This is a genomic window from Streptomyces sp. NPDC052101 (genome assembly GCF_040680235.1).
In the GTDB taxonomy this organism is placed as follows: domain Bacteria; phylum Actinomycetota; class Actinomycetes; order Streptomycetales; family Streptomycetaceae; genus Streptomyces.
In genome coordinates this window covers 1-56,389 of the sequence record NZ_JBFAWH010000030.1, presented here as the reverse complement: position 1 = coordinate 56,389, position 56,389 = coordinate 1, and the positions used below count along the sequence as shown (strand labels likewise).

51 protein-coding genes and 4 pseudogenes are annotated in these 56,389 nt (G+C 69.6%); 25 read left to right on the top strand and 30 right to left on the bottom strand.

Annotation, left to right across the window (positions count from 1 at the left end; translation table 11 throughout):
• Positions 1-55: 55 nt before the first annotated feature.
• The 6 genes from AB0L75_RS35415 to AB0L75_RS35390 form a co-directional block, all read right to left on the bottom strand.
• The gene (locus AB0L75_RS35415) at positions 56-637 is read right to left on the bottom strand and encodes a hypothetical protein (protein WP_365189574.1); all 582 of its coding nucleotides are present in this window, start codon (positions 635-637) and stop codon (positions 56-58) included.
• 153 nt (positions 638-790) lie between these two features.
• A complete protein-coding gene (locus tag AB0L75_RS35410; RefSeq protein ID WP_365189571.1) occupies positions 791-1,033 on the bottom strand; it encodes a hypothetical protein in 243 nt (80 codons plus the stop codon).
• On the bottom strand, positions 1,030-1,197 hold the full coding sequence (locus tag AB0L75_RS35405; protein WP_365189570.1) for a hypothetical protein: 168 nt from the start codon (positions 1,195-1,197) through the stop codon (positions 1,030-1,032). Before AB0L75_RS35405 ends, AB0L75_RS35410 begins: the two co-directional genes overlap by 4 nt.
• A 182-nt stretch (positions 1,198-1,379) precedes the next feature.
• The gene (locus AB0L75_RS35400; RefSeq protein ID WP_365189567.1) at positions 1,380-1,880 is read right to left on the bottom strand and encodes a hypothetical protein; all 501 of its coding nucleotides are present in this window, start codon (positions 1,878-1,880) and stop codon (positions 1,380-1,382) included.
• 314 nt (positions 1,881-2,194) lie between these two features.
• Positions 2,195-2,500, bottom strand: coding sequence for a hypothetical protein (locus AB0L75_RS35395; protein WP_365189564.1), 306 nt, complete (start codon positions 2,498-2,500; stop codon positions 2,195-2,197).
• 163 nt (positions 2,501-2,663) lie between these two features.
• Entirely contained in the window at positions 2,664-3,722 is a 1,059-nt protein-coding gene (locus AB0L75_RS35390) for a DNA-directed RNA polymerase subunit alpha (RefSeq protein ID WP_365189562.1), read from the bottom strand.
• 341 nt (positions 3,723-4,063) lie between these two features.
• Between AB0L75_RS35390 and AB0L75_RS35385 the strand changes: the two are divergent.
• Positions 4,064-4,478 (top strand): annotated as a pseudogene (locus AB0L75_RS35385) (helicase associated domain-containing protein); the annotation flags it as partial.
• 94 nt (positions 4,479-4,572) lie between these two features.
• Here AB0L75_RS35385 and AB0L75_RS35380 read toward each other — a convergent pair.
• Positions 4,573-4,770: a hypothetical protein gene (locus AB0L75_RS35380; protein WP_365189560.1), complete on the bottom strand. Its 198-nt coding sequence runs from the start codon at positions 4,768-4,770 to the stop codon at positions 4,573-4,575.
• A gap of 145 nt (positions 4,771-4,915) precedes the next feature.
• Positions 4,916-5,128 (bottom strand): hypothetical protein, encoded by a 213-nt coding sequence (locus AB0L75_RS35375; RefSeq protein WP_365189558.1) that lies wholly within the window; start codon positions 5,126-5,128, stop codon positions 4,916-4,918.
• Between the two features lie 279 nt (positions 5,129-5,407).
• Here AB0L75_RS35375 and AB0L75_RS35370 point away from each other — a divergent pair, with 279 nt between their 5' ends.
• Positions 5,408-5,611, top strand: a complete 204-nt coding sequence (locus AB0L75_RS35370; protein ID WP_365189555.1) for a cold-shock protein — start codon at positions 5,408-5,410, stop codon at positions 5,609-5,611.
• Between the two features lie 299 nt (positions 5,612-5,910).
• Here the strand turns inward: AB0L75_RS35370 and AB0L75_RS35365 are convergent, their stop codons facing one another.
• The gene (locus AB0L75_RS35365) at positions 5,911-6,033 is read right to left on the bottom strand and encodes a hypothetical protein (RefSeq protein WP_365189553.1); all 123 of its coding nucleotides are present in this window, start codon (positions 6,031-6,033) and stop codon (positions 5,911-5,913) included.
• Positions 6,034-6,473: 440 nt separating this feature from the next.
• Positions 6,474-6,617, bottom strand: a pseudogene (locus AB0L75_RS35360) (IS256 family transposase); the annotation flags it as partial.
• Positions 6,618-6,935: 318 nt separating this feature from the next.
• On the opposite strand from AB0L75_RS35360, the gene AB0L75_RS35355 reads away from it, so the two are divergent.
• The 3 genes and pseudogenes from AB0L75_RS35355 to AB0L75_RS35345 all read left to right on the top strand — a co-directional run bounded on the left by AB0L75_RS35355 (position 6,936) and on the right by AB0L75_RS35345 (position 10,509).
• A complete protein-coding gene (locus tag AB0L75_RS35355) occupies positions 6,936-9,614 on the top strand; it encodes an amino acid permease (protein ID WP_365189551.1) in 2,679 nt (892 codons plus the stop codon).
• A 123-nt stretch (positions 9,615-9,737) separates the two neighbouring features.
• Positions 9,738-10,190 (top strand): annotated as a pseudogene (locus tag AB0L75_RS35350) (transposase); the annotation flags it as partial.
• A gap of 52 nt (positions 10,191-10,242) precedes the next feature.
• Positions 10,243-10,509: a hypothetical protein gene (locus AB0L75_RS35345; RefSeq protein ID WP_365189549.1), complete on the top strand. Its 267-nt coding sequence runs from the start codon at positions 10,243-10,245 to the stop codon at positions 10,507-10,509.
• Here the strand turns inward: AB0L75_RS35345 and AB0L75_RS35340 are convergent.
• The 3 genes from AB0L75_RS35340 to AB0L75_RS35330 form a co-directional block, all read right to left on the bottom strand.
• Positions 10,481-11,578 carry an integrase core domain-containing protein gene (locus AB0L75_RS35340; RefSeq protein ID WP_365189547.1) on the bottom strand — a complete coding sequence of 366 codons (1,098 nt, stop codon included), beginning with the start codon at positions 11,576-11,578 and terminating at the stop codon, positions 10,481-10,483. The two genes, AB0L75_RS35345 and AB0L75_RS35340, sit on opposite strands and share 29 nt — an antisense overlap.
• A gap of 259 nt (positions 11,579-11,837) precedes the next feature.
• On the bottom strand, positions 11,838-12,674 hold the full coding sequence (locus AB0L75_RS35335) for a histone-like nucleoid-structuring protein Lsr2 (protein WP_365189544.1): 837 nt from the start codon (positions 12,672-12,674) through the stop codon (positions 11,838-11,840).
• A 12-nt stretch (positions 12,675-12,686) separates the two neighbouring features.
• Positions 12,687-14,483 carry a DEAD/DEAH box helicase family protein gene (locus AB0L75_RS35330; protein ID WP_365189542.1) on the bottom strand — a complete coding sequence of 599 codons (1,797 nt, stop codon included), beginning with the start codon at positions 14,481-14,483 and terminating at the stop codon, positions 12,687-12,689.
• Positions 14,484-14,782: 299 nt separating this feature from the next.
• On the opposite strand from AB0L75_RS35330, the pseudogene AB0L75_RS35325 reads away from it, so the two are divergent.
• From AB0L75_RS35325 to AB0L75_RS35305, 5 genes and pseudogenes are all read left to right on the top strand, one after another.
• Positions 14,783-15,866 (top strand): annotated as a pseudogene (locus tag AB0L75_RS35325) (integrase core domain-containing protein).
• A gap of 54 nt (positions 15,867-15,920) precedes the next feature.
• Entirely contained in the window at positions 15,921-16,289 is a 369-nt protein-coding gene (locus tag AB0L75_RS35320; RefSeq protein ID WP_365189539.1) for a transposase, read from the top strand.
• A 158-nt stretch (positions 16,290-16,447) separates the two neighbouring features.
• On the top strand, positions 16,448-17,014 hold the full coding sequence (locus AB0L75_RS35315; RefSeq protein WP_365189537.1) for a Uma2 family endonuclease: 567 nt from the start codon (positions 16,448-16,450) through the stop codon (positions 17,012-17,014).
• A 367-nt stretch (positions 17,015-17,381) separates the two neighbouring features.
• On the top strand, positions 17,382-17,738 hold the full coding sequence (locus AB0L75_RS35310) for a hypothetical protein (RefSeq protein ID WP_365189535.1): 357 nt from the start codon (positions 17,382-17,384) through the stop codon (positions 17,736-17,738).
• A gap of 732 nt (positions 17,739-18,470) precedes the next feature.
• The gene (locus tag AB0L75_RS35305; RefSeq protein ID WP_365189532.1) at positions 18,471-19,166 is read left to right on the top strand and encodes a peptidase inhibitor family I36 protein; all 696 of its coding nucleotides are present in this window, start codon (positions 18,471-18,473) and stop codon (positions 19,164-19,166) included.
• 475 nt (positions 19,167-19,641) lie between these two features.
• Here the strand turns inward: AB0L75_RS35305 and AB0L75_RS35300 are convergent, their stop codons facing one another.
• From AB0L75_RS35300 to AB0L75_RS35290, 3 genes are read right to left on the bottom strand one after another with little or no spacing between them, the layout of a single operon-like run.
• Positions 19,642-20,553 carry a hypothetical protein gene (locus AB0L75_RS35300; protein ID WP_365189531.1) on the bottom strand — a complete coding sequence of 304 codons (912 nt, stop codon included), beginning with the start codon at positions 20,551-20,553 and terminating at the stop codon, positions 19,642-19,644.
• Entirely contained in the window at positions 20,550-21,452 is a 903-nt protein-coding gene (locus tag AB0L75_RS35295) for a sigma factor-like helix-turn-helix DNA-binding protein (RefSeq protein WP_365189529.1), read from the bottom strand. The genes AB0L75_RS35300 and AB0L75_RS35295 overlap by 4 nt, the downstream gene beginning before the upstream one ends.
• Entirely contained in the window at positions 21,449-21,673 is a 225-nt protein-coding gene (locus tag AB0L75_RS35290; protein WP_365189526.1) for a hypothetical protein, read from the bottom strand. Before AB0L75_RS35290 ends, AB0L75_RS35295 begins: the two co-directional genes overlap by 4 nt.
• Positions 21,674-22,346: 673 nt before the next feature.
• Between AB0L75_RS35290 and AB0L75_RS35285 the strand changes: the two genes are divergently transcribed.
• Both AB0L75_RS35285 and AB0L75_RS35280 read left to right on the top strand, forming a co-directional pair.
• A complete protein-coding gene (locus tag AB0L75_RS35285; RefSeq protein WP_365189525.1) occupies positions 22,347-23,039 on the top strand; it encodes an HNH endonuclease family protein in 693 nt (230 codons plus the stop codon).
• 56 nt (positions 23,040-23,095) lie between these two features.
• Positions 23,096-23,326 carry a hypothetical protein gene (locus AB0L75_RS35280; RefSeq protein ID WP_365189625.1) on the top strand — a complete coding sequence of 77 codons (231 nt, stop codon included), beginning with the start codon at positions 23,096-23,098 and terminating at the stop codon, positions 23,324-23,326.
• On the opposite strand, the gene AB0L75_RS35275 is transcribed toward AB0L75_RS35280, so the two are convergent.
• On the bottom strand, positions 23,271-23,732 hold the full coding sequence (locus AB0L75_RS35275) for a helix-turn-helix domain-containing protein (RefSeq protein WP_365189524.1): 462 nt from the start codon (positions 23,730-23,732) through the stop codon (positions 23,271-23,273). The genes AB0L75_RS35280 and AB0L75_RS35275 overlap by 56 nt on opposite strands.
• Between AB0L75_RS35275 and AB0L75_RS35270 the strand changes: the two genes are divergently transcribed.
• A complete protein-coding gene (locus tag AB0L75_RS35270; protein ID WP_365189631.1) occupies positions 23,671-24,102 on the top strand; it encodes a hypothetical protein in 432 nt (143 codons plus the stop codon). The genes AB0L75_RS35275 and AB0L75_RS35270 overlap by 62 nt on opposite strands.
• 294 nt (positions 24,103-24,396) lie before the next feature.
• On the opposite strand, the gene AB0L75_RS35265 is transcribed toward AB0L75_RS35270, so the two are convergent.
• The gene (locus AB0L75_RS35265) at positions 24,397-24,825 is read right to left on the bottom strand and encodes a hypothetical protein (protein WP_365189522.1); all 429 of its coding nucleotides are present in this window, start codon (positions 24,823-24,825) and stop codon (positions 24,397-24,399) included.
• A 508-nt stretch (positions 24,826-25,333) separates the two neighbouring features.
• On the opposite strand from AB0L75_RS35265, the gene AB0L75_RS35260 reads away from it, so the two are divergent.
• From AB0L75_RS35260 to AB0L75_RS35225, 8 genes are all read left to right on the top strand, one after another.
• Positions 25,334-26,167, top strand: coding sequence for a hypothetical protein (locus AB0L75_RS35260; RefSeq protein ID WP_365189519.1), 834 nt, complete (start codon positions 25,334-25,336; stop codon positions 26,165-26,167).
• A 128-nt stretch (positions 26,168-26,295) separates the two neighbouring features.
• Positions 26,296-26,640, top strand: coding sequence for a hypothetical protein (locus tag AB0L75_RS35255; RefSeq protein ID WP_365189517.1), 345 nt, complete (start codon positions 26,296-26,298; stop codon positions 26,638-26,640).
• A complete protein-coding gene (locus tag AB0L75_RS35250) occupies positions 26,637-27,704 on the top strand; it encodes a conjugal transfer protein (protein ID WP_365189514.1) in 1,068 nt (355 codons plus the stop codon). Before AB0L75_RS35255 ends, AB0L75_RS35250 begins: the two co-directional genes overlap by 4 nt.
• Complete coding sequence (locus AB0L75_RS35245; RefSeq protein WP_365189511.1) at positions 27,701-28,006, top strand: hypothetical protein; 306 nt, start codon at positions 27,701-27,703, stop codon at positions 28,004-28,006. Before AB0L75_RS35250 ends, AB0L75_RS35245 begins: the two co-directional genes overlap by 4 nt.
• Complete coding sequence (locus tag AB0L75_RS35240; RefSeq protein ID WP_365189509.1) at positions 28,003-28,635, top strand: hypothetical protein; 633 nt, start codon at positions 28,003-28,005, stop codon at positions 28,633-28,635. The genes AB0L75_RS35245 and AB0L75_RS35240 overlap by 4 nt, the downstream gene beginning before the upstream one ends.
• 8 nt (positions 28,636-28,643) lie before the next feature.
• Positions 28,644-31,235: an ATP-binding protein gene (locus tag AB0L75_RS35235; RefSeq protein ID WP_365189506.1), complete on the top strand. Its 2,592-nt coding sequence runs from the start codon at positions 28,644-28,646 to the stop codon at positions 31,233-31,235.
• On the top strand, positions 31,232-34,006 hold the full coding sequence (locus AB0L75_RS35230; RefSeq protein WP_365189504.1) for a hypothetical protein: 2,775 nt from the start codon (positions 31,232-31,234) through the stop codon (positions 34,004-34,006). The genes AB0L75_RS35235 and AB0L75_RS35230 overlap by 4 nt, the downstream gene beginning before the upstream one ends.
• Complete coding sequence (locus tag AB0L75_RS35225; RefSeq protein ID WP_365189501.1) at positions 34,003-35,118, top strand: bifunctional lytic transglycosylase/C40 family peptidase; 1,116 nt, start codon at positions 34,003-34,005, stop codon at positions 35,116-35,118. The genes AB0L75_RS35230 and AB0L75_RS35225 overlap by 4 nt, the downstream gene beginning before the upstream one ends.
• 1,974 nt (positions 35,119-37,092) lie before the next feature.
• Here the strand turns inward: AB0L75_RS35225 and AB0L75_RS35220 are convergent.
• Together AB0L75_RS35220 and ligA are read right to left on the bottom strand one after the other, a co-directional pair.
• Positions 37,093-38,037 (bottom strand): hypothetical protein, encoded by a 945-nt coding sequence (locus tag AB0L75_RS35220; RefSeq protein ID WP_365189498.1) that lies wholly within the window; start codon positions 38,035-38,037, stop codon positions 37,093-37,095.
• Between the two features lie 18 nt (positions 38,038-38,055).
• Entirely contained in the window at positions 38,056-40,146 is a 2,091-nt protein-coding gene (ligA, locus tag AB0L75_RS35215) for an NAD-dependent DNA ligase LigA (RefSeq protein ID WP_365189495.1), read from the bottom strand.
• 421 nt (positions 40,147-40,567) lie between these two features.
• Here ligA and AB0L75_RS35210 point away from each other — a divergent pair, with 421 nt between their 5' ends.
• Entirely contained in the window at positions 40,568-40,924 is a 357-nt protein-coding gene (locus tag AB0L75_RS35210; RefSeq protein WP_365189492.1) for a hypothetical protein, read from the top strand.
• A 194-nt stretch (positions 40,925-41,118) separates the two neighbouring features.
• Here the strand turns inward: AB0L75_RS35210 and AB0L75_RS35205 are convergent, their stop codons facing one another.
• The 9 genes from AB0L75_RS35205 to AB0L75_RS35165 all read right to left on the bottom strand — a co-directional run bounded on the left by AB0L75_RS35205 (position 41,119) and on the right by AB0L75_RS35165 (position 49,634).
• Positions 41,119-42,018, bottom strand: coding sequence for a hypothetical protein (locus AB0L75_RS35205; RefSeq protein WP_365189490.1), 900 nt, complete (start codon positions 42,016-42,018; stop codon positions 41,119-41,121).
• 2 nt (positions 42,019-42,020) lie between these two features.
• Positions 42,021-42,209, bottom strand: a complete 189-nt coding sequence (locus AB0L75_RS35200) for a hypothetical protein (RefSeq protein WP_365189488.1) — start codon at positions 42,207-42,209, stop codon at positions 42,021-42,023.
• Between the two features lie 976 nt (positions 42,210-43,185).
• Complete coding sequence (locus tag AB0L75_RS35195) at positions 43,186-44,064, bottom strand: shikimate dehydrogenase (protein ID WP_365189485.1); 879 nt, start codon at positions 44,062-44,064, stop codon at positions 43,186-43,188.
• On the bottom strand, positions 44,061-44,786 hold the full coding sequence (locus AB0L75_RS35190; RefSeq protein WP_365189482.1) for a coenzyme F420-0:L-glutamate ligase: 726 nt from the start codon (positions 44,784-44,786) through the stop codon (positions 44,061-44,063). Before AB0L75_RS35190 ends, AB0L75_RS35195 begins: the two co-directional genes overlap by 4 nt.
• Entirely contained in the window at positions 44,783-45,826 is a 1,044-nt protein-coding gene (locus AB0L75_RS35185; RefSeq protein WP_365189481.1) for a hypothetical protein, read from the bottom strand. Before AB0L75_RS35185 ends, AB0L75_RS35190 begins: the two co-directional genes overlap by 4 nt.
• Positions 45,823-46,701 carry a hypothetical protein gene (locus tag AB0L75_RS35180; protein ID WP_365189478.1) on the bottom strand — a complete coding sequence of 293 codons (879 nt, stop codon included), beginning with the start codon at positions 46,699-46,701 and terminating at the stop codon, positions 45,823-45,825. The genes AB0L75_RS35185 and AB0L75_RS35180 overlap by 4 nt, the downstream gene beginning before the upstream one ends.
• Complete coding sequence (locus AB0L75_RS35175) at positions 46,698-47,909, bottom strand: methionine adenosyltransferase (protein ID WP_365189476.1); 1,212 nt, start codon at positions 47,907-47,909, stop codon at positions 46,698-46,700. The genes AB0L75_RS35180 and AB0L75_RS35175 overlap by 4 nt, the downstream gene beginning before the upstream one ends.
• Positions 47,866-48,792 (bottom strand): Gfo/Idh/MocA family oxidoreductase, encoded by a 927-nt coding sequence (locus AB0L75_RS35170; protein WP_365189473.1) that lies wholly within the window; start codon positions 48,790-48,792, stop codon positions 47,866-47,868. Before AB0L75_RS35170 ends, AB0L75_RS35175 begins: the two co-directional genes overlap by 44 nt.
• Positions 48,792-49,634 (bottom strand): sugar phosphate isomerase/epimerase family protein, encoded by an 843-nt coding sequence (locus AB0L75_RS35165; RefSeq protein ID WP_365189470.1) that lies wholly within the window; start codon positions 49,632-49,634, stop codon positions 48,792-48,794. The genes AB0L75_RS35170 and AB0L75_RS35165 overlap by 1 nt, the downstream gene beginning before the upstream one ends.
• Before the next feature lie 607 nt (positions 49,635-50,241).
• Between AB0L75_RS35165 and AB0L75_RS35160 the strand changes: the two genes are divergently transcribed.
• The gene (locus AB0L75_RS35160; protein ID WP_365189468.1) at positions 50,242-51,666 is read left to right on the top strand and encodes a transcriptional regulator; all 1,425 of its coding nucleotides are present in this window, start codon (positions 50,242-50,244) and stop codon (positions 51,664-51,666) included.
• Between the two features lie 143 nt (positions 51,667-51,809).
• Here AB0L75_RS35160 and AB0L75_RS35155 read toward each other — a convergent pair whose 3' ends face one another.
• Entirely contained in the window at positions 51,810-53,039 is a 1,230-nt protein-coding gene (locus AB0L75_RS35155) for an MFS transporter (RefSeq protein WP_365189465.1), read from the bottom strand.
• Between the two features lie 779 nt (positions 53,040-53,818).
• Between AB0L75_RS35155 and AB0L75_RS35150 the strand changes: the two genes are divergently transcribed.
• Both AB0L75_RS35150 and AB0L75_RS35145 read left to right on the top strand, forming a co-directional pair.
• Complete coding sequence (locus AB0L75_RS35150; protein ID WP_365189623.1) at positions 53,819-55,135, top strand: beta-ketoacyl-[acyl-carrier-protein] synthase family protein; 1,317 nt, start codon at positions 53,819-53,821, stop codon at positions 55,133-55,135.
• An 85-nt stretch (positions 55,136-55,220) separates the two neighbouring features.
• A complete protein-coding gene (locus AB0L75_RS35145; RefSeq protein WP_365189462.1) occupies positions 55,221-56,318 on the top strand; it encodes a helix-turn-helix domain-containing protein in 1,098 nt (365 codons plus the stop codon).
• The last annotated feature ends 71 nt before the right edge of the window (positions 56,319-56,389 follow it).

Here is a 56,389-nt window from a genome sequence, read left to right as displayed (position 1 = left end):
CTGGCAGCAGGTCGGCCGCCTGCCGAGAGCGCCGATGAAGGCGCTGCCCGGTACGTCACTCGTCTTCCTCAGCCCCGCGCGGATACTCTCGCACTGACATCTGGAAGTCCGCAGCCGTCCACGTCTTCGTCGGCCTGGGCAACGGTTCGCTGCGAAGGTTCGCGCCGAGGCAGGCCATCGCGTCCTTGTGCGCGGCATACGCCAAAGTACGAGTGTCGAGGTGTGTTTCGTGCAGCAGCTGCGTGTCATAGGCCCCCCAGGCCAGCAACCACAGAGACGCGGTAATGCGCCTGCGCAGGGCCTCGCTATGGAGCGTCATGACGGCCACTTCCGCCTCACCGAACGTCGACAGGAAGTAGCCCGTCCAAGTGTCGAAGTTGTCGGGCGCTGGGTCTAATCCGACGTCGTTGTTCATGTACCTCTGATGGGCTTCCAAGAGTGCGGTGGTGATGATCGCCGTCGCGTCCTTCTCCGCGGCCTGCTTCCTGGCCTTCTTCGTGTCGGACAGAGTCCGCCAGGCGACCGTCGAGGTGAGGCCGCCGCCTACCATCGCGCCGACGCCGCCGAGGACCGCCGAGAGCCAGACGGGACTGCTGCTTGTGTTGGGCCCCTGAACGGCAGCGGTGATCCAGTCCACCGGAATGCCTCCTCGCGCTGAGTGCGGCCGGTCCGGCCGCGGCGATCAGGCTACGCCGCAGGTGCTATGCGGTCAGAGCACTAGACACCCTGTCCAGTCCTCCCGGTGTGGCACCGGGAGGCTTCACTGGTGCTGGTATGGAACGTCACGTAATTACCTGACCGTCGACAGCTGGCGCTCGGCGAGGGCCGCAGCGGCGGCCCGGTCGTCCAGGAGCAGGCCGAACTCCTGAAGCGCAATCACCTGGACGTCCCTTGAGGTCGAGGCTGCGCCGCCGGCGGGACGGCGGGCGTGGGCGAGCTCGGCGGCACCGAGGGCAAGGAGGTGTTCACGCCGGCCGGTGGGGACCTGCTCGCCGGTGAAGGCGGCCAGGACCTGCCGCCGCAGCCCGCTCACCGCTCCTCATCCCGCGGGGCGGAGACGGACGTGTGCCACTGCGGCGGCACGTCCTCGTTCTCGTCGGCGACGTGGCGGCCGAAGGGACCGAAGGGACCGGGCTTGCCATGGGCCGCACCCGGCACGGGGGCGCCCTTTGGACGGTGGAGCGGGTTGTAGATCATGAGCGGCTCTCCGGAGACATCAGCGGTTTCAGGACCCCTATACCCATGCGCGGCAGCCGCCTGCCGCATCGTCGTCGCCGGGCTTGAGCGGCAGGTCCCCGGCCTCGTAGGGGGGCAGAGATGCGGCCGGAAGGGATAGCGGGGCCGGTCTTGAGCGGCTGACTTGTCCCCTGTGGGTACGGCTATCGGCGGGGTCCGTCGGTGTCGCAGAGGTTGCCCATGGTGGGGTCGTCGTCGATGCCGGGGGCCTGCCGGACGGCGCCGAGGACGACCGCGGGCAGGATGTCGGGCCAGTCGTCTGCTTCGACGAGGTGGTGCTGTCCGGCGAACCACACGGTGGCCAGGAGTGAGGCGGCAGCGCGCTGGTGGAGGTGTTCGCGCATGCCGCCCTGGCGGGCGGTGGTCCCGGCGGCCTGCTCGATCTGCACGCGGGCGGCTTTCTCCAGGCCGGGCTGGAGCGGGCCGCGGCCGTACTGGATGAGTTTCATGCCCTCGCGGGCGAGGCGGTCCAGGATGCGCTCGTAGGTTTCCCAGTCCTTGCCACCGGCCTGGGCGTATTTGACGAGCATCGCGGTGATGTCCGCGATGCGGTTGGTCTGGCCGTTGAACAGTTCGACGAGGAGGGCCACCTGCTTGTTGCTCAGGTTTCCCTCACGGCGGGGCTGCCTGCTGGGTTCGGTCACGGGAGCCGAGCGTAGAGGCCGGATGGCCGGTGCGTACGGGGTTACAGCGTCACCGTCGTCGGCGGCCGGCTCCTCGGCGAGAACACCGACGTGTACGGCATGCTCCAGGCTCTGCGCGACACGCCGGGGCCCCCGGGCAGGATCGGCCACGGTGCTCGGGGCAGGCGCGAGGGCCGCCACCGCGCCGGCCGCCCTGCACGCGCTGGACTGCACCCAGATGACCGCCATCGCCCGCGACCCGGCCCGCACCAGCGAACTCGCCAGGGCCGCGCGGCGGCCCCGTCCTGCCGGGCGGGGCCGTGGCGGGAGTGGGATCAGGATGAACCAGCCGGGGGCTCCCCTGCTTCCTCGGCGGTGGCTTCAGCTTCCTCAGCTGTGGGGGTTTCGGGAGTTGCTTCCTCTGCCGCTTCAGCCGGGGGCTGTGCTGCTTCCTCGGCAGCGCTCTCGGCCTCCTCAGTCGCGGAGGTCGCCTCTGCTTCCTCGGCGGTGGCTTCAGCCTCTTCAGCTGTGGGGGTTTCGGGAGTTGCTTCCTCTGCCGCTTCAGCCGGGGGCTGTGCTGCTTCCTCGGCGGTGGTACCGGCCTCCTCGGGTGCGGGAGGCTCCTGCTCGATGTCGCTCACTAGTTCACCTCCTTCCACCGGTGGGCTGCGGGAAGGCCGTGGGCTGTCACGCCGGTGGGCAACCAAGGCATTCAGAAAATGACTGCGGAAATTGCCCTAAGAAGAAATCTACTGCTCTTGAGGATCGGCCGGGATACGGCCGAACGGGATAGCGGGACGCTGCTCACGGCCGTTGCAAGAATGAGCCGCGTGGCGACGCCGTCGGAGCGGTTCGGCACTGCTCGGTCTTGGTGAAGCCCGTGTCGTCGCCTGCGCCGAAGGCGGCGGCGGTCGGGTCGAATCCGGGCGGGCTGTCCTGGAACGCCAGGCCCATGTCTGCCAGCTTCTCCTTGACCTCGTCGATCGACTTCGCACCGAAGTTGCGGATGTCGAGCAGGTCCGCCTCGCTGCGTGCCACGAGCTGCCCCACCAAGTGGATGCCCTCGCGCTTGAGGCAGTTGTAGGAACGGACGGTGAGTTCCAGCTCCTCGATCGGGATCGCCGTGGCGGCCGCGAGCGCGGGGTCCGTCGGTGAGGGGCCCACCTCGATGCCTTCGGCGTCGGCGTTCAGCTCGCGGGCCAGGCCGAACAGCTCGACCAGCGTCTTGCCCGCCGAGGCCACCGCGTCGCGCGGACGCATCGCGGGCTTGGTCTCGACGTCGACGATCAGCTTGTCGAAGTCGGTGCGCTGCTCGACGCGGGTCGCCTCGACCTTGTAGGTGACCTTGAGCACCGGGCTGTAGATCGAGTCGACCGGGATCCGGCCGATCTCCTGGCCCACCTGCTTGTTCTGCACGGCGGAGACGTAGCCGCGGCCGCGCTCGACCGTCAGCTCCATCTCGAGGTTGCCCTTGGCGTTCAGCGAGGCCAGCACCAGGTCGGGGTTGCGCACCTCGACGCCGGCCGGCGGGGTGATGTCGGCGGCGGTGACCACGCCGGGGCCCTGTTTGCGCAGGTACACCACGACCGGCTCGTCGTGTTCGCAGGAGAGGACGAGCTGCTTGATGTTGAGGATGAGGTCGGTGACGTCCTGTGTGACGCCCGGCACGGTGGTGAACTCGTGCAGCACGCCGTCGATCCGGATGCTGGTGACGGCGGTGCCGGGGATCGAGGAGAGCAGGGTGCGGCGCAGGGAGTTGCCGAGGGTGTAGCCGAAGCCCGGCTCCAGCGGCTCGATGACGAACCGGGACCGGTACTCGCCCACGATCTCTTCGGTGAGAGTGGGACGCTGAGCGATCAACATGAGAAGTTGCCTCCAGTCTTCGGCACCCGCCATATGATGCCGCCCCACCCGGGCGGCAGCCCGATGTCGGTACGGCCAAGGGTACGGGCGATGCTGTCATCCAACCGAGGCGCTCGGCATCGCCTTCGGCGGCCGACCCACCCTGGGCCGCCGATAACTCACACCACACGAGCTACACCGTTGGCTGGGCAGACCCTTTGACATCGAACCCAGCCGTTTCGTCGTGCGGGGTGAGCGCGCTGGGGGCGTTGCATGGCGGTACCGGCTGGGGTGGAAGGGGCCGGGCCGTACTTTGAGGCGCACGCGGATGCTCTTCACCGAGCCAGTGCGGACGGCGCGGGATCGCCCCCGGCGTCCTCATGGACGGCGACGACCTCGGCAAATGGCTGAAGCAGCAGAAGCAGCCCGGCACCTGGGCGCAGCTGTCAGCCGAGCAGCAGAACTGACTGTCCAAGCTCGGCATGCAACCGCTTGAGGCGCCGTCTCCCGCCCCTGCGACCGGGCGTGCGACGAAGGGGCCTGGGCAAGGCGCAGCAGGCGTTCCAGCGAGGCGTTCAGGCCCTCGCGCAGTACATCGCCCGCGAAGGCCACCACCGCGTCCCCAGGGCCCACGCAGAAGAGATCTCGGTCGACGGTGAGGCGGAACCTGTGGTCGTGAAGCTGGGCGTGTGGGTGTCGAATACCAAGTCGAGGCGCGACAAGCTCGCCGCCGATCAGCTCGCCGCGCTCACCGAGCTGGGCGTGGAGTGGGCGTGACCGGTCGCTGAGGCTGACTCCGCGACTCACAAGCCCATGCAGGCACCACCCCAAGGTGAGCGGGGTGGCGCCTGCCGCACGGTGCTTTCGAGACTCAGGCCTTCTCGACCGCGACCGCGTGTCGTTCCTGTTCCCCGTCGAAGTGGAACTCGACGGGGTCCCCCTTCTGCAAACGCCGGGCCTCGCTGGGATTCAGGAGGTCGCCGATGGTGAAGTCCAGCTCGGGACCACCTTCATCGTTCCGGATCTTCCCCTGCGTCCGGTCCCACATTTGGATCTTGCCTCGGGGCATGACCGTGTCTCCTTCGCTCGAAGATGCTGAAAGGCCCCGAGTTACGGGTCGGGGCGCCCTGCCCAGCGAACCCGAACCCATGTGCGACAGCGACCGCTATGGGCCGAACGGGTGACACCCGGCCGCCAGGGTCGCGGCGGGGCCCTCAGCGCTCCCACACCTCCGGACCGCCGCCATGCCACTCGATCAGCGGATGCTCCAGCACATCCACCTCATCCACGCCCTCCAACCCCGCACGCTGAAGGAACACGCTCAGATCGTGCAGGCTGTACGCCTTACCGAGGAACTCGCCGTCGACATGCACCTGCCTGCCACCGCCCTCACCGGGCGCATCCACGATCACGCGACGCTCAGCCATAGCCTCAGCCTCACCCAGCGCCAGATGAGGCGCACTTGGGAGACGGCTGTCAGTGGCGGCCGGTCGCCCCAAGGGTCACGTTGCGTTCGTGGTTCTTTATGGTCGAGCGCCACCAGCCGGTGTAACGTCGTGATCAGCAGTCGTGGTTCCGAAGTCCCGTTCGCCCGTGATCGCCATCACGGGCGTTTTCGCTGTTCAACGCCTCTCCGGACCAGGGCGATCACCTCCGGGTCCCGCACGGTGCGGGACCCGATACGAGTCCCCTCGAAGGAGACAGGCATGGCCAAGGGCACTGTGAAGTGGTTCAACGCGGAAAAGGGCTTCGGCTTCATCGAGCAGGACGGCGGCGGCCCGGACGTCTTCGCCCACTACTCGAACATCGCCGCCCAGGGCTTCCGCGAGCTCCAGGAAGGCCAGAAGGTCGAGTTCGACGTCACGCAGGGCCAGAAGGGCCCGCAGGCGGAGAACATCCGCCCCGCGTAACACCGAACACAAAAGAAGCCCCAGCCGGTGGGTACATCCCAGCTGGGGCTTCTTCGGTCCTACCCGCCCCCGAAGGCGGGAAGATTCCGATCCACCGCTGCCCACGCAGAAGAGATCGCGGTAGAGGGCGAGACCGTCACGGCGGTCATCAAGCTGGGTGTATGGGGCCCCAACACCAAATCGAGGCGAGACAAGCGCCGGCCGGCCTTCGACCCGATCACCCCGCACGGCAACCGGCACTCGGCGGCACCCGGCCCGGACGAGCGACGCACAGGGCCGGATGAACCCGGCGCACTTGTTCAGTCGGCGTCCGGGTCGTATCCGAGGCTCTCCAGGAGACGGCGGCGCTCTTCTTCCTCGTGTCCAAGGAGTGCCGCCAGGACGCGCATATCTCGGTGGGAGGTGATCGCGGCCTTGAGCACGGCGGCGAGGACGTCGGGACGGCAGGGCCTCGGCCTGGGTGGTGGAGGTGCCGCTGAACGAGCGGTGATCACTGACCTTCGGCGGCGCGGTGGGCAGCCCGTAGTCGGCAATCTGCTGCTCGGTCACCGCCAGGCGCTCGAAGACGACCTCCGTTCCCGGGGCGTCCACGGCGGCGAAGGCGGGGCTGCGCGTTGGCCGGGCGACACATGTTCTGGTGTCCGCGGTCCGTCCCTCCCCGCCCGGCCTGGTACGGACCGCGCCAACTCCGCCCGCCGGGGCACCTGGGAGACCGCCCCGTGCAGGGACGACCCCCGACTACCGTCCGAGGACGCCGCACAGCGCCTGGTCCACGCGGGCCATGGTCCCGGCGGGGACCGCGCCCTGGCAGGTCGCGTTCACCGAAGCACGTGCCGCGGAGCCGGGGCACTCCCAACGAGCCGATCTCGCCCTCCAGGGCGGACTCCAGGACCCGCTTGGTCAGCTGCTGGAGCAGCCCACCCTCCCCGGTCAGCTGCAGACCCTCACTGCGGGCCCGGTCCACGAGCATCGCGACCAACTGCTCGTCACTCGCCACTGCGGTCATCGCCGCCGGCTCGCTGCCCGGTATCTGCTCGATGGTGGTGTCGCTCATCTGGCGTCTCCTTGATCATCGGATCCGCCGATCATTGAACACTCCCGCGTAGGCGGTGAGTTCCGGGCGGTGGTGAGGGGAAAAGGAGCGGTTTCGGGTGGGCGAGGCGTCGTAGTGGTGGTAGCGGGCGGTGGCGTGCAGGAGGGGGTGGGCCAGGTGAGGAGGGGGTTTCAGGCGGCAGCGGCGGTGGACTCCGGTGAACGGGTAGGTTCTCCCGTGCACGGCGCGGCTTCCTGGATCACATCGGGAAGGTGATCGCAAGATCGGGCCATGGGATTGCCCGAGCAGGATGAGGAGTCGGCATCCGGTGTGAAGCCGTTCCCTGGTCGTCTCCCGTCCGGCGCGCCGGGCGCCGGTGCGGGAAGGAAGGGGCTCAGGTCCGGCGCTCTGGGGCTGTTCTCCTCCGTGGTCATCGGTATGGCTTCCACGGCCCCGGCCTACAGCCTGGCGGCCACGCTCGGCCTCATTGTGGCGGCCGTTGGCCGTCAGGCGCCGATCATCACGATGCTCGCTTTCATCCCGATGCTGTTGATCGCGTATGCCTACAGGGAACTCAACGCGAGCAACGCCGACTGCGGGACGACGTTCTCCTGGGCGACGCGTGCCTTCGGACCGCGCGTCGGCTGGATGGGCGGCTGGGGCATCATCGTCGCCGACATCATCGTCATGGCGAACCTCGCTGAGATCGCCGGCATCTACAGCTTCCGGCTCCTCGGCTACGACGCACTCGCGGAGCACCGGATGTGGACCACCCTCGTGGGGGTCGTCTGGATCGGCGTGATGACCGCGATCTGCTACATCGGGATCGAGATCTCGGCCGCCGTCCAGTGCGCTCTCCTTCTCCTCGAGGTGGCCGTCCTGCTGCTGTTCGCCATTACCGCCCTGGTCAAGGCGTACACCAGCAGCCCGGAGACGGCGATCCACGTCTCCGCCTCCTGGTTCGATCCGTTCGACGTGCCCTCGGCCAAGGCGCTGACCGCGGGCATCCTCGCCGCCGTCTTCGTCTACTGGGGCTGGGACACCGCCGTCACGGTCAACGAGGAGACCGCCGAGAGCACACGTATCCCCGGGCGCGCCGCGGTCGTCTCCACCGTGCTGCTGCTGATCACCTACGCCCTGGTGGCCACCTCGGTGCAGGCATTCGCCGGAGTCGGCACTTCCGGGATCGGGCTCGGCAACGAGGACAACGCGGGCGACGTCCTCTCGGGGCTCGGCTCCGCCGTCTTCGGCAGCCACGGCCCGGGAATCTTCCTGACCAAACTGCTGATCCTCATGGTGCTGACCTCCTCGGCGGCCTCCACCCAGACCACCATCCTGCCCCTGGCCCGGACGGTCTTCGCCATGGCCGCGCACAAGGCCCTGCCCTCCCGCTTCGCCCGCGTTCACCGCAGATTCCTCACCCCCACCTGGTCGACCGTCGGCATGGGCCTGGCTTCGATCGCCTTCCTGGTTCTGCTGACGGTGATCAGCCATGACTTCCTGGCCGACTCCATCGGGTCGATCGGCCTCGCGATCGCGTTCTACTACGGGCTCACCGGCTACGCCTGCGTCTGGTACTACCGGCGCGTGCTCACCCGCGGCCGCAGGGACTTCCTGTTCAAGGGCCTGCTGCCGGGTCTGGGCGGGCTGATGATGCTCTTCCTCTTCTGCTACGCCGCCTTCGACGTCTACGCCGATCCCGGCTACGGCAAGACGTCCTTCGACCTTCCGATCGTCGGACGGACGGGCGGAGTGACCGTCGTGGGCATCGGTGCCCTCGTGATCGGCGTCGTGCTGATGCTGATCGTCACCCATGAGCACACCACGGCACTCAGACTTCAGCGGAGCCTGCTGCCTGACAGGCTACCGCCGCAGACCGCCGTAGACCTGGCGAGCCGTTACGTTCCGGGCGACAGCCGGACCGGGGTGGGCGGCGACTGGTTCGACGCGATCCCGCTTTCGGGCACGCGCGTCGGTCTGGTCGTCGGCGAGGTGATCGGCCACGGCCTGCGCGCCGCCGCCACCATGGGACGCCTGCGCACGTGTGTACGCGTCCTCGCCCGCCTCGATCTCGCCCCGGACGAACTCCTCTTCCGCCTGGACGACATGGTCCGACAGTCCGCCCGGGAGGAGGCGTGGAAGCCTGGCGCCCCTGGCGCGGCCGGCAGCAAGTCGGCGGATGAAGAGGCGCTCGGGGTCTCGTGTCTGTTCGCGGTGTACGACCCTGTGTCCGGACGGTGCACCATGGCGCGCGCCGGACACCCGATGGCAGTGGTCCTCCGGCCGGGCAGCGACATCGCCACGTGTCCGGAGCTACCGGCGGGCCCGCCGCTGGGAGTGGGCGGTCTGCCGTACGAGAGCACGGAACTCCAGCTCCCCCCAGGCAGCCTCGTCGCCCTCTTCACCGACGGCCTCGTCCAGACCGCCGCCGACGGCCCCGACAACGGACTCGGCCTACTTGCCGAAATCCTCACCCCGTATCCCCGGCCGCTGGAAGAACTCTGTGACCGCGCGATCGCGGCCCTCCTGCCGGGTCCGGCGAACGACGACGCGACCCTGCTGCTCGTCCGCACCCGGATGCTTGCCAAGGACCAGGTGACCGCGTGGGAGTTGCCTCCCGATCCCGCGATGGTCGGCGACGCACGCAACACGTCCACGGAGCAGCTCAGCGCATGGGGCCTGGACGATCTCGCGTTCACGACCGAACTCATCGTCAGCGAGCTGGTCACCAACGCCATCCGCTACACCGCCGGACCGGTCCACGTCCGGCTCATCCGCGACCAGAGCCTCATCTGCGAGGTGTCCGACACCGGGCACACCTCACCCCATCTGCGGCACGCCGAGACGGATGACGAAGGCGGCCGCGGCCTGTTCATCATCGCCCAGATGGCTCAGCGGTGGGGCACCCGCTACACGCCCACCGGCAAGACCATCTGGGTGGAGCAGGCCCTGCCGTCCGGGAGTGTCTAATCAACGGCGGATCTGATGATCAAGGAGATGCGTCTGATGACGGAGACCGTCGTGGAGAACGACCAGGCCGAGCAGGTGGTTCAGGCACCGTCGAGTGCGGTGTCGGACGAGCAGCTTGTTGCGATGCTGGTTGACCGGGCCCGGAACGAGGGGCTGCAGCTGACCGGCGAGGGCGGGCTGTTGCAGCAGCTGGCCAAGAGGGTGCTGGAGTCCGCCGTGGAAGGCGAGATCACTGACCACGTCGGCTATGAGAAGCACGACCCGGCCGGGAAGAACAACGGCAACAGCCGCAACGGTACCCGGGCCAAGACTGTGCTGACCGATGTCGGCCCGGTGGAGGTGAAGGTGCCCCGCGACACCGCCGGCACCTTCGAGCCGCAGATCGTCAAGAAGCGGCAGCGCCGCCTGACCGGCGTCGACGAGATGGTGCTGTCGCTCTCGGCGAAGGGCCTCACCCACGGGGAGATCTCCGCTCATCTCGCCGAAATCTACGGGGCGGAGGTGTCCAAACAGACCATCTCCACCATCACCAAGGTCATGGACGGCATGGCCGAATGGCAGAACCGGCCGCTCGATCGCGCTTGAAATCTATCGGTGGTTGCGAACGCCCCGGAAGGAGAGCGTTCGGATGCCGAAGTACGCCCCCAACAAGATGCCGACCGTGGTGAAGAAGCGGTACTTCGAGCTACTACGGGAGGGGTACAAGGGTGCGGCGGCTGCCCGGGTGGTCGAGGTATGCGCCAGCTGCGGATCGAACTGGTTCATCGAAGCTGGAAGCATGATCGTCCCAGACCCCGGCCCGATATCGCCGCGCTTCCTCACGGTGTCCGGTGCCCTGCCCTTGCCGGAAATCTCGTCCGCGCAGGTCACGCGGCATGCCGGTACTCGTGGATGACGCCGCCGAGCCGGTCGCGTCTTCGTACGTCGAGGCCGACGATACGAGCCGGGTCGGTGATCGGTGTGGGCAACGGGTGGAGAGGGCGGGCGTCGCCGATGCCCTGGTGCGGCCGGTGCGAGTTGTAGAAGCACTCGAACTCGCGCAGGGCGTGGCGCAGGTGGTGCTGGTTCCATATCAACGTGCGGTCCAGGAGCTCTCGCCGGCAGGTCTGCACCCACCGCTTCATGACCGAGTTCATCCTCGGCATCCGGACTCCACTGAGCACCACGGCGATGCCCGCGTCCTTCAAGACCTCGTCGAACAGCGCAGGGAACTTCCCGTCCCGGTCCCGGATCAGGAACCGGGCCCGGCAGCCGGCGTCCTCGAGGTCCATGACGAGATTCTTCGCGGCCTGGGCCACCCAGGATGCGGACGGGTGAGCGGTGGCGCCCAGGATGCGGACCCGGCGGCTGGCGTGCTCGATGACGGCGAACACGTACACCCGCGCTCCGGTCAGGGTGACCGTTTCGAAGAAGTCACAGGCCAGCAGGGCTTCGGCCTGGGAGCGCAGGAAGTCGCCCCAGGTGGTGGAGCTCCGTTCGGGCGCCGGGTCGATCCCGGCCTCCTTCAAGATCTCCCATACCGTGGAGGCGGCCACCTTGATCCCCAGCACGAGCAGCTCACCGTGCACCCTCCTGTAGCCCCAGGTGGGATTCTCGCGCGCCAGGCGCAGCACCAGGACTCTGACCGAGTTCGCTGTCCGTGGCCGGCCCGGACGCTTCGGCCGGGAACGCGCCGCGTGGCGGCGCGTGACCAGGTCACGGTGCCATCGCAGCACCGTCTCCGGACGCACCAGCAGCCGCACCCGTCGCAGCACGTCCCGCGGGAGCCGATGCAGCAACGCCGCCAGGAACGCCCGATCACCCGCGTCGAACCGCGGCCTGCTCCCGCCCAGTTGCCGCTCCAGCACCATGATCTGATGGCGCAACGCCAGGATCTCCACGTCCTTGTCCCGGCCACTCATCGCCAGCAGGCGCAGCAGAGCGAACGCATTCGCCACGCCCAGATAGGCCAGTCGCATCAGCACGATCGATCATGCTGCCGCAGCCGTCAGCAGCCGCGCCAGAGCACCCACCCGAGCGATCGGCGTCAAGATCCCATACACCCCGCACACCGTCCCCACCAGGGCGGATGAGGTATTCGGCAAGGGCAGGGCCCGCGAACTCGCAGCCGCGCTGCACGCGGCGCTGTGTACGGAGACCTTCAGCCTCTGGCCCGTGCCGTCCCCTTGCCCTGAAGCGTCACCGCGACCGGGATTGTCCGGTGCGTCTTGGTGAGGTGCTGGATCAGCTGACGGGTTGGGCGTGGGCCGCGTGCCAGGCGTCCCAGATGTCGCTGCGGAGCCGGCCTCGGTCGGGAACGTCCATGCCTTGTTCCTTGGCCCACTGCCGCACTTGGGCAACCGGCGGGTTCGCGGTCGGTTGCGAGGGATCCGGTCGGCGGCGGGCGGGGACGGCCGGGCGGGACGGCGGCTGGGGCAGCCGGTCGCGGGAGGTGGCGGTGAAGCCGCGGCGTTCGAGAATCCGTCGGCGTTTGTGGTGCATTCGCTCCAGCCAGGGCACATCGGCGTCGAGGTAGTCGTGGGCTTCGACGTGGGACTTCTTCGTCTCGGTGTTCCGCATGATCCGCCCGACCTGCTGAATGACCCGGCCCTTGAAGGAGATCGGACTGGTGAGGAAGAGCGTGTCGAGTCTCGGGGCGTCGAAGCCCTCCCCGGCGAGCTTGTCAATGGCCAGGAGCACCAGCGGGCTGGTCGCCTCGTCGGTCAGGCGGGCGCGGACTCGAGCACGCTCGGCCTGCGGCATGCCGCCGTGCAGGAGCAGAGGTTCGATGCCGTGTGCAGCGAGGGCGGTGGCGAGCTGGTGGAGGTGCTCGACGCGGTTGCTCAGGGCCAGGCAGCACCGGCCGCGCCGGGAGGCGTCGGCGATGTCTGCGGCGATCTGGGTGTTGCGGTCCGAGTTCGCGGCGAGCTCGGTGTAGATGGCCTGGTAGGAGGCGCCGTCCTTGCCCGGCTCGTCGCTGGTGAACGAGGTGGAGTGGACGACGAGGTGCTTGGCGAAGGTGCTGGTGTCGGCGATCTCGTGCCGGATGGTCCCGCACTGCATCGTGATGAGCGGGTCCATCTGATCGGCCCGTTAGGGGGTGGCCGACAGACCGATCCACCGCGCGGCGCGGGCCTTGCGGATCGCCGCCTCCGCGCCCTGCGCGCCCACGGCGTGGCATTCGTCGACCACGACGAGTCCGTAGCCGTCCAGCAGTCCGTCGGGGGCGTCGCGATGGCTGAGAGTCTGCAGCATGATCAGGTCGACCACGTGGCCGCGGCGGTCCTTGCCCGCGCCCAGCGAGCCGACGTGGCCCTCGCCGAGGTCGAGGAACGTGGCGAGCCGGTCCTGCCACTGCGACAGCAGCTCGGAGCGGTTGACGATGATCGCGGTCGGGCTCTGGTGGTGGGCGATCAGCGCGCAGGCCATCACCGTCTTCCCCGAGCCTGGCGGCGCCACGAGCACGCCGCTGGCGTGGTCCTGGACCGCGTCGACGGCCTGGCGCTGGACGTCGGTCAGCTCGCCGGTGAAGCGGGCCCCGATCGGCGGGAGGTCTGGGAGGTCGCTGGTGATCGTGAGTGTGCCGCCGGCGGCGGCGATGAGCTGGGTGGCCTCATCCGCCAGGCCGCGCGGTAGCTTCAGCCAGTCCGGGTCGGTGGCGTCGAATGAGCAGACGAAGCGCGGGGTGTCCCAGGTGGAGTACCGCTGGCTCTGGCGGCGGTAGAACTCCGGGTTGTGGAACGACGCCGCGTGCTTGAGCGCCGCGAGCAAGGCCGCAGGCAGGCCCTTGGTCGAGATGGCGAGCATCGCCGACAGCCGTGCCTCGACGAGGGCAGGCGCCTTGCCCAGGGCGCGCCGGCGGGGCTTGGGCGGCAGGGCCGGCGCGGTCGCCGACGGGCCCGCCTTGACCTCGCCGAGCTTGTCCACCAGTGCCTCGACCTCGGTTGCGGAGAGCCGCTCGATCCGGGACAGGTGTGCGAACTGGTCCGGGTACGGCTCCCAGGTCTGCGGGTCCACGAAGACCGTGGTGCCCTTCAGCCGGGAGACGCCCTGGAGCGGGAGCGCGATCAGGTTGCCGAAGCGGGCGTTGCCCTTCGCATTCGTCGGCAGCAGGTCCTGGGCGGGGAAGAGGCGGTCGTAGCTGGACAGCGTCATCTGCCCGCGGGCGTCGATCGCCCGCCGCAGCAGCGCCATGCCCAAGGACCGGGCTGTGGCCGCGGCGACGGGGGCGGTGAAGAAGGTCCACACGTGCGCTCCGGCCCCGGAGCGGGAGATCTCCACCAGGGCGGGCACGCCAGCGTCGTGGCAGGCGGAGGCGTAGGCAGCGGCATCGCCGCGCCAGTCGCTGCCGTCCTTGCCGTCGAAGTCGACCGCCAGGAGCCGGCAGGTGTCGTCGGCGAGTAGCGGGTATAGCCCCAGGTGGGTCTCCCGGGAGCCGGGCTCGGGGCGGGAGAGGTGGTTGTAGACGGCCCTGTTGGTCAGCGGCCAGAACACCCGCTCGGCGTCGTTCTTGTTCTTGGCGAAGGGGTTGTCCTCGGCGGGGCTCCAGCCCGTCCGGCCCGTCTTCGCGCTCACCCAACGGGTGGCGTAGACGTCCTCGCGGCTGGCGAACAACGCCTGGAACAGCGCGATCTTCGTCTCCGTCCCGGAGGTCGCGTCCGCGTACGGCAGCCCGCTTTCGTCTCCCACGATGGTCGGCGCCAGGGGCTCAGGGAGCTGGGGCAGCACCTGGGTGACCTTGACGGTGGGCATGCCCAGCTGGGTACGCAGCCGCTCATTCTCAGCTTGGAACTCGGCGATCTTCGCTCGCAGTTCAGCGTTCTCCTCGAGCGCCACATCAAGCCGGATGCGCAGTTCGGCCGGGTCGTTGCAGTCGTGCCAGTCCTCCACGCCTCCATGATCCGGATTCGTGTCCGTGGTGGGGCCGTTTTCGACGAGATCCACCCAGTGCCGCGGGCCAAACCGAGCCGGTGTGGCCTTGCCGTTGCCGGAATCCTCGTCCGTGCAGGTCACGCGGCGTGTTCGTACTCGTGGAGGATGCCGCCCAGGCGGTCTCGTCTGCGTACTGCCCTTGCCGAAAATTCATCCATCCTGGTGGGAGCCGTGTGCGAGGTCTGGGGCATCCTGGCTGTGGCTGTGGCACCGGGGCCCTCGTGTGGTTGGCGATCACCGGGGCATGATGATCCGCCATGGTGCTGCGATTGGCCTACTTCGGTGTGACGAACGCGTTTGCGATGCTGCGCTTGCTGTCGGTGAGTGACCGGGACAAGGCTGTCGAGATCCTGGCGCTGCGCCACCAGATCACAGTACTGGAGCGCCAACTGGGCGGGGAGCGGGTGCGGTTCACGCGGAGTGACCGGGCGTTCCTCACCGCGCTGCTGCACCGGATGCCGCGAGATGTGCTGCGCGGGCTGCGGCTGCTGGTGCGGCCGGACACGGTGCTGCGCTGGCACCGTGATCTGGTGGCGCGTCGGCGCGCAGACCGGTCCCGGCCGAAGCGCCCGGGCCGGCCACGGACCGTGCGCTCCGTCCGTGCCCTCGTCCTGCGCCTGGCAAGGGAAAATCCCGGCTGGGGGTATAGGCGCATCCACGGTGAGCTGCTGGTCCTCGGGGTGAAGGTGGCCGCCTCCACCGTCTGGGAGATCTTACGGGAGGCCGGGATCGGCCCGGCGCCTGAACGGAGCTCGAGTACCTCGGCGGACTTCCTGCGCTCGCAGGCCGGGGCCCTGCTGGCCTGCGACTTCTTCGAGGCCGTCACCCTGTCCGGGGCGCGGCTGTACGTGTTCGCGGTGATCGAGCACAGCAGCCGCCGGATCCGGGTGCTGGGCGCGACCGCGCACCCTGAGGGCCGCCTGAGTGGTGCAGGCCGCGAAGAACCTGGTCATGGACCTCGAGGACGCAGGCTGCCGGGCGCGGTTCTTGATCCGGGACCGGGACGGGAAGTTCCCCGCCCTATTCGACGCGGGGATCGAGGTGGTGCTCAGCGGTGCTCGGATGCCGAGAATGAACTCGGTCATGGAGCGGTGGGTGCAGACCTGCCGGCGCGAGCTGCTGGACCGGACCTTGATCTGGAACCAGCGTCACCTGCTCCATGCCCTGCGGGAGTTCGAAGACTTCTACAACGGCCACCGGCCGCATCAGGGCATCGCGAACGCCCGCCCGCTGCACGCCTTGCCCGCGCCGATCACGGATCCGGACGAGATGGCACGCCTCGAGGTACGCAGACGAGATCGCCTTGGAGGCATCCTCCACGAGTACGAACATGCCGCGTGACCTGCGCGGACGAGGAATTCGGCAAGGGCAGGCCGCGACCAGGTCGCCACCAAAGTGAAGAACGGTGAGCTGGGAGCGTTGGCCCAGGCGGTGGCCGACGGCCTGAAGGCGACCGCCACCCGTAGCTCGAAGACCGAGGCCAAGCACCACCCCCTGTTCAAACGGCTGACGAAACGCCGGGACGACTACCTGCGCTGGGTCCACGACCTGAGCCTGCCGTTCGACAACAACGCCGCCGAGCAGACGATCAGAATGGCCAAACTACGGATCAAGGTCTCCGGCTGCCTGCGTACTCTGCGCGGGGCGCAGGACTTCGCCGCGATCCGCACCTACCTGGCCACCGCCACCCGGCACGAGCAGCGCATGCTCGAAGTCCTCGTCCAGGCCATGCGCGGCAGCCCCTGGATGCCCGCCCTCGCCTGATCACCGGTCCCACCAACCGGCGCGATCACGCATGCATCCGGGCCGAGGCACCTATCCAGCTACGAATTCGGCAAGGACAGCGCTCCGGGTCGACCTCACGGGGAGTAGCCTGAGCTGACTCGCCTCAGGCCCGCCAAGCATGATCAGGGAGGTATGCGGTGACCGCCGAGATGGTCGCACCCGCGTGGATGCACACGCAGATCACCGCGGAGCAGTATGACTCCTGGTCCGAGGAGCAATGCGCGGGCATCGAGATCGTGGACGGGATGGTCGTCGTGAGCCCCAGCGCGTCGAAGCGCCACAATCGCCTCGCTCGGTTGATCGCGAATGCCCTGGACGCCGCTGCGGGGCCGGACTGGAACGCCGACACGGACTTCGACGTCCGTCTGCAGGACGTACCGCTTACCAACCGTCGCCCGGACGTCGCCGTGTACCGCGCGGACACGATCGACATCACACCGACCCGGCCGGAGCACGTGTTGCTCGTCGTCGAGGTGGTCTCGCCAGGCTCCGAGACCACTGACCGGGTCGTGAAGGTGGACCAGTACGCCAAGGCCGGGATCCCCTTCTACTGGAGGGTCGAGCAGGCTCCCACCGGCATTCCGCTGGTGTACACCTACCTGCTTGACCCGGCCGGCAAGGTCTATCGCGATGGTGAGGTGTTCACAGGCACGGTCAAGACCGTGGCGCCTTTCACGGTAGAGATCGACCTCAGCGCCCTCTGACCCGCACTGCGTGGTGCACGGTCGAGGCGGCATACACCGGCAGACAGGACAAACCTCAAGGGCTGTTTGCGAAAACCTGCACGTCACAGGCCGTGGATGGGGTTTTCGGCACTCGCACCGCCGCGGTGCCGGGGCCGGCGCCGGGCGGGTACCGAGCACCCCACGAGCCCGCAACTCCCCCAGGTCCGGCAGACGGACACCGGGCAGACCGAGCAAGTCAGCCTGCGCAGCGCGGATCTGCGTGGCCTGAGGACCGGTGCCAAGAGCGCGGCGGGATGTCACCTACCCATGGTACGGACGGCGGCGGAAGGGCTCTTCACCGTCGTACGGCAGGGGCGGCCTGGGCTTCACGGTCGTTGGGCGGGATATGGAACTGGGCAAGGCCGAGCCCGGAGTCGAACAGCACGCGGCGGCCGTGGCTGACGCGGTGTGCGAACTGGTCGACAGGGTGACGCCGACGACCTGGAGCACGGGCGCGGTCGAGGACTCGGCCGACGCCATCGACATGCTCGCCGAGGCCCTCGCGCCGATCGGCCCCGAGACCGCACGAACCCTCGCGGCGGTACCGGCCGCCACCACCGCACTGCGCCGCCAACTCACCCCCGGCACCACCGAGGACGAAGGCGAACCGACCGCACTGACGGACGATCTACTCCGCAGACAGTCGCCCACCGACCAGCACGAGCACCCCGTACACCGGTCACGCCAGCCCTTTGACCTGTGACTTCAAGTTGGCGAAGGCCCAAGAAAGCGCCACGAGGAGAAGCATCACGGGGTGGAGATGTTGCACTCAGGGTGAGCCTCATATGACTGCCCTTCACAGTGACTGGCAGGCACGGCCTCCGCTGCCACCCACAGCCCGAGGCCGAGTGCCGCCAAGACCACGGAGGCAGCTGCAATCCGTAAAGGAAAGGTCCGCCAGGTCCCGCCGTACCAGGTCCACGCGCCCAGCAGATACGCCGCAGGTAACCCGAGGAACACACAGGCCACCAAGAAGACACCCCACCCCGTGCCCGTCATCACGTAACGATGCCCGATCCGGGACATGGTCACCCAGTCCACGAAAGTCGATCCTCGGAACTGGACGGACCCAACAGCCCGACCGCCATCTCCTCGGCGGCCAGTTCTGGGAGCGGCCGGCCGGCCTCGGGCTGCAATGGGCCGCGCAGACCCCGAACACGGTGTAACCGAGGCGGGGGCGGGCGGGGACACCCCCGCCCACCCCCGCAGACAAACCGAAATCCCACGCTCAACCGCACCTACCTGCAGATGTACGGGCAGACCCTGAGCCCGAACGAGGCGAGTCAGACGAGCGCCGGCATTGGGGCAGACCAGTGGCGGTCCCCGATTGGGTGCGCGGTGCGGGCGATGTGGGAACTGGTGGGCGAGAGTCGGAATGAGGACCGACGGCGGCAGGCTACGTTGCCGTCTCCCGACCAACACCGAGGAGCACGTCATGCCCGTGCAGTGCATCCAGACTGCTGGCCAGGAGGCATGCCCGGAGGGCCACTACGCCCTCTACGAGCACGCCAACTACAACACCCCAAGCCCTGGCAAGACCAGCCCCACGAAGGGGCAAACGGTGATCGCCAACGAATCCGTCAGCTCGCTCAACGGCTACCACTCACACGCCGGTCTGACCACCTCGGTGGTAAACAAGACCAAGATGAACCTGGAGCTGTTCATCAATGGCGACTTCGGCGGGAAGTCGATGACCGTGGCGCCGGGCCAGCGCATCGATCAGCTGCCCAAGGAGTTCGACAACGCGGTCTCCTCCGCTCGCCTGAACGCGGTCACCGCGGGCAAGAGCGGCAATCTCATCTCCGGAGCCGTCGGCACCGTCACCAAAACGGCGGCGGGCATCCGTGACACCGCCTACACGGCTCTGGGCGGCCACAACGGCTCCGGCTTGCGATACCAGTTCGTGCAGGCCAGTGGCATGGACAAAGTCGAAGCCAAGGCCCCCGAAGGCCTCATCGTCACCGGCGGCGGCTTCTGGATCCCCGACATCCACAACGCCACGCACGCCTGGGTCACCGGCAACTATCCGTCCTCCGACGGCAAGGGATGGACCGTTGAGGTCTACACCAATCCGGGCTACCCCCGGCCCAGTATCACCGCCTACGCGATCTGCGTCGCCGACGACAACTGACGACGGGGCCGACTGAGGTCGGCCCGTCAGACACTGGCCAATCCCAGTCGACACAAGGGCGTATCTCGTTTGGAGTCGAGACTGATCCGCCCCGGGTTTGATGGAGATCATCAAGACCCGGAAGGATGCCGATCACGGTGGCTCCCCGTAAGTACCCCGACGAACTGCGAGAGCGTGCGACCCGGCTGGCGGTAGAGGCCCGCAAGGACCCGTCCGCACGGACCGGCGCGATCCGCCGCATCGCCGGCGTGTCTGCATGGGCTGCGTGCGCGGCTGACTGGGGAAATCGACTCACTGGATCACTACCTGCCGCCGCCCGTAGCCGAGTTGGCGCGCAAGGTTGCCGGGTTGCTGGAGGAGCCGCAGCCAGCGCCCGCGTGACCGAGGTCGCGGCGTCGTTGGACAGTGCGCCCCGACCCAGGCCCCGGGGAGGTCATGACTGGTTCCCCAGGGCCGTGTTATGTCTGGGGACCGGTCAAGATGCGTCGGCAGCCCGCAGGACGACTTCGGTGTCGGTCAGGGTGAGGACCTGCATGGGGCGGGCGTTGCCATCCTGGAGGACGTAGAGGCGGCCTGGGTGTGCGCTACCCTCCGGGACAGGACCGACCGCCGAAGAGAGCCGGTCCCGTGGGTTGCGCCCCGGGAGGCTCTTGCGCGGGCGCGTTTCGAGCCGGGTGGGTCGGTCAACGGGGTTGCTGGGCAGACTGGCGGCGGTGGTCAGCAGTGAGCGGATCTTGCGTGCGAAGTCGGGGCCGGGCATGGGCAGCTCCATGTCGGGTTCGCGGAGGTAGCCGACGGCGACGGCGGTGGGCACGAATTTCATGAGTTCGGTGACCGCGGCGGAGCGAGGCCGGCGGGCGGCCTGCCCGGCCATGCGCCGCAAAATGCGCAGGAGTGTGCTGGTGGGTGCTGTGTCGACGCGGCCGCGGTGGGAACGGCTGTCGGTGGGGGGCGTGGGTTGGACGTCGTCGGTCTGGCGGTGCCACCACTGGGCGGTGTCGTCCTCTCCCAATGAGAGGTGGTGGAGGTAGAGGCAGTATGCGGCGGCGGCCTGGCCGGCGCCGGCGGCGTACTGCCACCAGAAGCGGGCGCCGTCGTCGGTGTCGGTCAGCTGCAGGACGCAGGCCAGGATCATCGCGCTCGTGGGTTCGGGTACCTGGTCGGTGACGAACGCGCCGACCGCCGTGGCGGGGGTGTTGGTGACCAGGGCCTCGCACAGTGCCCGCAGGTCCTTCGCCGCGGTCGTGTTCGCTGCCTCGCCCGCTTTGACCGGCCGGACGGCGGCGTGTGGGCAGCGGTCGGGGTGGCTGGGCGGGACGACGTCGCGTGGTACGGCGCGGTCGCGGACCAGTAGTGCCCTGGACAGGATTTCTTGAAGTGGTGTCATGTGGCGGGTCCTTCGGTCTCGGGCGGCAGGGTGAGGGCGCTCTGCAGGAAGCGGTAGGCGTGACGCTCGTCGGACCGTACGGCGGCCAGTGGCACGCCGAGGAGATAGGAGGCCTTCTCGGCGGTTGCGCCGCAGAGGTAGCGGAGCACCATGACGTCGAGTTGAGCATCGGGGAGTCTGCTGATCGCTTTGAACAGCTCGAGGCTTTCCGTCACCTGTGCCATGCGGCCGGCCGAGGAGCGGTGGCCGCGCAGGGCGACGGTGTCGAAGACCGCGTTCTCCATCTCGGGGAGGTTGTCGCGGTAGGTGGCCTTGGCCATGACGGTGGCCCGCAGGATGTTCCAGGCGTAGCGGCGGATGTCGGGGCTGGCCAGGGCGTCGTCCCAGGACAGCCAGAGGGTGGCGAAGGTGTCTTCGACCGCGGCTTTGCACGGCTCATCGCGGAGGAACACCTGGGCGTAGCAGTGGTAGTCGACTTCCATCATGTGCCGCAGAGCATCGTGTTCCAGGGGTGGTCCGCTGCGGGTGGTAGCCGAGGTGCCCTCGCTGGACCGTTCGATCCATTCCCGGGTTTTGCCGATGTCGAGGGCCGCCTGCCGCCACAGCCGGTACAGGGGCCAGTTGGGGATGTCCAGGGCGAGGGACAGGCGGTGGATGACCTCCCACCGCGGGTAGTTGCCTACGCCGCGCAGCAGCTCGGAGAGCTTGGACTTGGCCAGCAGGACGTGATCGCTGAGATCGCTGAGGGTGCGGCCGCTGGTGATGTAGCTGCATCGGGTCGGGCCCAGCCAGGCCCGGTGGGTACTGACCACGTTGTCCGCGATCGGACCGAGCTTGCGTCCGGGGCGTACCGGTGTCGGCCCGGGGGCCGGCGCCGGTGACTCAAAGGGCGTTGTCACGAGGCGCCGTCCTCCTTGTCGGGCGCCGCCGGCATGCGGTTCCCCGGCCTCGTCGCGTTGCGCGAGCGGGTCGCACGTACGACCTGCTGCACCGTCAGTCCGAGTACAGGGGCCAGCGTGGCGATCAGGGCCTCGTGGCCTGTCATCACCATCGCCGTGCTCCAGCCGAACACCACCATCGTGATCAGCACGAGCGCGATCACTATCGTCCTGGTGTCCATCACACTCCTTGATGTCATGCCGCAGCCATCCGGAAGCCACGTCAAAGGGACCTCTCAACAAGCGGGTGCCGAACCGCTGTTGAGGAGCCTCAGCATGGACCGACGAGAACGCGCTACGCCACGTGATCAAGGAATCACGGAACATTAGGTTTCACGAGGTGTCGGGTCAGGACCGCCCTGTGACCACTCCAGCCCACGTAGAAGCCGGTACAGGAGGCAGGTTGGGTGAAGTTCCCAGTTCTCCTTGCAATCCCCACCGCGACCCCGTCATATGGAGACAGGACACTTCGGTGTCTCCCTTCCATCCGGAAGAGGCGCCCCCCGTGCCGATAACCAAAGGGGCGCGCGCCAGACCGTTCCCGCCTGGCCTGAGTTGGAGGCCAGGCGGGAACGGAGCGTCCGAACGGACGCGACGACCGTAGCGCAGGCCACTGACAACGCCCCGGTTCCCGCTGGCGACGGCCCTGACCGCTTGATCCGGCGGTGGCGCTACCGCTGGTCGGGCCATGCGGCCAGCACCTCGTTGGTCTCTTCGTCGGTGAGAGTGAGCCGGGCGCCGGGCACGCTGCCGTACTCGCCGATACAACCGGACCTAATGGCGGGGAAGGCTGTGGCGTTCTCGTTCGGGTGACATCGCGCATGGGGGACCGTTTCTGCTGGTCATTGCCCCTACATGGTCAAGAATTCCTGGTGGCGCTCTGCCGTGACTACGGCCGCTGCGGCTGCCGCAATGCTCGTTCCGGCAGCGACCGGAGCAGCCGCATCTGTCACTCCTCAACTGCCTTCCGCGGCCACGTCGACCCGCGCGGCGACGCTGCCGGAGCCGCCGCCCGTCGGCGTAGCTCGTACGGAGCTGTCCGGGCTGCATGTGGAGTCACCGCATTCGATGAACGGCTACAGCCGGGCCAAGTTCCCGCACTGGATCAAGCAGTACGGGGAATGCGACACCCGCGAGGTCGTCCTCGCCCGCGACGGCCAGGACGTCAAAGAGGACGAGATGTGCCGGGCCATCTCCGGCACGTGGTACAGCGAGTACGACGGCGAGACGCTCACCGAGTCCGGTCGGCTCGACATCGACCACGTCGTGCCCCTGGCCAACGCCTGGCGCTCCGGCGCCGACACATGGACCACACCCAAGCGCAAGGAGTTCGCCAACGACCTCGTCCATTCGCAACTGATCGCGGTCTCCGCCCGCAGCAACCGCCAAAAGGGCGACCAGTCCCCCGATCAGTGGGCACCCTCCAGGCACGGCTACTGGTGCACCTACGCCCGGGCATGGGTGGACGTCAAACACGTCTACCACCTCAACGTCACCGAACCCGAGAAGGGCAAGCTGAACGAGATGCTGGACACCTGCGCACAGTGAACACTCCCCAGCAGCCGACGCTGACCAGCCAGGTCACCGCCGGCCCCGGCGGGGCCATGACCATTGAGGTCGGGGTCATCACCGGCGACCTCACGGTCACGACCACCGACACCGGCAACGGCACCGCCGCCATCAGCGTCCAGTACACGGATGCCGACGAGTGGTACGAACTGGAAGGCAGCCCCGTACCGGTCCCCGGAGACGGCCTTGCCGCAGTCCACCAGGCCGTCATCAAGGCCATCCTCGCGGGCGGCGCAGCCTGCGCTCCCGGCCCAGGCCGGACGTAGGTCGGGAGCAATCCCCCTCCACTGCCAGACCGGGAGAGCAGCCGCAGCGTGCAGCTGTCGCAGCGGAGGGGCTCCGCTCCAGCTCGGCCGCGATCGTCCGCAGCGACACCTTCTCCCGGACCCGGTCGGCGATGTACAGCCGTTCGTCCTGCGTCAGGTACCGGGCTCCCGAGACAACGCGCTCGCCGCGGACAGTCCAGGCGTCGCGAGCGGGCGTCTTCTTCGAGGGCGCCCGCCCGTTCCGCCACCGCTTCCCGGTCCGGTAGTTGATACCGACCACGCGGCAGGCTTCCTGACTGCTCAGTTCCGGCGGCCGGGCCCGCCCGCCTCGAGGAGGCACCCCGATGACCGCTCTATACGCCGATCTCGAGGTGGCGCGCACCCTGCCCGCCCACCCCGCCACCATCACCGCCCTCGACGGCGGCAGCGGTGAGCCGTTCCAGGCGCTCGCCGACCGCATCGACAGCTTCGAGCCCGGCACCCTCGACCGTGAGCTGTTCCTGACCAAGCTGCTCAAGTCCGTGCCGGAGCTGCAGGCGTACCTGGCCGAGCTGCGCCGGTACGACGCGAACACCCTCAAGGAGTCCGGGGTGGCTTCGTACACCGAGCAGTCGAAGTACCTCACCGACCACGGCTACCCGATGAGCCCGAACAGCGTGTCGAACATGGCGCGCGGGGTCTTGTCCGGGAAGGACATGGTCCGTAAGGGGACCGCGGCCGCGCCCACCCGGACGAAGAAGACCACCGCGAAGAAGACCTCGAGCAAGGGCGCCTGACCGCTCCGAGCCTTCGGCACGGCACCGGCGAGAACATCGCACTCCCCAGAGAGAAGAGGCCCTCATCCCCTACAGGGAAGAGGTGTCAGCGTCGGTCCCCGGGCTACCCATGGCATCTGACCTGCGGAAACAGCGATCACCACACCATCGGCGCTGGTACCTACGCCGGTACTCATGCTGGTACCTATGCCGGTACCCACGCCGGTACCCACGCTGGTACCTCCTCCGGTCTGCCGGCGGTACTCGCCCGGGCCCCTGATGAGAGCCGGCACGAGGCCCGGGCTGACGGCGCGGTCACAGGGAGTCGGCTGCCAGGTTCGCCAGCTCGATGCGCTCGAGCAGTTGCTCGTAGGTGTGGACGCGCCAGTGCCATTCGCCGTTCTCGTATTCGGCGCGTACGTACAGCGGCGCCTCGTCGCCCACCTGGCGGGCCTGGCTGAGGGCGAGGGTCAAGTCGAGGTGGAAGAACGGCGGCAGCTCTGGCACGGTCTCTTCTCCGCTGTGCTCGGGGTGATTGACCAGCACCGCCGAGGCGCCGAGGCCGTCCATTCCCGGACTGGTGACCAGGGCGATGACTGCGCTGCCGAGGTCGTCACGCGTTTGGAGGTAGCGCGTGCGGATGTCCTCGGCCCTGATCAGGGAAATGGTGGCACTGCTCCGGCGGGTTCCGGCTGTCTGCCAGGCGTCCGTGTTGTGGGTGGCCACCCATACTTCACCGGCCAAGGCAAATCCCCTCTCTGTGATGAGACTTGAGGCGACCCTATCCGTCCGATGATGCGTGCCGTCCTTCTGGATGAAGGCCTGGCTACCGTCACGAGGATCTGACTGGCCGTTCGGGACGGGCTGCGCCCGAGCGGGCTCGGGTACTCGGACGTCGCGGTCGTGGAGGTCGGCATCGACGAGCCGGCGTGGGCCTGGGCGTGGTGGTCGGTGACCGGGATGGCGCCTTCTGCTGATGCTTCGTCCCCGCGGCCCGCGTCGGACTCTGCGTATGGGTACGCCGCAGGCCAGTCTCTCGCGCCGCGCAGGGAAGATGCCCCGATGCAGGTGGCTCCCTGCCTTCGTGCTCCTTGCGGATGCCCGGGGCGGGTGTGGATACCCCCATGCCGGCGACTCCGGTGATTTTGCGGATACCCCCGTGTGACCTGCGACATCTCCCGCTCTAGGGCAAGCGGTTGGGCAAGGAGTGGTGGCGATGGTGCACGGCAGTTGATCCGAGAGGAGCCCTGCCGTGGACGCCGCGTGGGACGTGAGTGTGTTCAGCCGCCTGAACATCGAGTGGGAATGGGTGTGCGCCCAGAGCGGCAACGCGCAGCGCGTCCGCGGCTGGCTGGTGGACGCCGCTGTTCTGAAGGCCGCCGAGGCACCGGAGGATCTCGGCGCGCTGCTTGACGTGCTGGAGGAGCGGTCGCGGCGGGAGGGCCACCCGTTCTCGGACGTGTGGCTGGGCCTGCTGCTCCAGCGTGCCGGACAGGGTGAGGAACTGGCCGCGCGGGTGGTGGTGCAGGCCATGCTGCCGGCTGCGGTGCGGATGGCAGCCCGTTCGGTGCGGACGGGCGAGGAGTTCAGCGAGATCTACCAGGTCGTGGCCGCTGCGCTGTGGCAGGCGGTGCGCTCGTATCCAGCCCAGCGGGCGGCGTGGCAGGTGGCACGGCATCTGCGGCTGGAGATGTGGCACCACACGTCACGGGACCTCAAGCGGGAGTTCGCCTCCTCGGGCGCGCTGCTGGACGAGCGGGTGGCGGCGGGGCTGATGGCTGACTGCGACCCGGTCGCGGAGGCGCATGCAGGTCTGCTGGAGGCCGCGGCGGCCGAGGCCGGTCTGGTCGGAGGTGTCGACGGGGCGCGCGGGGAGCTGGTCGAGCTGCTGGTGTGGGCGCTGGATCAGAAGGTGCTCTCGCACGATGCGGCGGCGGCGATCGCGGACCACTACCGCGAGGACGGGCCGGACGACCGTACGGCGGCGCGGGCAGCAGGGATGAGCCCGGCGGCCGTGCGGCAGCGGCGCAGCAGGGCCGTGCGCCAGTTGCGTGACGCGGCCCCCCGCTGGGCGGTGGCGGCGTGAACCGGGCCGAGTTTTCGGAAAGTTCGGGCTGTCCTGTCACATCGGGCGGGCGGCGGCTCCCCTTCCTTGCGCGTACGGGCGTGGTGCCCGTGAGCGTGATCGGCGCTGGGAGAGGAGCGGCGAAGCCGGTGGAGATGGACCGTCAGACACAAGGTACGGACGGCGGTGTGCCGTCCGGGGCGCAGGAGGAGCGGCTGCGGCAGCTGGCGGCGATCCGCCGGCGGGCCACGAGGGTGGCCGTTGCGCTGGTGCGGGAGCCGTTCTCGGCCTCCACGCACGAGCAGATGCGGGCGTTTGTCGCCGAGGACGCCGACGAGGCGCTCGCGCTGGCCCAGGAGCTGGTCGCGCTGCCGGAGGACGTGCTGCGGGGGTGGATGGACCGGCTGTGCCGCGACGGTCGGCGGGTCGAGGGTCCGCGCCGTGCGGGCACTGCGGGCGGCTGGGTCGCCGGTGGTGAGGGGGCTGCCGGATGAAGGCGTGGCGCAGGTCGCCGGGTGAGGCGGACCAGGAGTTCGGGGACCAGGTCCCCGAGGAGTACATCGCCGAGGAGGGGTTGGGTGGGGAGCAGGCCGGGTGGGTGACCGTGTCCCCGGGGGCGGTGGCCAACGTGAGTGCGGTGCTGCGGTGGGGGGCGTGGCTGCTGCTGATCGCCGGTCCGCTGTTGGCGGTGGCCGCGTTCCTGCGCCCCGTCGCCTCCGTGGGGGCACCGGCGCCGGCGCCGAAGGCCTCGGTGGTGGTGCGGGATACGGCGGGGCCGGCCGGGTTCGCGCAGCTGTATGTGGCCGCGTATGTGGAGGCCGGCAAGGGCACTGAGGCCTCCCTTGCGCCGTACTACCCGCTGATGCGCGACATCTCGCTGCAGGCGGAGCCCGGCGTGCAGCACGCTGAGCGTCTGGCGGCGGTGCGGGTGATGCAGGCGTCGCCGGGCTACTGGTCGGTGACCGTGGCCGCCCTGGTCACCTCCTCGTCGAAGGCTTCCGCCACCTCGGACCAGACCGCGCAAGGCGGGGGCCAGGACGAGGCGAGTGCCGGTCCTGTGCTTCGCTACTTCCAGGTACCCGTCCAGACCGCCGGGACCGGTGGTGGGTATGAGGCTTCCGCACTGCCGGCCGAGGTCGCCGCCCCGGCCACGAGTGGTGCGATGCCGCAGCTCGATTACGGCACGCCTGTTCCGGCGGACACGCATGACCCGGCGGTCGCGACGATCAGCGAGTTCCTGGCCGCGTACCTGACCGGCGGCGGGGAGCTGGACCGCTACCTGTCCCCCGGCACCGAGCTGACCTCGGTCTCGCCGGCCCCGTACACGAAGGCCGCGGTCACGCAACTCGCCGAGCAGGGCGGCGACTTCACCGCGAACGCCCCAGCCGCCGAAGGCGCGCGGCGCGAGCTGCTCGTCGACGTCGCCGCGACCGGAGCCGACCGCCAGGTCAGGCCCCTGACGTATGCCCTCGCGCTCAAGGCGCGCGCAGGGCGCTGGGAGATCGCCGCCGTGGACGCGGCCCCCCGCCTGAACACCACGAAGGAGAACCAACAGTGAGCAACATCGTCATGGCCGTCGACACCCTGACCAACGTCAAGCTGATCGGCGCCGACGTCAAAGACATCCTGATCAATACCGTCACGCCCATCCTCGGCATCTCGTTCGTGCTTCTGACCTGGCGAGAGACCAAGTCCCCGGTCAAGACGTTCGTCGCACTGGTTGCCGCAGGATTCATCTGGTGGGGCGTCGCCGACATGACCATCCTGCGCGACCAGACCGGCGAGACCTGGAACCACAACGGCACCAAGGCGGCCGCCCAGGTCACCGCCCCCGTCGCCACCAGTGGTGAAGACCGGTGAGCACGCCTGAGACGACAACGTCGGCAGACGGTGCGGACACCCTGGTCGGCCGCTGCTACACCAAGGCGCGCCGTCACCCGCTGGTGATCGGGCGGTGGCCGGGCGGCGGTGTGCTGTGGGGCGGCCCGTACTCCGTGCCGCAACTGATCGTCATGGTGGGCTCGTTCGTCGCCCTGATCCTCTTCAGGCCCCTGTGGGCGCATTTCGGGGTCGTGCTGAACGTGATGTTCGCCTTCGCGGTGCCCTACGCGCTGGGCTGGACGGTACGTCGGCTGACCGTAGACGGCCGCAATCCACTCGCGGCCGCCGGCAGCGTTCTGGGGCTGCTGGCCGCGCCGTCCGCTGGTCGGCTCGGCGGGCGACCGCTGAAGACGCTGGACCGGGCCCGCCCGGTGCGCGGCGTGTGCACCGTCACCTGGCAAGAACCTGCTGCCCTCCTCCGGTCCCCGGTCGTCGGCCGGCCCACGGTGCAAGCGGGCGGCACTCGGGCGTTCGTTGGCGAGCTGGGGGCCGGGAGCGCCGGGGCGGAAGCGGTGGTGGGGGCGGCGAGGCCGCGGGTGCTGTCCGGGGTGGGCGCGCTCATCGCGGCACGGGCCGCCGGCAGTGGACACGAGATCGAGAAGGGCTGAGTTCAGCGATGCAGATTCCGGTGCGGCACCTGAGCGGGAACGTGCTGTGGACCGTCCACGGCCAGACCTGGGCCATCTGGCGGGTCGAGGGCGAGGGCCAGGCGCACGTGTCGCGCCGCGCGAAGATGCAGCGGCTCGCCCTGATCGAGTCGCTGGTGAAGTCGTTGCACGGGGAGGCGATGCTGCTGAGCCTGTGCCCGCAGGTCAACCCGGCCACCGTGGTGGAACGGATGATCTCCGGGATCGACATCGACGCCTCACCGGCGTATGAGCAGGTGGCGCACCGCACGCTGGACCAGCTCGAGCAGCTGGAGCTGACCGGGCGGACCGACTGGCTCGCTGTTCCGCTGCCCACCTCCCGGCGCCAGGCCGTCGCCGACGCGATCAGCGCGGCACGGTCCGAAGCCGCCCTGCAGCTGGGCCTGCTGCCCGCTGCGATCGGCGTGCGCGAGGAACTCGCGCGGCTGACCCAGGCGGCGGACCTGGCGGCGTCGTGGCCGTCGCTGCTACGGCTGCGGCCGGCCACCGAGGCAGAGATCCTGTGGATCTACGGGCACGCCACGCGGCGCGGGCTGATCGAACCGCTACTGCCCGAGCCCGGTCAGCAGCAGGTCCGCGGCCGCGGACGCGGCGCGGCAGCGCTCGGCCAGGCGGTGCTCGTCGAGGGAGGCCACCGCCTCGTCCTCAACGGCGCCGATGACGAGGGCGGCGCTCCGGCTGCGGGGCGGGGCCGCCGCGGGCGGCGGGCGCGTTCGGGGCAGCGGGCGGCCAGTCCGTTCGCCCGCCGGTGGCTGGAGGTGACCACCAAGTTCGGTCCCTCCTATCAGGCGCTGCTGGCGTTGGCCGAGATGCCCGAGTCCTTCTCCTTCCCGGGCAGTGAATTCCTCACCAGCCTCGACCAGTTCCCCTTCCCCGTGGACTGGGTGGTGCGCCTGGCCGTGGAGGACGGCGCCAGTGCCGAGGCCAAGTCACGCCGCCAGGCCCGCGAACTGGCCGGTCAGTACAGCGAGTACGACGGCGAGATGGCCGGCGTGCCCGCATCCGTGGACAAGGCCGCCGAGAACCTGGCCGAGTACCGCGACCGGCTGACCTCCTCCAAGAGCGAGGTGGAAGTGAGGGCCATGGGTGCGTTCGCCGTCTGGGGCGGCACCCCGGACGAGGCCGAACGCCGGGCAGCGGAGTTGCAGAACTACTTCGCCGGGGGCGAGTACACCCTCGCCCGTCCGCGCGGCGAGCAGGAGAACCTCTGGTACGGGATGCTGCCCGGTGCCCGCACCCCCAGGGTGATGGCCCAGTACGCCCAGTTCCTCATCGCCCGCGACTTCGCGATGTCCGGACCGTTCTCCGGCAGCTCCCTTGGCGACGACACCGGCCCCCTGTACGGGCTGCAGCTGGCCGGCGGCGGGATCCGCCCGGTGCACGTGGACTTCACCCGCGGCCCCCGCAAGAAGACGTCCGCATCGGCTGCCTTCCTCGGCGAGCTGGGAGCCGGCAAGTCGTTCGCGATGAAGGCGGCCGTGTACTGGGTCCTGGCCGCCGGCCGGCGCCTGGGGGTGCCGGGCAGCCGGGGCCGGGCGGTGATCGTGGACCGCACACCGCAGCAGGAATGGGTGCGCTTCGCCTCCGCCTGCCCGGGCACCACCCAGGTCATCCACATCACCCGGGACGCGTCCGTATCCCTGGACCCGCTGCGGCTGTTCGCGGGCAAGGAAGCGCAGCGGTTCACCGAGAGCTTCCTGACGCTGCTGCTGGGCATCTCGCCCATGGAGGACGACGGCGCCGCACTCAGCGAGGCGATCGAAACCGTCCTGGCCGGCCCGAACCCGTCGATGCGGGTACTCGCCGAGGAACTCGCCACACGGGGAGCGGAGGACCCGGCATCCAAGTCGGTTGCCCGCCGACTGATGGCAGTCAAGCGCAAGGACCTGGCGCGCGCCCTGTTCGACGAGACGCTGCCCGTCGTCCAGGCCGACGTTGCCGACACCGTCGTCTTCTCCGTCGCCTCACTCACGCTGCCCAAGAAGCGCGAGCTGGAAGGCGACCGGCTGGCCAAGCTGGAATGGGAGAAGATCTTCGGCCGCGCCGTGATGTACCTGATCGCCGCCCTGTGCAGGAAGATCGCCTTCGAGCGGCGGGAAGAATTCTGCACCGCGGTGTGGGACGAGTGCTGGTGGCTCACCTCCTCGCCCGAGGGCCTGGAGCTGCTGATCGAGCTGCTGCGCGACGGACGCAAGCACAACGCCGGCGCGCTGTTGGGCTCGCATGATCCGTACGACTTCGGGATCAGCGACCCAGAACTCGGCACGATCGTGCGCGGCCTGCTCCCCAGGCGTCTGCTCTTCCGTCACACCGACGCGGTCCTGGCCCGCCGCAGCCTGGAGTTCCTCGGCCTGGACCCGAACGATCCCGACCTGGTCACCGAGGTCACCACCCACCTGTCCCCGATCAACGTCTCCGACGAAGAACAGGCCGCGCGCGCCGGTGAGTGCCTGCACCGCGACCTGCTGGGCCGGATCGGCGGCATGCAGGTCCTCATACCCCACGATCCGAAGGTGACGGCCGTCATCCACTCCGACCCCGAGGCGGCGATCGCCGCATGACCAGAAAGGCGGCGCCCTCCAGGTCGCGGACGAAGGCACTCACAGGACAGGCACGTACGCGGGCGGGCCGCTGGCTTACGCCCGGCCGCCTGTTCGCCGCCGGCATCGGGCTCCTGCTGGTCACCACGGCCATCTCACTGCTGCTGGCCGGCACCGCAGGCGCCGCACCCACCCCCTCACCGTCGCCCTCGCCGTCCCTGTACCAGCCGGGCCTGGAGACTCCCGTCCCCGGACTGCTGCATCCTCCCTCCCCCACCGTCCCGGCCCCCGCTGCCTCTGCCAGCTCCGGGGTGGGTACGGCCGGCGGTGGCCACGACACCAGCAAGGAGACACAAGCGCAGAAGAAGGCCCGTGAGGAGGCGGAGAAGAAGGAAAAGGCGAAGAAGACCCTCGATGCATGGAACAAGCGGGTCGAGCAATACAAGGCTGACCGGCGCAACGGCGGTGTGCTGTCAGCGTTCGAGGTCACCGACCGCGACGGCAACCCGGTCTCCTCCTACCGCGTCTACGGCGACACCGGCAGCTGGTCGGACTGGGACCTCAAGATCGAGAGCTTCCTCGTCGACGGGATGTTCCTGGAAACCAAGTACGGGGTGAGCTTCGCGTGCTTCGTGCTCGCCTGGTCGCTGGCGTTCAAGATGGCCGGGCTGCTCCTCAAGCCGGCACTGACGGTCTCCAACGCCCTGTATGCCAACGTCATCGTGCAGATCGGGCTGCCCGGGCTGTGCCTGACCTACGCCGGCACCGTGGCCGCCTGGCATCTGATGTTCGGACGCCGGGCACGCGGCTGGGGCGAGGCCGCCGCCTCCCTGGTCATCTCCGCGCTCGCCATCACCACCCTCGCCGCGCCGCCGCAGATGCTGCTGTCCGAACAGCACGGCGCCGTCGGCAGCGCCCGCAGCCTCGCCGTCGACGTCGCCGCCCTGATCCTCGACAACGAAGAAGCCATCCACACCCCCAAGACCACCACCAACGGCGGCATCGACGACTCCGTCCCCGCCGGTACCAGCGCCGGCGCACAGGTCCGGTCGAAGGCGTCCGCGCTGGCCCGCCCGATCACCGACGAACTCGTCGACGCCTTCGTCGTCAGGCCCTCCGAGCTGCTGTCGTACGGGCAGACCTTCGACGGCAAGTGCGCCCAGCAGTTCCGCGACTCCCGCATCCAGCAGGCCGTGGCCGACCAGTGGCTCGACGACGCCCTGAACGCGGGACCGAACGCCGCGCGCAAGAACATCCCGTGGCTCGGCGACACCATCGGCGACATCATGCAGGGCGCCACATTCGGCGCCAACGAGATAGTCAAGGAGAAGGTCAAAGCCGTCGGCCCGATCGCGAAGTTCGAGAAGGCCTGCGTCAAGGGCGATGTGACATCGCTGAAGAAGGCCTCCATGGACAAGGTCGGCGGTGCCTTCTTCGTGATGCTCGCCTCCCTGCTGGTCTGCCTGTTCATCATCGTCGTCGACTGGATGTTCCTCTACGCGCAGATCTGCATCGCCAAGGAAGCGATGATCGCCAAGTGCGCGCTGGCCATCGGTGTCCTGCCCGGTCCCGGACGGTCCTGGCTGTGGAACCGGGCCATCACCGTCCTGCGCTACCTCGGACTGATGGTGCTGGCCGTCGCCTCGCTTGCCGTCCTCATCGTCGTCGTCAAGGCGATCCTCAACGCGCCCGAGAGCGACCTGCCCGGCGGCGTGACCATCCGGTTCGTCGTGCTCGACATTGTGACGATCAGTGCGTTCAGGTACCGCAGACAGCTTGTCCGCAGCGGAGAGGGTCTCGCTCTGCGCGCCCGGGCCCGCCTGGGCAGCAGCGTCTTCGGTGGCGGCACCCCCGTCGATCCGGGCCCTCCGCCTCCCCGGCGACGCAGCCTCGGGCGCCGGCTGCTGACCGGCGGCGTCATGCTCGGCGCGCTCGCGGCCAGCGGCGGCGCCTACGGCTACGCCCGCGGCAGCACCGCGCTCGCCACCCGCCTCGCCCGGGGCACCGGCCGCATGATCGGCGGCACCGCCCGCCTCGCCGCGGGCGGCACGCGAGTAGCCGTCAGGGGCGGGTTGGCACTTGGCAGGGCCGGCCTGATGTCCACCGTGGGACTGCCGGTGTACGGGCCGCGCGCCGCGCGCCGCACCGGCGCGGCCCTGGCTGCCGTCCCCGGACGTGTCACCGGCACGGCCCAGAACCTCCAGCAGCGCCTGGCCGGCATCCACCAGCAGTACGCTCCGCCCGCCCAGCAGTTCGTCGGCGAGTACGTGCACAATCTGCGCAGCTTCGGCCGCCTGATGCGCGGCCGGCGCCCGCTCGGCCCCTACACCCCGCCCCGCCAACCCACACCCGGTCCGGCGGCAGCAGGACGGCGGCGGGCCACGGCGCCTGCGGCCACGCGGCCGCCGAGGCCGACCCCGGTGGCCGCTCCGGCCCCGGCCCGGCGTCGTCCGGTGCCACCGCGCGTTGCGCAGCCGGCCGCCAGCCCGGCACAGGCGGCGCTCCAGGTGCGGCTGCACCGCATCCGCAACCGCCCGGCCGCCCCGGCCCGAAACAGCGTCCGCCCAGCGCCTCCTACACCCGCGGTACGGCGCACTCCGCCGCCTGCTGGGGTGCAGCCGTATCAGCCTGCCCCGCGGGTCACTGGAGCCCCGCGGACCTACACCGCTGAGGATGCGGCGGCGTTCCGGCGTTACCGGGCCGAGCAGCACCGCCTGGCAGAAGAACGCCGCGCGAATCAGCCCTCGCAACCCAGCGGCCCTAGTACCTTCTTGCCCGACGAGCCGTCATGACGGGCGCTCGCAAGGCACTGCTCACCTCCACGACAGTGCTGGCCCCCGTTGCGTTCGTCCTGGGCATCTGCATCCTGTTCGTCGCCGCCGTGGCCGGCGGCGCGGCCGAGCACCAGGGCGAGGGCGGCGACGGTACGGCTCTGGCCGGGCAGGGAGTGCCCGCCGAGGTGAACGGGGTGGACGCGGTCATGCTCACCGCCTACGGCCGCGCCGCCCAGCAGGTCACCACGCTGCGCCCGAAGTGCACCGGGATGCGGTGGTCGGTGGTCGCCGGAATCGGCGAGGTCGAATCCACCCACGCCGCCGGCCACACGATCGCCGCAGGCGGCGACATCACACCGCCCATCATCGGGCCCCGGCTCGACGGCAGCGGCACCGGCGGCAACACCACCCCCGTCCGCGACACCGACCAAGGCCGCTTCGACGGCGACACCGTCTACGACCGGGCGGTCGGCCCCATGCAGTTCCTGCCCTCCACCTGGGCCGGCATCGGCCAGGACGGCAACAACGACGGCATCAAGAACCCCAACAACGCCTTCGACGCCGCACTGACCACCGCCGTGTACCTGTGCGGCACCGGCACCAGCGACCTGAGCAACGACGCCCAACTGCACACCGCAATCCTGCGCTACAACCACTCCGGCGAGTACGCGGACAAGGTCATCGGCTACATCCACCGGTACGACACACTCGCCCCCGCCGTCACCACCGGCAACACCGACGTCGGGGGGACCGCGGGCGCTGTCGTCGCAGCCGCGCTCAAGGAGCAAGGCATCCCGTACGTATGGGGCGGCGGCGACACCAACGGCCCCACCAGCGGCGGCTTCGACTGCTCCGGACTGATGGTCTACGCCTTCTACCAAGGCGCCCACATCACCCTGCCCCGCACCTCCCAGGAAATGCGCAACGTCGGCACCAGCGTCTCCCGCGACCAGATGCAACCCGGCGACCTGATCGTCTTCAACAACGACGGCAACTGGGGCCACGTCGGCCTCTACCTAGGCAACGGGCAAATGGTCAACGCACCCCGCCCAGGCAAAAATGTAGAGACCACTGCCGTTTCGACGGGCTATTGGACCCGCTACGACTGGGACGTCAGGCGCGTCCTGTAGCCAACCGGCGCCGGTAGCCCGGGGTTGGAGACTCGTCCGTCCAGCGTCACATATGGAGATCGATCGTTCCCTTGATCGCCTGGCGGGTCACCCTCCCGGGTGGACTCAAGACCACTGCCGCTCTCACCAGTTCAGCGGCAGGATTACAGCTAGTGACACTGACCGATGTCGCCAGAGTGTCGATGAGTGCCGGTCGATACGTCACGCACCCGGCCACGCACAGGCGTCCCTGGCCGGTTGGCCGCCCCGACGCGGTAACGGCCAGTGGCCGCTGCGCTCGGCCAGCCATCGGTTCGGCCATCCGGCCGCCGTCGGCCGCACACGGCTGTGGCCGGTCGTGGCCGGCGCTGTCCGGCCGTGGCCGGTGGCCGACACGGCTGGGACCGGTCACCGGCCAATGGCTGCCCCCGGCGAGTAGCCGTCCTTCCCCGGGCAACGCCCGCGAGTGAGTTCCTCCTGCGCACCGCATGGATACCCACGGACTGAGCTGCGGGTATCCACAGTTGAAGGAGTGGGTATCCAGGCGGGGCAAGGGGTTGGGTATCCGTACGGTGCCAGCACTTCCAAGACCGGATGCCCTCAACCAGAACAGCGGCCAACGCCGCCGACGGGCAGTCGGCCACAACCTGGCCGCCGGTCATGGATACGAGGCCAAGGACGGTGTGGCCAAGATCGTGAGCGGTCGGGCAATTCGATGAAGTCGTGGACCGTGGCCGCTGGCATGTAGCACGGGCCGAGGAGAACAGGGCGCGGCGGGGCCCGGTGTACGGACTGACCGGTCCAACCGACGCCACCTCCGCCTGTCGGCCACGCTCACTCTTCGTGTCCTGTTCACCTTCGATGCCATCGCTCTCGCGGAGGACGGCAGCCAGGTCCGCAGGCAGTGGATGGCCGAGGAGCGTGGCGCAGTGGAGCAGGGGAGACTCCGGCGCAGAGGCCTGGAAGACGGTCGTGCCGGGCAGGGCCGCGATGACGTCTGCGGATCACCCGCACTCGGGCCGCGATCGCCGACCGGCACTGAGCCCAGGTGCTCGCGGCGTGGCGGTCGGCAACCGTGCCGTGGTTTGACAGGGCCCCGAAGGGAGCACGACGCTTGCGATCGTCTGAGAGGCGAGAGGGGTCCGAGCGTGTGGCTGCAGCCGAGTGCAATCCGCAGCGCCTGGTTGTCGGCGCGGGGGCGATGCGACTGGTTCGTGTACACCGAGGAAGACGGACTGCTCCGCAGGGAACGCACTCGCCGAGCCGCGATGAAATGGGCGCGAGGCTACGGCAAGCCGTGCGCGGTCTCGCCGCAGGACCTCGTTCCCGAACTGCTTGCCCGGGTGGCGCTATACCCCGGCGAAGGATCTGACACGTACGTCCCGCGCCGCTGAACGCGGCCGGAAACACAAAGGGCCGGAAACACCCGAGTTCTACCGGTTTCGCGCGCTGGCGGCCGGAGGCGACGACGGCGCGACCCCCTGGCCGCAGGACCCGATGAATCTCCCGCAGCAAGCCCACCACGAACCTGGCACGCTCGGCCGACAAGGAGGACTGGGAGACGCAGCTGATGGCCACAGGCTCTTCGTCCCCGAATCTCACTCGTGTCGGTCTGGCGTGCTCATGGTCGTGGTCCAGGAACGCACGTTCAGGCTTGGGCAATGATCACGCTCTGGGTGGTCAACGCGGCGCGCAGGTTTCTCGCAGGTTCGTCCGGTCCCTGAACACAGCCCCCCGAGAAGGACCTGGACCAGGTAGCGATCAACAGCATTGGGGGCGTCCGTGTCGGCCGCCGCGTAGACAACGGCCGCGCTGATACGGATCGCGCGGCCGGTGGCCCGCTCGGCGACCTCCTGGGCGGGCTGCTCGGGAAACGGTGATCCCGGCCGAAAACCTGCCGGGCTCACGAAGGTTCCGCCCCCCGCGGGGTCGCGTCTCGCCGAGTCCGCGGGGACATTCGTCGCTCTACGTGACAGCCCACCATAAGGAACAAGCTCAGGAGGCCTCCCACCATGGCTCTATGCCCTCCTCAGCGACGAACTCGTGGAAGTCCATGTTGGCGATCTCCAGGTTGCACGCCATCGATCCAACCTCGCGGCAGGGCAGGACGGCGCGCTGCCCCGGGGTGTCGTACAGGTCAACGACGGTCAGCGGACAGCCGCGCTCTGTGAGGGTGCGGGCGTCGGCAAGGGCGACGAGCGTGGTGTGTTCCCCGGGCGGGACCAGCGCCGGAACCTGGCCCGGCTGGAGGCTTTCGAAGGCCCGGTCGTCGACAACCAGCGCGGTCAACGGGTAGTGCTCCACGTCGATCTCGTCCGGGTCCAGGTCCGCGCCGACCCAGCCCTCCGCGTCAGTCCCGCCCAGTTCGTCGAGCAGGGCACGCCAGCCGTCCTCGTCGTCGAAACAAGTGCGGACCAGGAGGGCCGCGGCGGTGGAAGGCAGCGCCGGGAAGGACCGGCGCGACGGCATCGTCGGCGCGGGGAAGGCCGGCCGGCCGCCGTCCCCCTGGTACATGCCGTACCTGTCCATGCCGCGCACCAGGTCGTCGAACGCGAGCGTGCCATCCAGCAGGGCGGCGAGGATCTCGCCGAGCCGGGCCAGCGAGACTCGGACGCCGCGACCGGGTATCGTCGCCAGGTCCACCAGCAACGGCCCGTCCCCGCCGTACACCACCGGGATGTCCGCCAGGACGGCGACCGGCGGCACGGGACTGCTGCCCGGAACGAGTGCCGGGACGTTTCCGCCGTGCAGGTAGTCCCATCTGCGGTCCTCGACCGTGCGCAGCCGCACCCCGTGGTCGCCGAGGACGAGCACGTCGTCTTCCCGGCGGGCCCCGATCTCGTCGAGGAGCCCGCCCCACAGGGCCCTGCCGTCCTCGTAGCACGTGCACACAAACAGCACCTCACCGCGTGCGGGCTGGGGAAGCTCGGGAAAGGACATGTCTCTCCTCCGGCGGTGTCAGGTGAGGTAGTCGGCGACGAGGGCGGCGAACTCGTCGGGTGTGGCGAGACGGATGCCGAGGTCCTCGGCCTTGGCACGCTTGGACCCGGCGTTGTCGCCGGCGACGACCAGGGTGGTCTTCTTGGAGACGCTGGAGGAGGAGCGGCCGCCGGCCCGCTCGATAAGTTCGCTCATCTGGTTGCGGCTGAGCTGCTCCAGCGGTCCGGTCATCGCGCCGGTGACCACGACGGTCATCCCGGTGAGCGGGCCCGCGGCCGCAGTGGAGGCCGGGGTCGTGCCCTCGCTGCCGGTGTCCGCGGCGGCCAGCGCGAACGTGGCGCCGGGCTCGGTCATGTTCACTCCGGCTGCGGCGAGTTTGTCGATGAGCGGGGCGAGTTCGGCGAGTTCGGCGACGATGGACGGCGCCTTCTCTGGGCCAATGCCTTCCACCTGCTGAAGAGCCTCCGCGTCCGCGGCCCGGATGTTGTCCATGGTCGCGAAGTGCCGGGCGATCCGACGGGACATGGACCGGCCCGTGCCACGGACGCCGATTGCGCACAGCACCCGCGACAGGGGCTGCGTCTTGGCCGAGGCCAGGGCGGCGAGCAGGTTGTCGGTGCTGGTGTCGCCCATCCGCTCCAGGGCGAGGAGCTGGTCGCGGGTGAGGGTGAACAGATCGGCGAGGTCGGTGACCAGGCCGGCCTCGACGAGCTGCACCACGCGGGTGGCGCCCAGGCCCTCGACGTCGAGCTGGTCGCGACCGGTGGCGTAGGAGAGGGAGGCGACCAGGTGGCAGTTGCGGCCCTGCTCGCAGCGCCAGCGTTCCTGGACGGTGTCGATGCCGGACCCGCAGCGCGGGCACACCTCGGGGAAGGCGATCGGCTGCTCGGCGCCCGTGCGCAGGTGGGCGACGGGTGCTTCGATGCGTGGGATGACGTCGCCGGCGCGGTGGACCATGACGTGGTCGCCCAGGCGCAGATCGCGGCGGGTGATGTCGGCCGGGTTGTGCAGCGTGGCGTAGGCGATGGTCGAGCCGTCGATCTCGACCGGCTCCAGGACCCCGCGCGGGGCGATGATGCCCGTGCGGCCCACGTTCCACTCCACCCCGAGCAGCCGGGTGATCTTCTCGACGGCGGGCAGCTTGTAGGCGATCGCCCAGCGCGGCGCCCGCGACCCGGACCCCGCGGCCTGCTGATCGGCGGCGGGATCGGCCTTGACGACGATGCCGTCGATCCCGAACGGCAACTCGGCACGCAGCGCGGCGATCTCCTTGACACGGGTGAGCACCTCATCGGTGCCAGCCGCGGTGATGCCGGGCACAAGGGTGGTGGCGGTCGTGTTCACGCCCAGCTCGGCGGCCAGGGTCATCAGCTCACTGTGCGGGAGGGCGGTGAGCCGTTCGGCCAGGGCATCGTCGGTGTCGGGCAGCGGCAGCAGGCCGTAGCCGAAGAACGTCATCGGCACCGTGTAAGCGCGGTCCCTGGCACGCAGCGTGCCCGCTGCGGCGTTGCGCGGGTTGGCGAACGGCTGCCCGCCGTGTGCGATGCGGGCCTCGTTGGCGTACTCGAACTGGGCGGTGGTCATCAGCACTTCGCCGCGTACTTCCACCGTGACCGACTCGGCCAGTTCGCCCGGGAGACCCTCTATGGTGCCGATCGCGTGAGAGACGTCCTCACCGGCGATCCCGTCGCCCCGGGTGATCAGCCGGGTCAGCCGGCCCTGGGTGTAGCGGGCGGCGACGGCGAGCCCGTCGAGCTTCGGCTCAACGCTGAAGCGCTCCGCCTCACGACCGATCCGGCGGGCCAGCGAAGCCGTCCAGGCGACGAACTGCTCCGGCGAGAACACGTTGTCCAGACTCAGCATCGCCACCGTGTGCGGCACATCGCCCTCGGCCGCACCGCCGGCGACCTTCCCCGTCGGCGAGCCGGACAGCACCTGATCGGGATGATCGGCCTCCCACGCGGCGATACCTCGCACGAGCCGGTCGTAGGCGTCGTCGTCCAGCGGCGAGGTACCGCTCGCGTAGTAGGCGGCCGCGGCGTTCACCGCGTCCTCGACCGCCTGCGCGTAGGCGGCGGCATCCACAATCTGCACCACGGGTGTCGTCATGCCCGCCATCCTGCCTGCCGCCACTGACAACGCCCCCGGGCGTGTTCTATGAGCGCGCCACGGAGTCGTGCAGCAACCAGGCTGTCCGCGGGCTTTCAGCAGGTCCGGCCCGGCCCGTGTCACCTGCTACCGGCGGTGCCGGTCACCGTCCACCCGCTACCCCAAGAGGTGTGGCACTCCGGCCGGGGGGCTTTACAGCGGCTCGGGCCCGGCCAGGCCAGGCCCACACCGCGGATATGCGGGCGCTGTCCAGTCCCTACCTTCCAGGGGCAGCGCATAGCGACGGAAATATTGAATGAGCGCTTTGGGCCCGCGAAAGTCCGCCTTGCGCGTCTAACCCCACCGCTGGGCACCTTGTCGTCGCACCAGTCGGAAGCAGTCCGCCGCCGACACCATCACCACTGCAGCCTCCGGAGCCCCCATGACCATGCCCCGCCTCTTCGCCTCTTTCACCAGCCTGGCGCCCAGCACACTGACCGCTCTGGCCGGCGCTCCTTGGTGGGGCATCGCCCTGCTCATCCTGTTGTTCCACCCGGTCATCCAGAATTTCCCGCAGCATGTCCTCGCCCTGGTCCAGGCACGCAACGAAGCACGCCGAGGCCGCCAGGAAGGCCGCCTCCTGGACCAGATCCCCAGACGGCACGCACTTCAGGGCCTGGCGCACATCCGGCAGGCGCGATCCGCAGACAGCAGCGCACCGCCGGGTGCACCGCCGACACCGACCCAGCCGTCTACCCAGCAGCAGACGGACAGCGGGACACTAGCGACGCCGACCTGAACCTCCCGTACAGGGCCTGCTCCTGATTCAGCCGGGCGGCGGTCGTCGGTTGGCTAGGGGGGCCTGTTGGCGGGCGGTGTCCGGGGCGAGTTCGTCCTCCGGCTCCGGAAACCGGGGCCGCCGCCAACTGACCGCGATCGCACCAGGTGGTGACGCCTCGCGTGGCACCGATGAGCTCCTAACGACCGACGCGCTCAGCGCCGACTCTTTGCCGCCTGCTGTGAGTCGTTGTGCAGGTCGAAGATCGCGTCCGCCAGATCGGGCAGGTCGGATAGATCGATGTTCCTGAGGTTGGCGGCGTAACAGATCAGGCCCAGGAGACGGTGCACGATGTCGGCTTCCTGCTGTTGGCGCCGCCAGTCGGGTTCGTTCAGGCCGTCGTCGACGAGGGGTGGTGGTGTCCTGCGGAACCGTTCGTCCTCGGCGACGCATTCTCTTAGCGCCTTCGGCCACACGAGTGGCTCATGCGGCGTCTGCTGCTGCGGGGGCTCCTCGCCACGGCGGATGGCATGGATGATCCGGGCCTCGTGAGAACTGTCCACCCGTTCCTGGAGGTTGCTGACGGCGGCCAGTTGCGCGGCCACCCGCCGGATCCGTTTGGCGTGGTCAAGGGCCCACTGGCGTTCGGCACGCCGGCGGCGCAGGCCTCGGGCGTACTCGACTCGTTCGTGCTGTGTAGAAGGTTCGGAGCCGTCCGGCCGCGTGAAGGAACGCTGCAGTTGCAGATGCCGCCGCTCGGCGGCCTGGCGGCCGCTGAGTTCCTGCCACTGAGCGATACGCGCCCAGGTGATCTTCTTAGTCCGCGCCAGCGTGGTGAGTTTCAACTCGTCATGCTCAAGCTTTTCCCGCAGCATGCGGATGCCCAGCAGAGCGGCCAGGATCTCGGCCTCCGTGGCGTCGGGGTGCAAGAGACCTTCGGCTCGTCGACAGATGCGGTCGTAGTTGCGGGCGATGTCCATCAAGCGGCCCGGCGAGTCGCTGTCAGGCCGCGGCAACCGCTGCGCTCCCGGTGTCTTCTCAGCCAGGAGCGCCCAGGCCTGTGTCCGATTGTGCTGGCGGCCCGCGTCGAGAGGACGTTCTAAGTGCTGTGTCATCTTCAGGACGACACTTTCTGTCGTCCGTCGGACGACGTTTCCTGCTCATACGCTGGCGGCGTCTCGGAAAGGCTTGGCTGAGCCGGTGCCTGCTGCGCCTGAACGGTAAGTGCCCGGTCGCGGCGCTTGTTCCTGCGCCGCCAGGCCGCCCGCCCGGCTCCGGCGGCGAGCATGGTGAGCGCGAACAGCACGGAAGCCAGGTACTGGGCGCTGACGTCGTGGATGAAAGATGGTGACATCGTGATCTGGGCGCACAGCGGCTGCGCGGTGCCTCCTACTCGCATGGCGGCTGGTGCAGGACGACCTTGCCCGGGCCGGTCCATCCAGGGCCGGGCAAGCAGTTGGGAACGGCTCCGCTGCGCCGTCCGATACGGAAGTGTGCCGGGCGTACGCCGCCCGCATATGTACTCTCACTTCATCCGCCCCAAGCGCCACCTTGCGCCACCCCAGCGTAAGAGGATGTATGACCCAAAACGGCACAGTCGATCATAAGAAGAGTGTCGTCGTCTGGATGCACACAGGACGCCCTTGCCGCCCCGCCGCTCACCCCCTCCTGCCCTCACCTTCATGAGGCGACCGATTCGGCCGCATCCGCGAGGACCGACCGTTCCCAACGGGTGGCCTGTAAGGCCGTCCTCTACGGAGTCCCGGAGACGCGGGCAGGTTCGCCCCGCACCGCGCCTGGCCTACGGCGCAACGGGCTCGCGCTCTCCTTGGCGCAGGCCTGAATCCCGCTGCATGCGGTGCGGCCCGGTGATATACCGCCCCTTCCCCGGCCTTCGCCTGGGAGACCGGCCACCAGCAACCGAGCCACCGCCCAGGAAGGGGGCAACAACCATCACCGCACTGACGATGGCGGGCGCCCCGTGGTGGGCCGTGGCCATCACCGTGGTCGTAGGTATCGCGGTGCCGGGCCTGCTCGCGCTGGCCCAGACCCTCGTACCGGAGGAATCCGAGCACAAGCGCGATGTGCTGCTGGCGTGGATGCGTTACCGCGAGCGTCAAACCCGCAACCGAGCTCCAGCGCGGCCCCGTCGCCCAACACGGTCACGGCGGTGAATGCCCACGGCGCCAACAGGAGGGCTCCTACTCGTCCCGCCCGTCTGCCCGCTCCCGGTATGCGGGGAGCGGCATCCCCGGGGACTCACGCGACTCCTAGGGCATTTCTTAGATCATCGCTCGGACCACGTGCGGATCCCCGTCCGGCGCATCGGTCAAGGCCTGGACAGCAGCGGCGCGCATCGCGGCAATCGGTGCCGGGGTGCAGCCGGTCTGTAGTTCGACCTGGCGTGCAGCCTGGTGCAAGAGCATGGGCAAGCCGCCGATCACGGTGGTGCCCGCGTGCCGAGCGGCGTCGGCGAGCGGGGTGGGCCATGGCTTGTAGACAACGTCGAGCAGCGTGTTGCGCACGGCGCTCGGCCACGCGGGGGCGAGATTGTCGGCGGCGCCGGGCGGGAGAGCGGAGACCACCAGGTCGGCGGTCAGATGCCGGGCGGTCTCCATCCATGGCCGGATGCGCACCGCGAGACCGATGCGCTCGGCGGTGCTCTCCAGTTCTCTGATGCGGGCAGGCTCGCGGGCGATGACGGTGGCCTCGGTGCAGCCCAGGGTGTGCAGAACAGCGAGGGTGGTGGTGGCGGTCGCGCCGGTGCCGAGTACGCAGGCCGATTCCGCGCGGGTGACCCCTGCGTCGCGCAGGGCCTGGAGCATTCCGTAGGTGTCGGTGTTCTCGCCGAGCAGCCGGCCGCCGCGCACGATGACGGTGTTGGCGGTTCCGGCGGCTCGTACGGTGGCGGAGGCTTCGTCGAGCAGGGGGACCACGGTGCGCTTGAGCGGCATGGTCAGCGACAGTCCCGCCCAGGTGTCGTCCAGCGTGGCGAGGAAGGAAGGCAGCCGGTCGGGTGTGCAGTCGATGGCGCCGTAGGACCAGTTGAGCTGCAGGGCCGCATAGGCGGTGCGGTGCAGCACTGGCGACAGTGCCTGTGCGATCGGTGAGCCGAGGATGGCGAGTTGCCGGTCCCCGGCCGCCTCCGTTGGCGCTGTCATGGCCGGTGGTGAAGCATCGCGCCGACGCCCTCGTCGCCGGCCTGGAACGCGATGCCGCGCAGGACGACGACTGGGGCGCCGCGGCCGCGCTGCCCGAGGATGATCCCGGCTGCCGCTGTGATCATGTCGGTGAACGTCTCCTCCTGGCGCTTGCCGCTTGGTGCTTCGGACACGCGCAGCGGGGCGATGCCGGCGGCACCGATGGAGATGACCGTGGCGCCGCGGCGATCTGCGCGGCCGTCGGAGTCGGCGATGACCACGGCGAGGCAGATGCCGGTGGCTGCGGCGAGTTCGTCGCGCAGGCGGCGGGCCGAGGCGTCGGGGTCGGCCGGGAGGAGCCAGGCGCCGCCCGGCTCGGCCCGGTCGACGCCGGCGGAGGTGAGCTGGTAGCCCAGGCGGTGCTGGGCGATGATCGGGCCGCGGTCGCCGGCCACGAAGTGTGAGGTGGATTCGTCGAGGATCAGTTGGACGATCTCGGCTGGCTTGCCGGTACGGGCGGACAGTTCCAGGGCCTCCTGGCTGGGGGTGATGGTGTCGAGGCTGACGTGGCGGCCCTCTGCGACGGAGACGGGCTTCGAGGCCACGACCACGATGTCGCCGTCGCGCAGGGTCTGGCCCTGCTCGGCGAGTACGTCGTTGATGGCCTGTGTGATCGAGGCGCCTTCCTTGATCTCCGGGAACGGTTCGAGGGCGAACGCGGTGAACGCGGAGGTGGTGTTCACGGAGTCATCTCCTTGGTCGCGTCGGTGATCTGCCGGGCGAGGCCGTAGTGGGCCTGGCCCAGGTGGGCGCTGCGCATGGTGAGCGGCTGGTTGGCCATGGTGAGCCAGGCGCGCACGCGGTCGATGTAGAAGGGCCACAGGGTAGCGGCGGCCTGCGTGGGTGGGATTCCGCTGCGCACCGCGCACCAGGCCCGGGCGAGCGGGGCCGGCCACGCAGTCGCCGTCTCGGGGGGCCGGGCGGCGAGGCCGTCCAGTGCGGTGAGCATAGCGCCGAGTCGATCGGGGTTGAGGGGGCGTTCGGTCAGCTGGTACGCACCCCGGCCGGGGTACCGGGCCGGGAGCCGGGCGGCAGCGATGGCGAGAAGGACGGGCACGGCCTGCTGGTAGATGGCCGGGAGGTGGGGGAAGGAGGGGGCGTGTTGCTTGGTGCGGTCCAGGGGGACGTCGGTGACCGGCCGCCCGCTGCCGGCTGCGGCAGCGATGAGGAAAGCGTCGATCCCGTATCCGTCGACACACTCCCCCAGTTCGGCCGGCAGCTGGCGCCGGTCGATGAGCGCGCGGGCACAGGCTTCGCCCGAAAGGGCGATGTCGCCGGCGAGCGGCTGGGCGAGTTCGATGCCGGTGGCGGCCAGCAGGGGGCGGGCGACGTGGTGGGTGAGGTTACCCTCGTCCCAGTACCGGCGATAGTCGGCGACCGCGCAACTGGCGCCGCTCCGGGCGGCGTTCAGCAAGGCGCGGTACATCTCCGGGGCGGGGTTGCGGGTGTCGGTGTCCGCGATCAGAACCGTGTCGTGGCGGGTCGTTGGGGTGCGGCGCAGCGCGTGGAGGATCTGGCGGCCCTTGCCTGCGGGGAGACCGGTGAGGGCCAGCTTTCGGGCGCGGGTGGGCACGGCGCAGAACGCGGTGTGGGTGGCGGCGTCCGGGGAGCAGTCGGCGTTGATGATGAGCGCGCTCGGGTCGTCGAGCGCGTGGTCGACGGCGGTAGTGACTGCCGCGATGGTGGTGGGTTCGCTGCGGGAGGGCAGGACGGCGATAGTCACGGCATCAGCCCCTCGATCAGATCGGCGGCGGCCTCGGCGGTGGGCGCGTGGAGGTAGACGTACCGGGAGCGCTCCAGGGCCCGGATCAGTTCGGCGCGCCAGGTGGCGCACTGTGGGGTGTCGAGCGGCCAGGTGGTGGCGACCGGCGTGCCGGTCAGGCCGTTGATCGGCGTGGGCAGGCCCGTGATGTACCGGGCGAGGTTCTCGTGCAATCGCAGCAGTTCGGCGGTGGAGAACGGTGTGGCCGGTGCGACCAGCGTTTGCGAGTTGGGGTGGACGGCGACGCGTACCACCAGTGCCACGGCCGACGGTTCTGTCTCGAAGGCGTCGCGCAGGTCCACGACGGGCTTGGGCTGGTAGAAGGCGTCGGTTGCTGCCGGGCGTACGGCGGCCGTGGGTTTGCCGGGCATGACCAGCAGTTCGTGCCCGGCTTCCCCGAGCACCACCAGATCGTCGCCGGCGTGCATCCAGCCACGGCGTGCGAGCGCGAGGGCGGTCGTCGTCTTGCCCGCGGCCTTGTGTCCCAGGATCAGTACGGCCTGACGGTGCCGGGTGATGGCGGTCGCGTGCACGGTCACCATGCGCCGTAGCTGGCGAGCGCGTTCGAGGGCGGTGTAGGTGGTGAAGGCCAAGGCGGTGGAGCGGGCGGCCTCGGCGGTCAGGGCGAGCGCGACCTGCTCGTCGGTGACGTGGATGTGGCCAGGGCCGTCGGTGATCTCGACGGACAGATGGATGCCCGTGTTCTGACGGGGCGGGCTGGTCGTCCAGCCGCCCGGCAGGAGGTGCGAGGCGTCCGGGGCCGGCAGGCAGTAGGGCAGGTGTAGGTCCGCTGTGACGTAGCCGGTGGTCAGCGTGGCCCGCTCCGCGATCATCATGGCGCGCTCTCCAGCCGGTGCAGGAGGTCGGCCAGGGGCTGGATGCGGGGGCGGTAGCGCTCGGCGCCGGTGAGATCAAGGAGCCAATCGGTGCGGGCCAGCGCCTTCCGGGCCACTTCCTCGGCCTCGGCAGGGGCGGTGTCGGCCGTGACATCGAGAAAGGCCGGGTCCGGGTAGGCGGAGCCGATCTGCCACACGGCTGCCACCCTGGCCGGGCCGAACTGCTCGGCGAGTTCGGCCGCTGCGGTGTCCACGAGCCATCCGCCGACCTTCCCCACGTGGTACGCCGGGTTCTTGCCGAAGAGTGCCTCGTTGCCGGCGGCGTGCGCCGGGGTGATGAGTCCGGAGCGGGCGTTGCCCCGCCCGACCATGCCGTCCTCGCCGTAGTCGACGGCGGCCCCGGTCAGGGTGAAGTACTGGCTGGAGAGCGGCTCGGCTGCGGTGCCGCGGGTGTTGGCGTGCACCCGTACCTGGCCCGGGAGTCGGTCGGTGAGCTGCCGCTGTAGTTCGGTGGCGGCCGTGGTGACCTGTTCGTGGAATTCGGCTGCGCTTGCCAGCGTGCCGGCCAGCGCGGGCACGCAGATCGTCAGTTCCCAGGAGCAGCCGGTGCGCACCGCGAGGACCTTGATGTCGCTGCCGGCCCACGGCTGGGTGCGCAGGAACGACTCCGCGGCCAGGGCGGCGGTCTCGGTGCGGGTGTACGGGGCGGATCCGACGAGGAGGGCGGTGTCGTTGGAGCGGACGGTGTGCCGTTCCGGCAGATCGTCCAGGTGCCGGGGGGCGAACCAGTGCGCGAACTTGCTGCTGTCGGTGGTCTCGTGCTGGACGTGGATGGTGGCGCGGTCGTAGCCGGGCAGGGACGCCTGGAGCTGTTCGTGCGCGGCTGCGGTGAGGATCTCGCGGACCGGGATGGGCTGGCCGGCGAAGGAGGTGGAGGCGCGGCCGCCGAAGACGATGCGCAGCGGGCGGTCGTACTGCCCGTCGGTGGCGCCGAAGCGGGCGCGGCCGCCGAGGACGGCGACCTTGTCGAGGTTGTGGTGCAGGACGGCTCCGAAGTGTTCCAGGCAGTACTGGGCGTACCGGATGGAGGCGAGTTCGGCGATGCCGTCGGCGAGGGTGTCCGGATGGCCGAGGCCCTTGCGCTCGACGACCTCGACCGCGGCCTCATGCGGCCGGGGCACTCCGGTGGTGTGCGTGGCGGTAGACATGCTCGATGACCTCCAGCGGGTGCCGCAGGGCGGGCAGGGGGAACAGGCACGGGTGGGCGGGCTGCCTGTGGTGGACGGCGCGCAGTGCCTGGTACATCTGCTGGCGCAGTGCCTGATGGGTGGGGGCCTCGGTGGTGGGGCCGAGACCGGCTTCGAGGTTGCGGCCACGCACGTGCCAGAGGTGGCCTACAGCGTCATGCAAGGTGATCTCGTGGCGAGCGGGTCCCTCGGCGTCGACCCGGGCGGCGATCGTGAGTGTCTGCCCGCCGTGGAAGATGAGGTCGGCCTGGACGCGGTCCTCGGTCTCGGCCAGCTGCCGCCATCGGGCGACACTCGCGCGGCAACTGCTGATCTGGTGGTGGCCGAGCAGCCGAAGGGCGAGGGCCAGGCCGTGGATGGCCTGCTGGTGCAGGACTCCCCCGGCCGTGGCGGCCGATTGTCGCCACCCGCGGTAGTAGTGCGGATCGCGGCGGCAGGTCAGCAGGACTTCGGCCCGGCGCACCGTCCCCGGCGGGTGGGCCAGTAGCTCGGCCAGGCCGGGGGCGAAGTGCGGTTGGAAGGCGACGTGGATCCGTTCGTCACCCGCCCGGTGTGCGAGGTCGGCGGGTCGGGTGGTGACGGGTTTCTCGACCAGTACCGTCGCCCCGGTCCGCGCGGCGTCCCTGGCGATGTCCAGGGCATTGCCGGGCGGGGTGGCGACGATGACCAGTTCGGGCCGGATGGTGCGGAGTGCCGCGTGGTGGCCGGCGAACAGCGGTACTGCCAGGAAGGAGCGGCGCTGCGCGGGGTCGGCTACTGCGGCGACGTCGAAGCCGGGCGTGGCGGCGAGCGCGGCGAGGTGCTTGGAGCCGACCTCTCCGGCTCCGACCAGGAGGGTACGCATCACAGCCCCGGCAGGCTGCGGCGCAGGAAGGCGGCGCCATGGGCGAGTGCGCTGGCCGGGTCGTCCTTGACGTGCGTCTCCAGGGCGTACGGGAGGCCGGGCCGCTCCTGGCGCAGCACGGTGAGCAGCTTGGTGTACGGGACTTCCCCCATTCCGGCGGGGACGAACTGGCGGCCCTCCGGGTGCAGGCGGAAGTCTTTGATGTGGACGTACTCGACGTACGGGGCCAGGGCGGTGATGGTGCCGGAGTCGGCGGCGCCGACCTCGTGGAGGTTGCCGAGGTCCATCCACAGTCCGAGGCGGGGGTGGGCGGTCAGGACGTGCAGCAGCGCTCCGGGGTCGGCCACGGTGCACACGGGCTCGTTCTCCAGCAGCAGCCGCACCCCTGCTTGCTCGGCTCGGTCCAGGGCCCAGGGCAGCAGGGGGTCGTCCGCCAGTTGCTCGGTGAGGCGGGGTTCCACTTTCAGGTGTGAGAACACCCGCACGCGAGTCGTACCGAGCAGGTGAGCGGCCGTCAACGCGCGGTCGATCCAGGCCTTGCGGTCCTGGGCCGGCACACGGGTGGGGAATCCGAAGGAGTCCACGCGGCCCGGGGTCGCTTCCTGGCGGCACCACTTCCACAGCGGCGCCGCCAGGGCTGCAACCTGCAGGTCGCGTGCCTCAGTCTCCGACTTGATCCGTTCGAGCGAACTGTTGTCGAGCAGCAGCAGGTTGGATCCCCAGGCGGTGCGCATCTCCAGCCAGGAGACGCCCAGCGAGACGGCCAGGTCCATGCCGCGCGCGGGGTCCTGACCAAGTTCGTCCGGGTTGATGACCAGGACGTTGGAAGGTCCAGCATTCATGGCGTGCTGTGCTCCTTCTGCGTTGAGGTCCGACGAGTGGCCCCTTGGGCCCGCCAGCAGGTGGCGGGCCCAAGGGGCGCTGGGTGCCGCTTCTACGCGACCGACCCTCCGCCCGGCGCGGGCGGCTGCGGGGTCGGCGGGGACGGCGGCGCAGGAGGCGGAGGCGGGGGCGGCTGCGGCCCCTCCATCGCGGGAATACTGCTGAAGTCCACGACTGAACTCCCTTCGAGACGGGACCTGTTGTGGCCCGCTCCGCCGTCCGCAGTTCCGGATGCAGCCGGAACACGAACGCGTACGGCGGAGCGGTCGGAATTACCCGGCGATGAAGCTGCCGTGCACGGGCGGTCGAAACGGCCCGCCACGTGTGGAGAGCTGTCCGCCGGGCTCTTCGGCGCACTCACAGCACACCGTTTCGCAAGGTCGTACGGGAGTCGGTGCTGTGCGGTGAACACCGGTGCTCATCCGACCGCCGCAGCCCGGCGCCTGTCGGTCCAATCCGGTCGGGGTACCGGCGCTTTACGGCGAATTACGCGGCCCTGTAGGCGAGTTACAGACCGACCAATAGGCTGGAAGGCCCGCCATTTCCGATGGCACCAGGAGAAGCCTCATGGGCAGGCCCCCGCTCAACCGACAGCCGAACCACTTGCTGGCTCACTGGATGAGCCGGGGCGACCTGAGCAACAACCGCCTGGCCCGCCTGATCACCCAACGAGGCGCCGAGCAGGGCATCACCGGCCTTGGCACCGACGAGAGCCGGGTACGGGCGTGGCTGAAGGGAGCGGTCCCCCGCGAACCCGTGCCGCGCTTGCTCGTGGAGGTCCTGAGCGCCGAGACCGGCATGGACCTCACCTACGCCGACGTCGGCCTACCGGGAGAAGCGGGACCAGCCGGCATGCGCAGCCCGTGGACCCGCACGGGAGCTATCGCCGCACTCAGCCAGATCATCCGGAGTGAACTGATGCTGCCCGACACACGGACAGGCCCCGACGCCTCCGACGTCCACATCGGCCACGAACTCCTCGGCCCGCTGCAAGAGTGGGCCCTGGCCCGCCCAGACGAAGCCGGACAACCAGCCCCAGCCGGCGGACGGCGCATCGGTATGTCCGACGTGGAAGGCATCCGGCAGATCACCAGCGCGTTCCGCGACCTGGACAACCGGCACGGCGGAGTTCTCTCCCGCTCGGCCGTCCTCGCCCAGACCGATACCGTCCTGTCGCTGCTCAGGACCTGCACGTACACCGAGGCCGTCGGCCGCGAGCTGTTCTCTGCCGCCGCCGACCTCGGCTCGGTCGCGGGCTGGATGACCTTCGACGCCGGACGACACGCGGCCGCGCAGCGCACGTTCGTGTCCGCCCTGCACGCCGCCGCCGCCGAGGGCAACGACCGGCGGATCGGAGCGCACATCCTTCAGTGCATGGCCCGCCAGATGTCGCACCTCGGGCACGTCGACGACGCCCTCGACCTCGTGGCCCTCGCCCAGTACGGGGCGCGCCGGCACCTGTCCCCCGCCACGACGTCCATGCTCGCCGCGCTGGAGGCCCGCTTCCAGGCCATCCTCGGCCACACCTCGGACAGCGAAGCCGCCGCCGGCCGGGCCCTCGACGCCTACGAACGCGTGCAACCGGGCGCCGAGGAGCCGCACATGGCGTTCTTCGATCTCCCCGAGCTGCGGGCCACCCTGGGCATGGCGCACCAGATCGCCGCCAAGCACGTGGACGGCGCGGCTCGCGTTCGTCATGTCCGGCAGTCAACGGAACTGGTGCTGTCGGCTCTGGCCGACCGTCCCGAGCACCGTCAGCGCAGCAAGGCCTTCGATCACCTCGGACTCGCCCGTACCTATGTGGCCGGCGGCGAGATCGAAGGCGCCGTACAGGAGACGGCTCAGTGCCTTCAAATGCTGGGGTCGGTCCAATCTCGGCGCGTCTCCGACCGGCTCGGCGAGCTGCACGCAGAAGCAGAACCGTACGCCGGCACTCACGCGGGCACTGAACTGCGTGAGCAGATCCGTACCGTGCTGACCGCAGCGGAATGACCAGCTGATCGAACAGGACCTGTCCCAGTCCCGGCTTCAGCCACAAGGAGGATGAGGTGGTGGTGACCGCCTGAGGCACCACCCACAGCGAGCCAGGTCATCGGCGACCGCGATGGCCTGCTCCCTGTATCCGTACGCACCTTCTACCCGGGCGCGGTGACCAGGGCCTCGTCCGTGGCGGGCTCGGACGGAGTGAGCGACAACGTCCTGATCTGCACCACGGCCAGGGGCACCACCATGGCCGCCACGATCACCGCGGCCCCGGCCGCGAGCGTGGCGCGCACCCCGAACGTGCCGCTGAGCGGGCCCGCGGCCACGTAGGCCAGCGGCACGGGCAGGACCTGCCCGAGCGTGGAGTACGACGTAATGCGGCTCAGTCGGTCCGGCGGAATGCGTTCCTGGACCAGGCTCGACCACATGGTCATGCTCAAGGCCAGTCCGGCGCCAGCCGTGCACGTCGTGAACGCCAGGACGACCAATGGGGCGTTCAGCGCCATCGCGGCCAGGGGAAGCGCCATTGTCCCGGTGCCCAGGCACACCACAACGCCCACCCTCTGCGGCTTCCACATGAGCGTTGCGGCCGAGCCCACGACGAGACCGCCCGTGAACGCGGACACCACCACGCCCCACGGCCCGGCGCCGCCGAGGTAGCGGCTGCCGTACACCGGACCGAGCATCTGATACCCGACCAGCCATACGGGCACCACCACCGCGCCTTGCAGCACCATCGGCCAGAGCCAGCGCCGTGCCCTGAAGTCCTGCCACCCGTCCTTGAGATCGCGCACGAACCCGGTGCGGACCTTCGCCGGCGTTAGGGCGAGGCCGATGCGGGCACAGAGCACGGCCGCGGCTGCGAACGAGACCGCGTCCCAGCCGATCGTCCACGCCGGACCGGCCAACACGACCACAACACCGCCCACGGCCGGTCCACCGACCTTCACCGAGTTCTGCCCGATCTTCAGCAGAGCGTTCGCCTGGTGCCGCATCTCAGGCGGCACCACCTCGACGACCACCCCGCCGGCCGCCGGAGTGAAGAACGCCGACGCCACGCCGCACACAGCGGAAGTCAGCACCAGGTGCCACACCTTGGCCGCCCCGGACCACAGCAGGCCGGCCGCGATCGTCTCCGCCACCGCGGAGACGATGTTCGCCCACACCATCACCTTGGCCCGCGAAAAGCGGTCCGCGACCACACCCCCGATCAGCAGCAGCAGAATCTGCGGCACCACGCTGGCCGCGAGCACCAGCCCGAGACCGGTCGCTCCACCGCGAAGGCTCAGGACCGCGAACGCCAGACCGATGGGGGCGACCGCTGACCCGGTCCACGACAGCAGCCGCGCCGTGAAGTGCAGCCGGAAAGGACGGACAGACAACGGGGCGCACGCTGCCCGGAGCCGAGTCCGCACGCCTATGCGCGGCACCGCCGCTGACGATGACGCCCGATGCGGCAACCGCGGAATGCGCATGATCAACTCCGCCCAGCAAGCACGAAGCCCGGCAGCAAGACCACCGCCGGGACACGCGCCAACCCTAGGCCATCACAAAGATCGTGTGCCTCGGACGCACCACAAGAGGCCTTAGTCCGAAGGAAGTTGAGCAGCCTCACCCGCACACGCAACGGATGTGACCGTCACCCGATCGTGCTCCGACTGCGCATGCCATCTGTAGGCCGCTTGCCGGCCGCAGGGGCTGGTGCCTGCTGAGATCAGGCCCGCCGCACGGGCGGGGCCGGCATGCGTCACCTGGGGCCGCGCGATCGACACCATGGCCGGGGTGAAGTCCACCCGCACCCTCAAGGCCGTCCGCTCCCTGCGCTCCGGCCTCCGCTCGGGCCCGCGGGGTGCGGGGGGGCGGCCGAGCTCGACGAGCGTGCCCGCACCTTCCTCGCCCACCATCGCTGAGCCAGTCCCCATCGGGGCGGCCTGCGCCCCCGCGCGGACAAGGACGCCGCCGACTTCGACTGACCGGGGCTTCATGCGGATCGAGGGGAGCGAGCTGGCCCCGATCCGCCGCCAGCTCGAGACTCCAGGGACTGGTGCACTCTCCGTAAATAAGGGCTAATTTACGATCAAGGGACTTATTCGCCTATGGTCGCAGGTGATCTGATGCAGAACCCGAGAGAGACGCAGTGGCGGACATCACAAACCTCGCAATCCCCCCTTCGCCTGCCAGTGCAGAGCCTTCCTCGGGAGGCCGGCGTCGTCGTGTTGTCGTCACCGGTATCGGGGCCATCACTCCGCTGGGCGGTGATGTGGCCGGCACGTGGCAGGGGCTGCTGGAGGGCCGGTGCGGAGTCCGCCAGCTTCACGGCGAGGAGTTCGCCGAGCTTCCTGTGCAAATCGCCGCTCCCGTTGCCGTCGAGCCGGCGGAGCTGCTGTCGCGCCGGGAGATGCGGACCATGAGCCGCTGTGCGCAGTTCGCGGTGCTCGCGGCCCGCGAAGCATGGGCCGATGCCGGATTCGGTCCGGAGGACATCCGGGGCGAGGCACTCGTGGCCGGGAGGGTTGGGGTGTCCATGGGCACGATCATCGGTGGAGCTCCGGTGCTCGTGGCGGCAGACCACACCCTCTCGGCACGGGGCGCGCGGTTCGTCTCCCCGCACACGGCGCCCATGGTGGTGCCGAACAGCGCGGCGGCTCAGGTAGCTGTCGACCTCGGTGCGCGCGGAGAGGCGCGGACCGTGGTGTCCGCCTGCGCCTCAGGGACGGAGGCGATCGGTCAGGCCATCGACCGGATCCGGGACGGCCATGTGGACATCGTGCTCGCGGGCGGCACGGAAGCGGTGATCACAGCGTCGGTGATGGCGTCCTTCACCGCCATGCGAGCCCTGTCCCCCGGCGCTGAAGGGCCGCAGGCTGCATCGAGGCCCTTCGACAAGGCGCGCGACGGGTTCGTCCTCGGCGAAGGCGCCGGAGTTGTGGTCCTCGAGGCGGAGGAGCACGCCCGCGCCCGCGGTGCCCGGATCTATGGCGAGGCCGCCGGCTGGGGCCTGTCGGCCGACGCCCATCACATGGTCGCCCCACGGCCCGACGGAGCGGGCATCGTCGATGCCCTGCACAAGGCCCTGGCTGATGCCGGGGCGCGCCCGGATGAGGTGGCTCACGTCAACGCGCATGCCACCGCGACCCCGGCCGGTGACGCCGCCGAGGCCCTCGCCTTGCGGGAGGTGTTCGGAGCCGGCGCGAACATACCGGTCACGGCGCCCAAGGGCGCCCTGGGGCACCTCCAAGGTGCCGCCGGCGCAGTGGAGGCGGTCGCGACCGTCCTGACTCTGCACCACCGGTTGATCCCGCCGACGATCGGCTGCGACAACCCGGACGACGGCATTGACCTCGACATCGTCGCCGGCGCACCGCGCCCCCTGCCGGAGAAGGGGGATCTGGTGCTCAGCAACTCCTACGGGTTCGGCGGCCACAACGCCGTCCTCGCCTTCCGCCGCTACACCGACATGCTCAGCCAGGCTGGCTGAGCTTCGCCACGGCCCGTCCCTCGCACGAAGAGCCCCGCGGCCTGGCCGCCGGATGTCTCTCCGCCACCCTTCTGAAGGAAAAGACGTGATCTCCACCGGCCTCAGAGAAGTGCTCCTCGCTCACCGCATGAAGGAGGAACTGTCCGCAGCGCAGATCGCCCAGGCCGCCGGAATCTCTGAACTCCGCTACAACATGCTGGAATCGGGGCGTGGTTGGCCAGGAAGTCGCGCACTCTCGGCCGTTCTCGACGCATTGAATGTCCCGAGGGACCAACGTCCTCGTTGCGCTGTCCCGGGGACCCCGCTGTCCGGCATGGAGCGTGCCCTCCTGCATGGGAAGCCTTATCCCGCGCTGGTGGTGGACCACACCTGGCGTGTGGTGGACTGCAACCGGTTCTTCGCCGACCAGCTACCGGAATGCGCTGCCCCGGGGGCGAACCTGATGCGATGGATCTTGCACGAGGAGGAGGCGCAGCGCCGCCTGGCGAACTGGGAGGACGCCGCAGCCGCCTACACCGCTGCCCTGCGAGACGCACTGGCCGCTGATCCCGACGACCCAGACCTGCTGTCCTTGCGCGCGGACCTCCCCTCAGGGCTGTGGGAGACGGCGTGCCCTGGCTCCGGCCAGCCAGACGGACAGGGCCTCATCTGGCGCACAGCGCAGGGGCCGTACGTCATCTGGGACTGCAGCGTCATGGTCCCCGCCAGCCGCCCGGACCTTCTCAGCGTGGACTTCCTCCCCCACGCCCTGTCCCACAGCTCTATCCCAGTGTCGGCTGCTGCCCCAGTACAGCAGCCGGCCACCACATTCGAGGGATCACTGCTGACCGGCATCGCCCGGTGCGGTGCCTGCAACCTCGACCTCACCGCGAACGACGATCACTACCAGTGCCCTGACAACTGCGTGACCATCGCGTCGGAGATTCTGGAAAGCCGCGTCGCCGACGCCATCGTCGACCGCATCTTCACCCCCGAATCACTGCGCAAACTGGCCCTCGCACAAGAAGTCCTGGTCGCAGAAGGCATCGAGATAGACCAGCCCCTTCCTGTCTCACCACGCCACGCCCGCCACCAGTGGGACCACGCGCTTCCCGCAGAGACCCGCCGCGCTTTCATCACCCACTCCGTGGACCATGTGCTCGTTGCCGCCGGGGCTGACGGGTCTGTAAAGCGAGCGGTGTAACTGGGCTTGATGTGGCTAGAGTTGGCCTGCGGTGAGGCGGCCATCAAAGGCCAGGTCGAAGGCGTTCATGG

Bases quoted from the DNA above. Each gene is read 5' to 3' on its own strand.
- AB0L75_RS35285 (WP_365189525.1), top strand. From the start codon at position 22,347: ATGGTCAAGAATTCCTGGTGGCGCTCTGCCGTGACTACGGCCGCTGCG.
- AB0L75_RS35225 (WP_365189501.1), top strand. From the start codon at position 34,003: ATGACGGGCGCTCGCAAGGCACTGCTCACCTCCACGACAGTGCTGGCC.
- AB0L75_RS35290 (WP_365189526.1), bottom strand. From the start codon at position 21,673: ATGGACACCAGGACGATAGTGATCGCGCTCGTGCTGATCACGATGGTG.
- AB0L75_RS35275 (WP_365189524.1), bottom strand. From the start codon at position 23,732: ATGGTGGCGGGGTGGGCGGGCAGGGTGCGCGCCACCTCGAGATCGGCG.
- AB0L75_RS35390 (WP_365189562.1), bottom strand. From the start codon at position 3,722: ATGTTGATCGCTCAGCGTCCCACTCTCACCGAAGAGATCGTGGGCGAG.
- AB0L75_RS35335 (WP_365189544.1), bottom strand. From the start codon at position 12,674: ATGGACCCGCTCATCACGATGCAGTGCGGGACCATCCGGCACGAGATC.
- AB0L75_RS35235 (WP_365189506.1), top strand. From the start codon at position 28,644: ATGCAGATTCCGGTGCGGCACCTGAGCGGGAACGTGCTGTGGACCGTC.
- AB0L75_RS35300 (WP_365189531.1), bottom strand. From the start codon at position 20,553: ATGACACCACTTCAAGAAATCCTGTCCAGGGCACTACTGGTCCGCGAC.
- AB0L75_RS35355 (WP_365189551.1), top strand. From the start codon at position 6,936: ATGGGATTGCCCGAGCAGGATGAGGAGTCGGCATCCGGTGTGAAGCCG.
- AB0L75_RS35205 (WP_365189490.1), bottom strand. From the start codon at position 42,018: ATGACACAGCACTTAGAACGTCCTCTCGACGCGGGCCGCCAGCACAAT.
- AB0L75_RS35345 (WP_365189549.1), top strand. From the start codon at position 10,243: ATGCCGAAGTACGCCCCCAACAAGATGCCGACCGTGGTGAAGAAGCGG.
- AB0L75_RS35380 (WP_365189560.1), bottom strand. From the start codon at position 4,770: ATGCCCCGAGGCAAGATCCAAATGTGGGACCGGACGCAGGGGAAGATC.
- AB0L75_RS35250 (WP_365189514.1), top strand. From the start codon at position 26,637: ATGAAGGCGTGGCGCAGGTCGCCGGGTGAGGCGGACCAGGAGTTCGGG.
- AB0L75_RS35370 (WP_365189555.1), top strand. From the start codon at position 5,408: ATGGCCAAGGGCACTGTGAAGTGGTTCAACGCGGAAAAGGGCTTCGGC.
- AB0L75_RS35195 (WP_365189485.1), bottom strand. From the start codon at position 44,064: ATGACAGCGCCAACGGAGGCGGCCGGGGACCGGCAACTCGCCATCCTC.
- AB0L75_RS35230 (WP_365189504.1), top strand. From the start codon at position 31,232: ATGACCAGAAAGGCGGCGCCCTCCAGGTCGCGGACGAAGGCACTCACA.
- AB0L75_RS35165 (WP_365189470.1), bottom strand. From the start codon at position 49,634: ATGAATGCTGGACCTTCCAACGTCCTGGTCATCAACCCGGACGAACTT.
- AB0L75_RS35375 (WP_365189558.1), bottom strand. From the start codon at position 5,128: ATGGCTGAGCGTCGCGTGATCGTGGATGCGCCCGGTGAGGGCGGTGGC.
- AB0L75_RS35170 (WP_365189473.1), bottom strand. From the start codon at position 48,792: ATGCGTACCCTCCTGGTCGGAGCCGGAGAGGTCGGCTCCAAGCACCTC.
- AB0L75_RS35280 (WP_365189625.1), top strand. From the start codon at position 23,096: ATGACCATTGAGGTCGGGGTCATCACCGGCGACCTCACGGTCACGACC.
- AB0L75_RS35160 (WP_365189468.1), top strand. From the start codon at position 50,242: ATGGGCAGGCCCCCGCTCAACCGACAGCCGAACCACTTGCTGGCTCAC.
- ligA (WP_365189495.1), bottom strand. From the start codon at position 40,146: ATGACGACACCCGTGGTGCAGATTGTGGATGCCGCCGCCTACGCGCAG.
- AB0L75_RS35175 (WP_365189476.1), bottom strand. From the start codon at position 47,909: ATGTCTACCGCCACGCACACCACCGGAGTGCCCCGGCCGCATGAGGCC.
- AB0L75_RS35305 (WP_365189532.1), top strand. From the start codon at position 18,471: ATGCCCGTGCAGTGCATCCAGACTGCTGGCCAGGAGGCATGCCCGGAG.
- AB0L75_RS35270 (WP_365189631.1), top strand. From the start codon at position 23,671: ATGACCGCTCTATACGCCGATCTCGAGGTGGCGCGCACCCTGCCCGCC.
- AB0L75_RS35310 (WP_365189535.1), top strand. From the start codon at position 17,382: ATGGAACTGGGCAAGGCCGAGCCCGGAGTCGAACAGCACGCGGCGGCC.
- AB0L75_RS35180 (WP_365189478.1), bottom strand. From the start codon at position 46,701: ATGATGATCGCGGAGCGGGCCACGCTGACCACCGGCTACGTCACAGCG.
- AB0L75_RS35220 (WP_365189498.1), bottom strand. From the start codon at position 38,037: ATGTCCTTTCCCGAGCTTCCCCAGCCCGCACGCGGTGAGGTGCTGTTT.
- AB0L75_RS35405 (WP_365189570.1), bottom strand. From the start codon at position 1,197: ATGATCTACAACCCGCTCCACCGTCCAAAGGGCGCCCCCGTGCCGGGT.
- AB0L75_RS35210 (WP_365189492.1), top strand. From the start codon at position 40,568: ATGACCATGCCCCGCCTCTTCGCCTCTTTCACCAGCCTGGCGCCCAGC.